The organism is Streptomyces sp. FIT100 (assembly GCF_024584805.1).
GTDB lineage: Bacteria > Actinomycetota > Actinomycetes > Streptomycetales > Streptomycetaceae > Streptomyces.
On the sequence record NZ_CP075715.1, the window covers coordinates 6094153 to 6151823 of the forward strand.

Annotated in this window: 44 protein-coding genes and 4 pseudogenes (1 of these 48 running past the window's edge); 22 read left to right on the forward strand and 26 right to left on the reverse strand. The window is 70.2% G+C overall.

All coding sequences use genetic code 11. The features are described from left to right. Nucleotides 1-565 precede the first annotated feature (565 nt). On the reverse strand, nt 566-916 hold the full coding sequence (locus KK483_RS27480; RefSeq protein WP_262007893.1) for a metalloregulator ArsR/SmtB family transcription factor: 351 nt from the start codon (nt 914-916) through the stop codon (nt 566-568). 404 nt (nt 917-1320) lie between these two features. On the opposite strand from KK483_RS27480, the gene KK483_RS27485 reads away from it, so the two are divergent. Next, nucleotides 1321-1671, forward strand: coding sequence for an STAS domain-containing protein (locus KK483_RS27485; RefSeq protein ID WP_262007894.1), 351 nt, complete (start codon nt 1321-1323; stop codon nt 1669-1671). 127 nt (nt 1672-1798) lie between these two features. Continuing rightward, nucleotides 1799-2218, forward strand: coding sequence for a BlaI/MecI/CopY family transcriptional regulator (locus KK483_RS27490; protein WP_262007895.1), 420 nt, complete (start codon nt 1799-1801; stop codon nt 2216-2218). A 57-nt stretch (nt 2219-2275) separates the two neighbouring features. Here the strand turns inward: KK483_RS27490 and KK483_RS27495 are convergent, their stop codons facing one another. From KK483_RS27495 to KK483_RS27530, 8 genes and pseudogenes are all read right to left on the reverse strand, one after another. Beyond that, nucleotides 2276-2497, reverse strand: a complete 222-nt coding sequence (locus KK483_RS27495; RefSeq protein WP_262007896.1) for an alkylphosphonate utilization protein — start codon at nt 2495-2497, stop codon at nt 2276-2278. Between the two features lie 34 nt (nt 2498-2531). After that, a complete protein-coding gene (locus KK483_RS27500; RefSeq protein ID WP_262007897.1) occupies nt 2532-2945 on the reverse strand; it encodes an STAS domain-containing protein in 414 nt (137 codons plus the stop codon). Nucleotides 2946-2971: 26 nt separating this feature from the next. After that, nucleotides 2972-3388 (reverse strand): ATP-binding protein, encoded by a 417-nt coding sequence (locus tag KK483_RS27505; protein ID WP_262007898.1) that lies wholly within the window; start codon nt 3386-3388, stop codon nt 2972-2974. After that, nucleotides 3388-3798, reverse strand: a complete 411-nt coding sequence (locus KK483_RS27510) for a pyridoxamine 5'-phosphate oxidase family protein (protein WP_262007899.1) — start codon at nt 3796-3798, stop codon at nt 3388-3390. The genes KK483_RS27505 and KK483_RS27510 overlap by 1 nt, the downstream gene beginning before the upstream one ends. Next, nucleotides 3795-5519, reverse strand: coding sequence for a SulP family inorganic anion transporter (locus KK483_RS27515; protein WP_399015078.1), 1725 nt, complete (start codon nt 5517-5519; stop codon nt 3795-3797). The genes KK483_RS27510 and KK483_RS27515 overlap by 4 nt, the downstream gene beginning before the upstream one ends. Next, entirely contained in the window at nt 5516-5857 is a 342-nt protein-coding gene (locus KK483_RS27520) for a metalloregulator ArsR/SmtB family transcription factor (RefSeq protein ID WP_262007901.1), read from the reverse strand. Before KK483_RS27520 ends, KK483_RS27515 begins: the two co-directional genes overlap by 4 nt. A gap of 519 nt (nt 5858-6376) precedes the next feature. Further along, a pseudogene (locus KK483_RS27525) lies at nt 6377-6713 on the reverse strand (transposase); the annotation flags it as partial. Next, nucleotides 6709-7329: a hypothetical protein gene (locus KK483_RS27530; RefSeq protein WP_262007902.1), complete on the reverse strand. Its 621-nt coding sequence runs from the start codon at nt 7327-7329 to the stop codon at nt 6709-6711. The pseudogene KK483_RS27525 and the gene KK483_RS27530, both read right to left, overlap by 5 nt. Before the next feature lie 130 nt (nt 7330-7459). Between KK483_RS27530 and KK483_RS27535 the strand changes: the two genes are divergently transcribed. Next, nucleotides 7460-7741, forward strand: coding sequence for a heavy-metal-associated domain-containing protein (locus KK483_RS27535; RefSeq protein WP_262007903.1), 282 nt, complete (start codon nt 7460-7462; stop codon nt 7739-7741). Between the two features lie 95 nt (nt 7742-7836). Here KK483_RS27535 and KK483_RS27540 read toward each other — a convergent pair whose 3' ends face one another. Together KK483_RS27540 and KK483_RS27545 are read right to left on the reverse strand one after the other, a co-directional pair. Further along, nucleotides 7837-8376, reverse strand: a complete 540-nt coding sequence (locus tag KK483_RS27540) for a hypothetical protein (protein WP_262007904.1) — start codon at nt 8374-8376, stop codon at nt 7837-7839. Then, the gene (locus KK483_RS27545; protein ID WP_262007905.1) at nt 8376-8519 is read right to left on the reverse strand and encodes a hypothetical protein; all 144 of its coding nucleotides are present in this window, start codon (nt 8517-8519) and stop codon (nt 8376-8378) included. Before KK483_RS27545 ends, KK483_RS27540 begins: the two co-directional genes overlap by 1 nt. A gap of 121 nt (nt 8520-8640) precedes the next feature. Here KK483_RS27545 and KK483_RS27550 point away from each other — a divergent pair, with 121 nt between their 5' ends. Then, on the forward strand, nt 8641-9282 hold the full coding sequence (locus tag KK483_RS27550) for a TetR/AcrR family transcriptional regulator (RefSeq protein ID WP_262007906.1): 642 nt from the start codon (nt 8641-8643) through the stop codon (nt 9280-9282). 1 nt (nt 9283) lies between these two features. Further along, nucleotides 9284-9695: pseudogene (locus KK483_RS27555) on the forward strand (arsenic resistance protein); the annotation flags it as partial. A gap of 2 nt (nt 9696-9697) precedes the next feature. Here KK483_RS27555 and KK483_RS27560 read toward each other — a convergent pair. The 8 genes and pseudogenes from KK483_RS27560 to KK483_RS27590 all read right to left on the reverse strand — a co-directional run. Then, nucleotides 9698-10165: pseudogene (locus KK483_RS27560) on the reverse strand (amino acid permease); the annotation flags it as partial. Between the two features lie 33 nt (nt 10166-10198). Then, a pseudogene (locus tag KK483_RS35550) lies at nt 10199-10348 on the reverse strand (histidine phosphatase family protein); the annotation flags it as partial. A 291-nt stretch (nt 10349-10639) separates the two neighbouring features. Next, the gene (locus tag KK483_RS27565) at nt 10640-11533 is read right to left on the reverse strand and encodes a F510_1955 family glycosylhydrolase (protein ID WP_262007907.1); all 894 of its coding nucleotides are present in this window, start codon (nt 11531-11533) and stop codon (nt 10640-10642) included. 89 nt (nt 11534-11622) lie between these two features. Continuing rightward, nucleotides 11623-12252: a DUF305 domain-containing protein gene (locus tag KK483_RS27570; protein ID WP_262007908.1), complete on the reverse strand. Its 630-nt coding sequence runs from the start codon at nt 12250-12252 to the stop codon at nt 11623-11625. 96 nt (nt 12253-12348) lie between these two features. Further along, the gene (locus tag KK483_RS27575) at nt 12349-12813 is read right to left on the reverse strand and encodes a hypothetical protein (RefSeq protein ID WP_262007909.1); all 465 of its coding nucleotides are present in this window, start codon (nt 12811-12813) and stop codon (nt 12349-12351) included. Between the two features lie 292 nt (nt 12814-13105). After that, the gene (locus KK483_RS27580; protein ID WP_262007910.1) at nt 13106-13552 is read right to left on the reverse strand and encodes a cupin domain-containing protein; all 447 of its coding nucleotides are present in this window, start codon (nt 13550-13552) and stop codon (nt 13106-13108) included. A 340-nt stretch (nt 13553-13892) separates the two neighbouring features. Continuing rightward, nucleotides 13893-14279: a four-helix bundle copper-binding protein gene (locus KK483_RS27585; RefSeq protein ID WP_262009710.1), complete on the reverse strand. Its 387-nt coding sequence runs from the start codon at nt 14277-14279 to the stop codon at nt 13893-13895. Between the two features lie 350 nt (nt 14280-14629). After that, a complete protein-coding gene (locus KK483_RS27590; RefSeq protein WP_262007911.1) occupies nt 14630-14911 on the reverse strand; it encodes a hypothetical protein in 282 nt (93 codons plus the stop codon). A 365-nt stretch (nt 14912-15276) separates the two neighbouring features. Between KK483_RS27590 and KK483_RS27595 the strand changes: the two genes are divergently transcribed. From KK483_RS27595 to KK483_RS27625, 7 genes are all read left to right on the forward strand, one after another. Then, complete coding sequence (locus KK483_RS27595) at nt 15277-17799, forward strand: heavy metal translocating P-type ATPase (RefSeq protein ID WP_262007912.1); 2523 nt, start codon at nt 15277-15279, stop codon at nt 17797-17799. Next, entirely contained in the window at nt 17796-18539 is a 744-nt protein-coding gene (locus tag KK483_RS27600; protein ID WP_262007913.1) for a response regulator transcription factor, read from the forward strand. The genes KK483_RS27595 and KK483_RS27600 overlap by 4 nt, the downstream gene beginning before the upstream one ends. Next, complete coding sequence (locus tag KK483_RS27605) at nt 18520-19902, forward strand: ATP-binding protein (RefSeq protein ID WP_262009711.1); 1383 nt, start codon at nt 18520-18522, stop codon at nt 19900-19902. Before KK483_RS27600 ends, KK483_RS27605 begins: the two co-directional genes overlap by 20 nt. A gap of 499 nt (nt 19903-20401) precedes the next feature. After that, entirely contained in the window at nt 20402-22078 is a 1677-nt protein-coding gene (locus tag KK483_RS27610) for an SWIM zinc finger domain-containing protein (protein WP_262007914.1), read from the forward strand. A 132-nt stretch (nt 22079-22210) separates the two neighbouring features. Continuing rightward, on the forward strand, nt 22211-23419 hold the full coding sequence (locus KK483_RS27615; RefSeq protein WP_262007915.1) for a serine/threonine-protein kinase: 1209 nt from the start codon (nt 22211-22213) through the stop codon (nt 23417-23419). A 102-nt stretch (nt 23420-23521) separates the two neighbouring features. Then, complete coding sequence (locus tag KK483_RS27620; protein WP_262007916.1) at nt 23522-26566, forward strand: DEAD/DEAH box helicase; 3045 nt, start codon at nt 23522-23524, stop codon at nt 26564-26566. Between the two features lies 1 nt (nt 26567). Then, nucleotides 26568-32123 (forward strand): hypothetical protein, encoded by a 5556-nt coding sequence (locus KK483_RS27625; protein WP_262007917.1) that lies wholly within the window; start codon nt 26568-26570, stop codon nt 32121-32123. Nucleotides 32124-32173: 50 nt separating this feature from the next. Here KK483_RS27625 and KK483_RS27630 read toward each other — a convergent pair whose 3' ends face one another. Further along, complete coding sequence (locus KK483_RS27630; protein ID WP_262007918.1) at nt 32174-32359, reverse strand: DUF397 domain-containing protein; 186 nt, start codon at nt 32357-32359, stop codon at nt 32174-32176. Then, nucleotides 32356-33219 carry a helix-turn-helix transcriptional regulator gene (locus KK483_RS27635; protein ID WP_262007919.1) on the reverse strand — a complete coding sequence of 288 codons (864 nt, stop codon included), beginning with the start codon at nt 33217-33219 and terminating at the stop codon, nt 32356-32358. Before KK483_RS27635 ends, KK483_RS27630 begins: the two co-directional genes overlap by 4 nt. A 161-nt stretch (nt 33220-33380) precedes the next feature. On the opposite strand from KK483_RS27635, the gene KK483_RS27640 reads away from it, so the two are divergent. The 6 genes from KK483_RS27640 to KK483_RS27665 all read left to right on the forward strand — a co-directional run bounded on the left by KK483_RS27640 (nt 33381) and on the right by KK483_RS27665 (nt 46613). Continuing rightward, nucleotides 33381-33833 (forward strand): ATP-binding protein, encoded by a 453-nt coding sequence (locus KK483_RS27640; RefSeq protein ID WP_262007920.1) that lies wholly within the window; start codon nt 33381-33383, stop codon nt 33831-33833. A 127-nt stretch (nt 33834-33960) separates the two neighbouring features. Beyond that, entirely contained in the window at nt 33961-35247 is a 1287-nt protein-coding gene (locus KK483_RS27645; RefSeq protein ID WP_262007921.1) for a DUF262 domain-containing protein, read from the forward strand. Beyond that, on the forward strand, nt 35244-36434 hold the full coding sequence (locus KK483_RS27650; RefSeq protein ID WP_262007922.1) for a DUF3696 domain-containing protein: 1191 nt from the start codon (nt 35244-35246) through the stop codon (nt 36432-36434). The genes KK483_RS27645 and KK483_RS27650 overlap by 4 nt, the downstream gene beginning before the upstream one ends. A 53-nt stretch (nt 36435-36487) precedes the next feature. Continuing rightward, a complete protein-coding gene (locus tag KK483_RS27655; protein WP_262007923.1) occupies nt 36488-37432 on the forward strand; it encodes a hypothetical protein in 945 nt (314 codons plus the stop codon). Nucleotides 37433-37530: 98 nt separating this feature from the next. After that, a complete protein-coding gene (locus KK483_RS27660; RefSeq protein ID WP_262007924.1) occupies nt 37531-44322 on the forward strand; it encodes a DEAD/DEAH box helicase in 6792 nt (2263 codons plus the stop codon). Beyond that, nucleotides 44319-46613 (forward strand): UvrD-helicase domain-containing protein, encoded by a 2295-nt coding sequence (locus KK483_RS27665; protein WP_262007925.1) that lies wholly within the window; start codon nt 44319-44321, stop codon nt 46611-46613. The genes KK483_RS27660 and KK483_RS27665 overlap by 4 nt, the downstream gene beginning before the upstream one ends. Nucleotides 46614-46685: 72 nt before the next feature. Here KK483_RS27665 and KK483_RS27670 read toward each other — a convergent pair whose 3' ends face one another. Further along, complete coding sequence (locus KK483_RS27670; RefSeq protein ID WP_262007926.1) at nt 46686-47360, reverse strand: CBS domain-containing protein; 675 nt, start codon at nt 47358-47360, stop codon at nt 46686-46688. Nucleotides 47361-47852: 492 nt separating this feature from the next. Here KK483_RS27670 and KK483_RS27675 point away from each other — a divergent pair, with 492 nt between their 5' ends. Next, nucleotides 47853-50297, forward strand: coding sequence for an SdrD B-like domain-containing protein (locus tag KK483_RS27675; protein ID WP_262009712.1), 2445 nt, complete (start codon nt 47853-47855; stop codon nt 50295-50297). A gap of 352 nt (nt 50298-50649) precedes the next feature. Then, nucleotides 50650-51243: a hypothetical protein gene (locus tag KK483_RS27680; RefSeq protein WP_399016189.1), complete on the forward strand. Its 594-nt coding sequence runs from the start codon at nt 50650-50652 to the stop codon at nt 51241-51243. A gap of 47 nt (nt 51244-51290) precedes the next feature. Here KK483_RS27680 and KK483_RS27685 read toward each other — a convergent pair whose 3' ends face one another. After that, entirely contained in the window at nt 51291-52628 is a 1338-nt protein-coding gene (locus KK483_RS27685) for a NosD domain-containing protein (protein ID WP_262007928.1), read from the reverse strand. An 87-nt stretch (nt 52629-52715) separates the two neighbouring features. Here KK483_RS27685 and KK483_RS27690 point away from each other — a divergent pair, with 87 nt between their 5' ends. Beyond that, a complete protein-coding gene (locus KK483_RS27690) occupies nt 52716-53873 on the forward strand; it encodes a Dyp-type peroxidase (RefSeq protein ID WP_262007929.1) in 1158 nt (385 codons plus the stop codon). Nucleotides 53874-54343: 470 nt separating this feature from the next. Here the strand turns inward: KK483_RS27690 and KK483_RS27695 are convergent, their stop codons facing one another. After that, nucleotides 54344-55717 carry a hypothetical protein gene (locus KK483_RS27695; RefSeq protein ID WP_262007930.1) on the reverse strand — a complete coding sequence of 458 codons (1374 nt, stop codon included), beginning with the start codon at nt 55715-55717 and terminating at the stop codon, nt 54344-54346. A gap of 417 nt (nt 55718-56134) precedes the next feature. Here KK483_RS27695 and KK483_RS27700 point away from each other — a divergent pair, with 417 nt between their 5' ends. Next, nucleotides 56135-56707: a GNAT family N-acetyltransferase gene (locus KK483_RS27700; protein ID WP_262007931.1), complete on the forward strand. Its 573-nt coding sequence runs from the start codon at nt 56135-56137 to the stop codon at nt 56705-56707. Here KK483_RS27700 and KK483_RS27705 read toward each other — a convergent pair. Together KK483_RS27705 and KK483_RS27710 are read right to left on the reverse strand one after the other, a co-directional pair. Then, entirely contained in the window at nt 56683-57471 is a 789-nt protein-coding gene (locus KK483_RS27705; RefSeq protein ID WP_262007932.1) for a nucleoside 2-deoxyribosyltransferase domain-containing protein, read from the reverse strand. The two genes, KK483_RS27700 and KK483_RS27705, sit on opposite strands and share 25 nt — an antisense overlap. After that, nucleotides 57461-57671, reverse strand: the 3' portion of a protein-coding gene (locus KK483_RS27710) for an alpha/beta fold hydrolase (RefSeq protein WP_262007933.1). The gene runs 725 nt beyond the window's last position; only the last 211 of its 936 coding nucleotides appear in the window; its start codon lies beyond the right edge, outside the window; the stop codon is at nt 57461-57463. Before KK483_RS27710 ends, KK483_RS27705 begins: the two co-directional genes overlap by 11 nt.

A 57671-nucleotide genomic window follows, 5' to 3' on the forward strand; every position in this document is an offset into this window, starting at 1 on the left:
CGGGAGAGCCCGAGGCGGGCGACGTAGCCGCGGCAGCCCATGTCCCGTGCGGCGTCCGTGGTGAAGCGGTCGCGCACGGTTGAGTGCCTGAGCGCGCTGGGTGATATCGCGGATGTCGGCGCGCCGATTGCCTTCAGGCACTCGGAAGTGGGCAGCGTGCGCAGGGCCGCCCCGCTGGTACGAGTTGGTGACCGCCCCTTCGGCCCCGTAACCGCCGGGCGAACTCACCGCAGTTGATGGCACAGCCGGCCGCGCCCCGTACCGCTCCGCGTCGTACACCGGGCCGAAGTCCGCAGCGATCTAGATCTCGAAGCTGTTGCACGAGTCCGCGTCCACACAGTGCGCCTGGGCCCATGAACGCCCCTCCCCGGGATGGTGGTGAGGAAACTTCGCGACGCTTAACCGGCAGCCCGGAAGCCGGAGTTGCGACTCTCTTCTTGCGCTTTGTCGACTTGACTCGGACTTTGATTTCCCCGTATTCGACGCGGGGTTGAAGGCGGCCGCCTCTCGACGCGCAGAGCGCAGTTCGTGTGCGTCGAAGGGCGGCCACCGCTCGATGGCCGCCTTACAGCGGCGGTTTCTCCTGCGAGGCCGCGGCCTGGAGGTCGGCGAGCAGTTCGGCCTGGCCCGCCAGCACACCGGAGAGGATCACACGCGCGACCTGGAGCAGTTCGGCCACCTGCACGGTGGTCAGCGAATAGTACACGGCCGAGCCCTCGCGGCGTGTGGCGACGAGATTGGCCCGGCGCAGCACAGCGAGCTGCTGCGAGAGATGAGCGGGCTCGACGCCCACGATGGGCAGCATCTCGGAGACCGCGTGCTCACGCTCGCTGAGCAGCTCCAGCACACGGATCCGGACCGGATGACCCAGCGTCTTGAAGAACTCCGCCTTCAGCTGGTACAGCGGCGCGCTCACCGAACCCACCTGACCGCCCGCCGGACCTCTCTGGGGCCAGAGGGCCACGGATGTGCGTTCTTCCTGCATCGCATCCACTCACAACTCTTCGCCATGGGGTCATCCTCACCTCTTCAGGCCTAGGTGATGACCTTGGTAATTGCTAAGGTTAGCAATTACGAAGAATGGAAGAGGGAGGTTCGGGTGCGAATCCCACGATTGCGTGGAGGCGGGGCCCTGCTCAAGTGCCCTGCATGCCGTCTCAAGTGCCTGCCCGCGGCCATCGGTGCGGATGGCTCCTGCCCCCGCTGCGGGCATCAGCGTCTGCTCAGCATGGACATCGACCGCGGATGGATCCGGCGCGGCGCGGACACGGCGTCCAGCGGTCGGCAGGCCGACGGCGAGGCCTGAGCGGGGTTGCTTCCATGAGCATCAGCTGGAGTGTCGAGGAGCAGCGCGGTGTGGCGGTCATGAGCGTCGCCGGCTTCCTCGGCAACAATGCGATCGGCCGCTTCTCGGACGGCTTCGACTGGGTGGTCGCCCGCAGCGCGGGAGTCGTCGTCCTGGACTTCACCGAGCTGCTCGGATGGAGCGCCGAGGGAGAGGCGGCCGTCATCCAGGCAGCTGCCGGACTTCGGAGCACAGGGCGGCCGCTGAGCCTGTGCGGCCTGTCTCGCCTGGAGGTCACGGCCCTCTGGGCCGGTCACCTCGACGCCATGACCGTCTACTCGGACCTGGATTCCGCCCTCAACGCCGAGGCGCCGCCGGCCGGCTGACCCGCGTGAGAGCTGCGACCGGCCAGGAAAGGGATTCGGGAAGGGCGATGACCTTGATCCTCAGGTGGAGGGTGGGCTTTGTGTGCAGATACGTAGACAAGTAGTTATCCCGGCATATCGTGACACTGTGCCCCGTCCCTTGGGAGAGCTCGAAGACGCCGTCATGACGCGCATCTGGCAGTGGAACCGCCCCGTGACGGTCCGGGAAGTCCTGGAAGATCTCCAGCAGGAGCGGTCCATCGCCTACACCACTGAGATGACCGTCATGGACAACCTTCACCAGAAGGGTTGGGTGCGCCGGGACGTCGAAGGGCGCGCCTATCGGTACCGCGCGGTCTCCACTCGTGCCGCGTACTCGGCCGCGTTGATGAACGAAGCCTGGTCCTTGAGCGACAACCCCGCCGCTGCCCTGGTCGCCTTCTTCGGCATGATGTCGCCGGAGCAGCGCGCGGCGCTCCAGCACGTGATCCGTATCGTTGAGCCACAGGTGCAACACGGCGCCTCACAAGGCCCTTCGGTCGACAACGCCGAGGAGCCAAGGCCGTAGGTGCGAACTGTGCCCCTCAGCCCCGTATGCGCCCGCGGAGCTGCCGCGGGAGGGCGGTCATGCCTTCTTCAGGAACTGGGTTTTCAGGACGAGGCCTTTGACCTTCTTGGTGTTGCATTCGACCTCGTCGGGCTTGCCGGTGAGGCGGATGTTCTTCACCAGGGTGCCGCGCTTGAGGGTCTCGGAGGTGCCCTTGACCTTGAGGTCCTTGGTCAGCGTTACGGAGTCGCCGTCCTGCAGGACGGTGCCGTTGCTGTCCTTCACCACGACATCGCTCATGGTTTTTCTGCCTGCTTTCTGATGCGTGTTCTTCTTACATCTGGCCCTGGGGTGCGGGATTCCGCACGCCGGGCCAGTCGTCGCTGTACCACTCACGCGTGTGGCCGCCTGCGTCCTGGTAGGCCGCGCGCGCGGTGGCGAGGTCGCAATGGACGGGGATCGCCGGGTGCGATCCATCGGGTACGAGTGAGCCGTCGGCGGGTATCGCGGCGAGCTCCAGGCTCCGTCCTTCCTTGGTGAGCCGGCGGGCCGCCTGGGTAATGGCGAGCTGGCCACCGATGGACCATCCGCGCAGGTCGGTGAGGTCGAGAATGACCGGCCCGGTGCCTCGGGCCAGTACCCAGCCGACCGCGCCGGCGAAGCGGTCCACCGCGTCGCCGCCGAGGAAGCCGGACAGCGACAGGACGCAGAAGTCCTGCTGGATGGTGTAACGCCACTCGATGGTCATCGTTGCTTTCTCGCTTCGCAGTGCTGTCAGAGGGGGAGGGTGATCCAGATGCTCTTGCCCTGGCCGTCCGCGTCGGCGCGCACGACCGCAGTGCCGCCGAGCCCGACGGTGAGCTCGATGACGGTGCCCAGTCCACCGCTGTGCGTGACCGCTCCGTACAGCGGCGGCTGGTGGGGGTGGCGGTCGTGGACGCCGAAGGCGAGCGTGTGACCGGAACCCGCGAACGTGATGGTGACCGTAGGCGACAGCACGGCGGCGTGACGCACGGTGTTGGTGACCAGCTCGCTGAGGATCAGCAGGGCGGGACCGACCGTGGGGTGGGACGGGCTGATTCCCCACTCGGTGAAGGTCATCTCGGCGGTCTGCCGCGTCATCCGTACGGCGCCCGGCTCGGCGGGAAGTGTCAGCACATGCCGCAGGGGCAGCGCGGCGTGCTGGGGCATCAGGCTTCCTCACGGGTGATGCGGAAGCCGGTGACCGTCTGAGGGTGGATGCGTACGAGGGTGTCGTGCGGGCCGTGGACCCAGCCGGGCAGTGTGCGGCGGTAGTGGGCGGCCTCGTCGGCGTCGGTGATGACCTCGGCAGGGCCGGTCGCGGTCACCGTCCATCCGATGCCGCCGGCCACGCGTATGTCATCCGCCTGGTAGGTGAGCGCGGTCCTGTCGCAGAGCGCGGTCGCCTGGGCAGGGGCGCGGACGACCAGGCGGCCGTACTGGAGGAGATGCACCGCGGGGCGGATCACTGCGGACTCGCGCTGGACGTACACCAGCCGTCCCTGCGCGGCGCCTTCGAGCAGCCACAGTGCCTCAGAGCCGGAAACGTCGACCATGCGACGGGAGACAGGAGCGGTCATCGGTTCGCCTCCTTGGCGACGGCGCGGTTCACCTGGGCCGGAAGGGCGGACAGCACTCCGGCGCCGTGCAGATGGGCGCGGGCCCCTGCGATCGCTTCGCGGGTGGTGGCGTACTCACGCCCCTGCAACCGCAGCCGGTGGAGTCCGCCGACCGAGTTGAGAACCTGACGCTGGCCGGGCCTTATCCCGGAGGTCATGACCGCGATGCCGCGCCGGTTGAGCTTCTCGATCGCATCCTTCAGGACGAGGGCGCCGGTGGCATCCATGGTCGTGACGCGCGACATGCGCAGGATCACCACACGGACTTCGGCCACTTCGCTCAGCTCCAGCAGGAAGCGGTGGGCGGCGGCGAAGAACACAGGGCCGTCGATCCGGTACGCCACGATGTGCTCGGCCAGCAGCGCGTGCTCCTCGTCGCCGTGGTCACCCTGGTCGAGCGGGACCTCCTCCATGCGGGCCTGCCCGGCCACGGCGCGCAGGGCGAGGGCGCCTGCCACGACCAGTCCGATGATCACCGCGTAGACGAGGTCGAGGGCGAGGGTCGCGACGGCGGTCAGGACGAGAACCAGGGCGTCGGAGCGGGTCGCCCGGGCCATCGCCCGCAGCGAGCCGACCTCGACCATGCGGACCGCGGTCGCCAGCAGCACACCGGCGAGCGCGGCCAGCGGGATCTTCGACACCAGCGGAGCCGCGGCGAAGACGATCACGGCGAGAACGCCGGCGTGGGCGAGTGCCGCGAGCCGCGAGCCCGCTCCGGTTCGGACATTGACGGCGGTACGGGCGATCGCGGCCGTCGCCGGAACCCCACCGAACAGCGGCGTTGCCAGGTTCGCCACGCCCTGCCCGAACAACTCCCGGTCCGGATCGTGTTGCTGACCCACCGTCATGCCATCCGCGACGGTGGCGGACAGCAGCGACTCCAGCGCCGCGAGAGCGGCGACCGCCACGGCAGGGGCCAGCAGGGAGGACAGGGCCGCAGGATCGAGAAACGACAAAGAAGGCGCGGGCAGCCCGGACGGCAGCTCACCGATCGGGACCGCCCCATCCGGATGGAAGACCTCCACCGCACCGGTCGCCGCGATGACGGCCAGAATCGAGAACGGGACCGTCGGCCGCCACCGGGCCCCCAGCAGCATCACCGTGGCCACGCCCGCCGCCAGTGTGACGGCGGTCCAGTTCGGCGTCCGCGCGAACTCCTGAAGTGCGTGCCACGCCACCAGCAGGACCCGCTCACCCTCCGGTTTCGCGACACCCAAGGCGTTGGGCACCTGCTGGAGGAAGATCACGCAGGCGATGCCGCAGGTGAAGCCTTCAACCACCGGGGCAGGTACGTACCGCATGTACTTCCCGACCCGTAGCACGGCGAGCGCGATGAGTATCAGCCCGGCCAGCAGCCCCACCGTGAGCACCCCGCCGGAGCCGTACCGGGCGACGATCGGCACCAGCACCACCGTCATCGCACCCGTCGGCCCGGACACCTGCAGATTCGAGCCGCCGAACAGCGCCGCGAGCGCCCCCGCGACCACGGCAGTCGCGAGCCCCGCCTCCGCACCGAGCCCCGAGGAAACGCCGAAGCCGAGGGCGAGCGGCAGCGCGACGACCGCCACCGTCACACCGGCCAGCAGATCCCGACGCGGATCACGGCCCATCGCGACCAAATCCGCCCGTACGGGCAACAGGGACCGAACCGGGCTCCAGACCCGGTGAAGCAGCGCACTCACCTCGCCGCGACCTCGGCTTCCCGCAACTCCGCCAGCAGTTCGTTCCGCCCGGCCAGCACCTCGGTCAGGATCCGCCGCGCCGCCCACAACAGATCGGCGACGTCGCCCCCCGCGAGCTCATAGACAACGGCTGATCCCTCACGCATCGAGCACACCATCCCGGACCGACGCAACACCGCCAGCTGCTGCGACAGCGCCGACGGCTCCACCTCGATCTCAACCAGCAGATCCCGCACCGGCATCGGGCCGCTCTGCAGCAACTCCAGCACCCTTATCCGCACCGGATGACCCAGCATGCGGAAGAACTCGGCCTTGGCCTGATACAGCGGAACCGGCACGGTCGCGGACTCCCCTCATCCCTCGCCAGGAGGGCTACGGCTCAAGCTGCGCCCACGGCCACCTGCGGACACAGCTAGTACAGCATGTAGTGAATTGCAGAAGTTTGCAATTCCTATAGCTGCACCCGAAGCCGTCTGGCTCGAGGGCGTTGCCGCCGGAACGGGTGCACGGGTCCTGCTCCCGTCTGAACGGTGAAGTCCGTGGCCCGCCGTGACGACCCTCTACCGTCAGCAATAGCGATCACCGTGCATTACTGCCTGCTGGCCGTGCTGCACCGCCCGGGCGTTGTCGCGGCGCGGCGGGAGAGCTCCACGGTCGTGTACGAACCCCCAAGTAGGTGCTGCTGTCCCACGAGCAGGACGGAATCATATTGAACTGCGGAAAAATCCAATTCTGGATCATCTCCCGCTACCCTCGCCGGGTGGGTCCTGCCATGAGTGTCACGGTGTGGCGGGCCGTGGGCGCGTTTGCCACGGCGTATGTGCTGATCGCTACTGAGCGGGTGCACCGGGTGTCCGCCGCGCTCGGCGGTGCGGGATGATCAGGCCGGTGCCCCGGTAACCTCCGTTCGCGATCATCGTGGCCCTGCCCGCCTGCTTTCGTGCCGGACAGCTCCCACGCCTTGCAGTCATTGCGGTTGCCGGGCAGCGGTCGGCCGACGGCGACAACGAACCGGGTGTCGGCGTCGATGACGACCTGATGGTTGGTCGACTACCGGTGATGCTTCCGACTGCTCGGCGACCTCGTGGTCGCGGGTGGGGACCAGATGCCGTCCGCGATCAGCACGCTCTCCTTGTGGAACCGCCACAACAAGATCGTCTCGTGCATAACCAGCCGCCTTGCAGGAGTCTTAGCTGCTCAGAGGCGAGCCCCATGCGGGATCGTGCCACGATCTTCCGGTCAGGCCGGTGAGCAGATGCTCCGTCGTGCTCAGGGTGATGTCTTGCGCCACCCCTACCGAGGTCAGGGTGGCGCTGAGTCGTGCGGAGGCCTCCTCCGGCACCTCCAGGTCGTTGAGAAGGGGAAGAAGCAACAGAAGGCGGGCGGCAGGTTCGTCGATACCGTCGGCTTCTGGTGCGGGGTTGTCGGCAATGGGGACCAGTTCCTGCCACGTCAGCCCGGTCCCTGAGAGCTCCCCCTCCCAACTGGCGATCTGCTCGGCGTAGCTCCGGCCTGGATGGATGAGCAGGAAGTCGGTGCCGTAGTCGCCGTCCAGGTTGCGGAAGACCACCACGACCCCTGAGCCGTCCGCACCGGGCACCCGGAGCACCGGCCAGCGTTCGGGATCGAAGAGGATCTCGGACAAGGCATCGACATCAGCGCCGTCCTCGCCGAACCACTCCGGAACGGGACGCCTGGCGTTGGCTCTACCAGCGCAGATCTCCGACAGGTAGTTCGACCAAGAGCCCGGGCGAGCCAGCAGTGACTCGCCGGCGCCCAACGGGCCGTCGTCGTATCCCTCAATCAACACCCCGTGAGCCTGTCACCAGTCACTGAAATGGCTCTTCCTGGGGCCTGGCAGTTGCGGGACAGCCTTAAACCTCACCGGGTGGCTCCAGGACGCTGAACAGGTACTTCGACTTCGCATGAGGGACACGGGCATGAAGCTGTTCAACCGGAAGAACAAGACGGCCGAGGCCGAGACCGGTCCGGCCGTCACGCTCCTCGTCGAGGGCATGCACTGCACGAGCTGCGGTCTGCTCATCGACGACGAGCTGGAGGAGGGCGACGGTGTCCGCTCGTCCACCACGGACGTACGGACGAGACGCACCGTCGTCCGCCTGGACGGGGGGCGCAGGTCGCGCCAGCCACACTCGTGGCCGCAGTCGAGGCTGCGGGGGAGTACACGGCACGCGTCGCGGAATGACGGGGTGAGGTGCTGACGGGGTGTGTGGGCGGCGGTCGTGCCGCCGCCCGCGCACCCGGCCGCACAGGCCAAGGCCCCTCGGCCTCGGCGAGAGCGTCGTCATCTGCTCCCTCATCGAAGGGGTACCGGACCGGCATGCGGAGCCGTGCTCTGCAGCGTTCGCAGCCCGTAGCGGGTCCGGCCCTGTGGCTTGAACACCGACAGGGCGGTCGCGCCCAGGAGGACGAGCAACGCAGCGCCGGACTGGACGACGAGCTGGGTCCGCAGGCCGACCAGGTCGTCGCCCGTCCAACCGGGAGCGGCCGAGGCATCGGCGATGTGGCTGATCGGTGGCATGTGGAGGAGGAGGGCGCCGGTGGCGAGCACCGTGATCGCGAGCTTCACCGTGACCCAGTAGTGGCGCAGCAGGCCCCACGCGGTGCCGACGGCCGACACGATGCCGGTCGCGAGCGAGGCGAAGCAGAGCGGCACGATGACGTACCAGCCGGTCACGCCCATCGCCGCGTAGACCGACCTCACCGTCACGGCATCCCGCGCGACCAGGCCGGTGACGGCCAGGGCGAGGAAGACGGCGATCGCGCCGAACCAGCCGACGGAAGCCGTCACATGGGCGGTCAGGGCCAGCTTGCGTGCCCGGGGGGACATCGCCATCAGCTGTGGCCCCGCATCCCGCCGCCGGCCAGGTGCAGGGCGAGGAAGGCCACGACGAGGACAGCGGCGCAGACCAGCAGGCCGGTCACCCAGCGGGGCCGGGGTGTGTGCGGGGGTACTGGCTGGTGGCGGGCATCGGGCATCGGGGGACTCCGCTTCGAGCAGGAACGGCGCGCTGCCGTCGGATGCCGCTCAGCTTTTGCGAGACAGTGTGTCTCTGTCAAGTCGTTCTGTCGCGTCCCCGTCGTCCCGTACATTGTGGGCATGCCGAAGCTGTGGAACGAGACGATCGAGGCCCACCGCGGTGCCGTGCGCGAGGCGGTGCTCGACACCGCCGCCGCGCTGGTCGCGGAGGGCGGACTGCTGTCCGTGACGATGTCGCGTCTCGCCCAGGAGGCAGGCATCGGGCGGGCGACGTTGTACAAGTACTTTCCCGACGTCGAATCGGTCCTGGTCGCCTGGCACGAGCGCCGGGTCACCGACCACCTCGCTCAGCTCGAGGCCGTACGTGACCGGCTGACGGGCCCCGGCGAGCGGCTGCAGGGCGTCCTTGAGGCGTACGCCCTCATGACGTACGAACGCCATGAACACCACGGCACCGACATGGCCGCACTCCTCCATCAGGGCGCCGGAATCGCCCATGCCCACCAGCGGCTCCTGGAACTCGTCACCGGACTCGTGGCCGAAGGAGCGAAGAGCGGCGCGCTCCGGGACGACGTCGCCTCCGGTGAGCTCGCCGCGTACTGCCTGCATGCCCTGGGGGGCGCCGCCGGGCTCCCCTCGAAGGCGGCGGTGCGCCGGCTCGTCGCGGTGACCGTGGCCGGACTGCTGCCTCCGGCCCAACCCGTCGAGGCGGCGACACCGGAGCACGGGCCTCACCGCCCGCATCGTCACGGCTCCCACTGACGTCCCGCAGATGCTGCCGCTCCCGGGCTTCTTGTACGCGTTCATGGGCTCCGGCCCGGCGGCGCCGTGGACGCAGGCCCGTTCGTGGAAGCCTTCGTCGTTCTGATCGTCATCCCGCTTCCTCTCGCCTGGGTCCTGCCGGCGTGGGCCGCGCGCCGCCCGGCCGGGCGGAAGGTCACCCCGACGCGGCGACCACCACGATGGTGCCGCTGATGGCCGCGACCCCGCGGACGGTGGTCGCCTCTCAGGTCCCCAAGCTCGGTGGCAGCTTCGGCGACGTCGCCGCCGTGATCCCCTTCTCCTTGGCCTTCCTTGTGGTCATGGCCTTCGCGGGGAAGGGCGTCGCCCGCCTGTTCCGCCTCGATTCCGGTGCCGGGCGGGCGATCGTGTTCTCCGGCGCGACCCGCAATTCGCCCTCCGTCAGCGGCGCCCCGGCCGCCGCCAGGCCGTCGGGGCCGAGCACCAGCAGTACGGACACGGCGACGGTGGCGTAGGCGACGAGGGTGATGCCGAGCGCGATGAGGATGGCGCGCGGGATGGTGCGGGCCGGATCGCGGACTTCCTCTCCCAGGGTGGCGATACGGGCGTAGCCGGCGAAGGCGAAGAACAGTAGCCCCGCCGCCTGCAGCACGCCGCCGAACGTGGCGTCCGAGCCGACATCCAGCCGCGACGCGTCCACGGCCTCGGAGGTGAGCGAGGCGACCACGACGGCGGCGAGGACCGCCAGGACCACGGCCACGATGCCCCTGGTCAGCAGCGCGGACTTCTGCACACCGGCGTAGTTGACCGCCGTGAGCGCCACGACCGCGGCGACGGCAACCGCGTGGGCCTGGCCGGGCCAGACGTAGGAGCCGAGGGTGAGGGCCATGGCCTCCGCCTCGGCGGCCGCGACCTCGTCCAGTGACCGTCCTTGCCAGCGGCCCATGTCGCAGGCGGCCAGAGCGTGTTGCGGTTCGGCGTCGACCATCCCGAGGGCGCGCGCGGTGTCGCGGCAGCGGCGGGACGGCGAAGTGAAGGCGAGGGAGACCGGGGCGAGCGCACCCGCAGCGGCTTCGGCACGCGCGATACCGGCCGGATCGAGCGGACTGTCGTCGTCGAACCGGACGCAGTGCCTCGCTCGTCGCCGGGGAGATCAGCGTCCTGTACGTGGACGGTCAGCCGCCGGGCTGTTCTTCCGGGTGCCGTTCACTGTCATCGGCTCCGTCTCACCTCGCATCGCCTGGTCGAACGCGTTGTTCCGGCGCTGCCGCGCCGAGATGAAGACTCCGCCAGTGCAGTGCAGTGCAGTGCAGTGCAGTGCAGTGCAGTGCAGTGCAACAGTGCATCGTGCTCTGGCGGAGCCTTCCGGCAGTGTGGATCAGTGGCCGTCGCCGGCCTCGACCTTGAACCGCTTGGTGAATGTCTTTCCGCCGTCTGTGGATTCGTAGACGCCGCTCTGGGTGGCGGTCAGGATGTGCCGGTCGTCGAGCGCCGTGAGTGCCTGGGCCTGCCCGCCGGGAACGGTGCCCGCCTGCTGCCAGGTGGCGCCACCGTCGCTGCTCCTGCTGAGCGCGCCGTCGTCGTCGATTCCGTACAGCGCGCCGGTCGTCCCCCACGAGAGGAAGGCCATCGCCGTCGGCTGCTCGCCCGTCGCGAAGGTCTTGCCGCCGTCGGTGCTCTTCGCGATGCCGTCCGGGGTGGTGGCGAGCACGGTGTCCGGGTCGTCGGGGCTGACGGCGATGTCCAGTGCTTGGAGACGGGCGCGGTCGTCCCAGTCCGTGCCGTCCTTGCTGACGCGCAGCAGGGCGTTCGTGCTGTCGTAGCCGTAGATGGTGCCGTGGGCGTAGTCGAGGGCGTGGAAGTCGACCTCGCCCGCGAGGGACCGGGTCTTCCAGGTTTTGCCGGAATCGGTGCTCTCGATCAGGCCGCGGTTGGCGGGGCCGCCGGTTCCAGGGGCGGGGTGGCCGCTGGCCAGGAAGGTTCCCGCCTTCGCCACGGTGAAGCCCATGAAGTCGTCCGTGCTGGTGCCGACCTGCTGGGCCGCGCTGTCCTTGCCCGGCGTGAAGATCCCTTCGTGGGTGGCGACGTAGAGCCGGCTGTCGGCGGGGTCGATGCCCAGCCCGTGAACGTGGCCGTGCACCGTCGCGGACGAATCCGTGGCAGCGGTGTCGGTGTCGTTGCCCGCGACGCTGTCGTCGGAGCAGGCGGTCAGTGTGAGTCCGAGCGCGAGGATCGCGGCGGCGGCCAGGGGCCGCTTGATGGTGTTCTTCATCGTCCCTTTGTCCTGCCGAGGGTAGGGGCCTACGTTCGCTGTTACGGGCCCTTGCGGGAGGGCCCGTAACAGCGGAGCGTCGGTGTGGATCAGAGCCGGTCGAGGATGCTCCGCATCTGCTCGACCTCGGCGGACTGGTTCTTGATGACCTCATCGGCGAGCTTCTTGGCGGCAGCGTTGCGACCGTTCTTCTGCTCGTCCTTCGCCATGTCGATGGCGCCGCTGTGGTGGTCGATCATTATCTGGGCGAACTTGCGGTCGAAGTCGGTGCCCTTGGCGGTCATAAGCGCGTCCATGTCCTCGTCGGACATCATCCCGGGCATTTCCCCCGAACCGTGGCTGGCGCCGTGATCCACGCTCGGCGACTCGGGCTTGCCCCAGGACGTGAGCCAGGACCGCATGGTCTGGATCTCAGGGTCCTGGGCCTTCTCGATCTGTCCCGCCAGGGTCTTGATCTCCTGGTCGGACGCGCGGCCGTCGGCCAGCTCAGCCATCTCCAGGGCTTGCTGGTGGTGCGGGATCATCCCCTGCGCGAACGCGACGTCCGCATCGTTGAAAGCGCCGGCGGCGGACGTCGCGGTCGTGGCCGGAGCGGCGGAGGAGTCGCTGCTGTCGGCACCGCCACAGGCGGTGAGCAGCAGGGCCCCGACGGCGACGGCTCCCACGACAGCGATACGGCGGTGCGGGGGTATGCGGAAGGAACGCTTGAAGGCGGTCATGTTCTGTGTACCTCGTGTGGTCGATTCTGATCGAGTGGATGCGTAGGCGTGGTGGCGGGCAGCTCTGATGGGCATGTCCGCGCAGGAGAGGCCGGCCTAGATCCGCAGAATCGACAGTTGTGTGAGGTCAGGAGCTCTGGGCGGAGGATTGGGACGTACGGCTGCGAGAACCCTGGTGGCGAGTTTTGCGAACCAGTCGCGTCGGCCCAGGAACAGCGCGTGCAGCAGTGCGGCAAGAGCCCAGGAGCCGAGAACGGCCAGGCAGAGCGAGGCCATGTCCATCGCCATGCCGGGTTCGTCCGCCGGTGCGGAGACGATCGCCTGCTCAGGGCCGGCGGCCGCGTCCACAGCCGGTGGCGCCGGGGACAGGCCCGTGTCGGGGACGGCATTCGCACTGTGTCCGTGGCCGTGCGCGGGCGTGACGCCCATGCTCGCCGCGTGCGAGGAGGAGCCCGTTCCCGTGCCGGTGCCGGTGCCGTCGCTGGGGTGACCGACGGTGTGCATGATGAACACGCCGAGTGCCAGCACCACGGCAAGCAGGAGACGCGCTGCCACGCTCACCGCTCGTGTGTACTGCTGCACCTTTACGTTCACCTCCGCCGTCGACGATAACCGAGCTTCCGGGATCCGCCAGGTGGCGATCAGGTTGACCCAGCGGAACCAGGCTGGCGCCGCGCGCCGGGAAGTCGTCAAAGCGCTGGAGGCCGCCACCGAGCATGCCGATGCCGAACGAGAGCATCAGTGAAGCGCCGATCACCAACAGTATGCGCTGCAGGCCGGGTGCCGTGTTGCCGCCGGCGGCCGCCGGTTCTTCCCCTGTCAAGGAGCGCCATCCCCGCATGGGAGCCGCAGATCAGCCCGCGGAGGGACGCGGGGCGCGCAGGGGCGCCCGCTGCTTCAGCTCCTCCTCGTCGACCAACGTGAGCATCGGCTGACCAGGCGCGCACACCATGGTCACCAGGAACTTGGTCGGTGCGTCCGACAGGGCGTTGCCGTCCTGGTAGTGGATCACGTCACCACCCGGCTCCCAGAATGTCCCGCCGGCCTCGACCACGCGCTCCGGCTCACCCTCGAGCTCGAACCGGAGCGCGCCCTCCATCACGTAGCCGAACGACGGGCCCGAGTGGCGGTGCGGAGGGAGCCCGGGGTGGCCGGGAGGCCAGTCGACGAGGATGGTCATTCCCGAACCACCTTCGGGGAAGAAGGGCGGAGTGACGTCCTGCAGCAACTTCACTTCGGGCGGCAGCGACACCTGGTCCCCCTCGGCAGGGGTCGCGTGCACAGGGTTCTGCTCTGACATCGTGATGCACCTCCATTGCTCTGCCCCAAAGGGCGAATGACTGTCTGCCGTCTCATAAGGCCCGGCGTACACGTCCCCTGATGACCAAGGCGCTGATTCCGTGTCGGGTGGCGCCGTCCTCCGCCTCTCACGAAGGGCTCAGGTCTCGATGCACCGTGGCACCCCTCGGTTTCACAGTCGGGAAGTTCTCCTCCCGATGTCGCAGGTCACGGGGCTGGCGTGAGCCGTCAGAGAACGGTGCCACCACCGCCGTACGCAAGCGGTGTGCTTGTGCCCGGCGGAGGCGCCCCCGCAGGGCACATGAATACCGCGCCGGGGCGCGTGGCATGACCGCGCGTCGTCAGCCGAGGGCTTGGAGCAGATCGTTGCACGCCGTCTTGCAGGAGCGGCAAGCCTCGGAGCATAGGCGGCAGTGCTCCATGTGCGTGTGGCGGCCGCATTCATCGCCGCACGCCTTACAAGCGGTGGCACACGCCTGGAGGATGGCCCGGGTGATGTTGGCGTCGTAGCCGGTGTGGCGGGACAGGACCGACGCGGTGGCATTGCAGATGTCGGCGCAGTCCATGTTGGTGCGGATGCACTTGGCCAGCTCGGCCGGCATGCCCTCCGACAGGCAGGCATCGGCGCACGCGGTACACGCTTGAGCGCAGGCGATACATTCCTCGATGCACTTGGTGAGCTTCTCTCGGTCGACGCGACCGAGGTCGGCCGGGTAGGTGGCGAGCATCTCCTTCACCGACGTCACGGGACCGTCTCCTTTCGTGCCGGAGGCCGGCGGTCGAGGTGGCCACACCTCTTTGATCTCCGGCCCTTACCTCATTGTCAACTGGCTCACAGGGCCCCGCACGCGCACAGCGGGCTTCGCTGGCGTCTGGATGTGAGGGCGAGAAGGGCGAGAAGGGCGAGAAGGGCGAGAAGGGCGAGAAGGGCAAGGAGGTCGAAGAGGTGGAAGGAGCGTGGAGGGATGCTGCGCGTCTTCGTGTGACATGCACTGAGCCCGCTAGCCGTCCTGCGGTCGGGCCCGGCTGTCGACGCGGCGCCGGGTCGGCCCGTCAAAGCAGAGGGGCGTAGTGGGGATCAGCCCATGCGGTGGTGGCCGTCCTGGGAGTCGCGGCCGCCCATCGTCGTGCCGGACATCATCTCTTCCATATGCTGCCGTGCCTTGTCTCGTTGGTCGGCGGGTAGATGGTCTGTGCAGTGGCGGATCATCTCTTTCATGTCCATGCCGTGGTCGTTGCCGGATGACTGGGTATGGGTGATGGGCGGTGCCGGGCGCGGCTCCTCGGAGGGCGATGCAGCGAGGGCGGCGGTGGTGCCGTAGGCGCCGAGGCCGCCGAGGAGGGTGGTGGCCACAGCCACGCCGATGGTCCTTCGCCTGATCATGTCGGTGTCCCTTCCAGCGCCCTGTGTTTCTCTCCATTACTGGTGCGTCCGACGCTAGAAGCAGGGTGTGAAGAACTCGTGAAGCGACCGTGCGCAGGCCCTGTGCGCCAAACGCTCTTGATCGCAGGTGGAGCCTTCCGCACCGGGAACCTTCGGTCCCCGAATCTGCCGGTGATCAGCGCATTTCCGTCCTGGGGACGCGATCGCTGTCCGGCGGGCACTCTTTCATCCGAGGCGTCCCTGCTTTGCTACCCCTGGGGGGTAGGCGTAGCTTCGGATTCAGGAGCCCAGGCGATGCCACGGGTACCGCCGATCACCCGGCGCACGGAAGGGAAGACGTCATGAGCGCCGCGGATATAGGGGTCGCGGCCGGGGCGATCGTCCTGATCGCGTTTCTGGTCTGGTACTTCTTCGGCCCCAAGAAGTCGAGCCAGGCCGAGCTCAAGGGCGGCGTCCAGGAGATCGGCATCACCGTCAAGGGCAGCTACGCGCCGGACCTGATCCGGGTCCGCCAGGGGGTGCCGGTCCGGCTGGTCTTCGACCGGCAGGAGGGCGGGGACTGCACTTCTCGCGTGCTCTTCCCGGACTTCCGGCTCGCCGCCTCGCTCCCGGCGTTCGCCACGACCGTGGTGGAGTTCACCCCGGACAGGGCGGGCCGGTTCGGTTTCGTGTGCGGTATGAGCATGGTGCACGGAACGTTGCTCGTCGAGTCGGGCGACGGTATGACGCCCGTGCCTGCCCCCGGGGCCACCGCGGCGAAGCAGGCGCCGCCCGCCCGGACCGAAGCCGGCGCCGCCGAGCGGGAGGATGCCGAGGCGGCCGCTCGGCAGGAGGAGATCGCCGATCTGACGCGGCGGGTCTGCGTCGGTGCGCTGCTGTCGCTGCCGGTCGTGGCGGCAGTCATGCTGCACGAGGTGTTCGGTGTGGACGTACCCGGCCTCCTGCTCAACAGGTGGTGGCAGTTCGCGCTGATCACGCCGGTGATGTTCTACACCGGGTGGCCGATCCACCGCACCGGCTGGCACGCCCTGCTGGGGCGCGCTGCCGAGATGAACGCGCTGATCACACTGGGCACTTCGGCGGCATACGGCTACAGCCTGCTGGTCACCGTGGCGCCGGGGCTGCTGCCCGCGGGCGTGCGCCAGGTGTACTACGAGGCGGTCGGCGTCATCCTCACTCTGATCCTGCTCGGCCGCCTCTTCGAGGCGAAGGCCAAGGCGGGCACCGGGCAGGCGATCCGCGAGCTGCTGAACTTGCAGGCGAAGACCGCCCGCGTCGTGCGGGACGGTACCGAAGTGGAGGTGCCCGTCGAGCAGGTCGCCGCCGGGGACGTCGTCGCGGTTCGCCCGGGGGAGAAGGTCCCGGTGGACGGTGTGATCGTGGATGGCCGATCCACGTTGGACGAGTCCATGGTGACGGGCGAGTCGATCCCGGTGACCAAGAGCGCGGGCGACGAGGTCGTGGGCGCGACCATCAACCAGACCGGGGCCTTCCGCTTCCGGGCGACCAAGGTCGGCGCCGACACGATGCTCGCGCAGATCATCAGACTGGTGCAGCAGGCGCAGGCGTCCCGGGCCCCCATCCAGCGGATCGCCGACCTGGTCGCGAGCTACTTCGTACCCGTCGTGGTGATCATCGCCGTCGCCTCGTTCACCGTGTGGTTCCTCGTCGGGCCGGCCCCGGCGCTCACCCTCGGGCTGGTGGCGGCCGTGGCGGTGCTGATCATCGCCTGCCCGTGCGCGCTGGGTCTGGCGACGCCGCTGTCGGTGATGGTGGGCACCGGGAAGGGCGCCCAGGCGGGGATCCTGATCCGCTCTGCCGAGGCGCTGGAGACCGCGCAGCGGCTGGATGTGGTCGTGCTGGACAAGACCGGCACCGTCACCCAGGGCCGGCCCGAGCTGACCGATGTCATCGCCGCCGAGGGCGTCACCGAGGACGAGATGCTGCGACTGGTGGCCTCGGCCGAGCACTCCTCCGAGCACCCTCTGGGCCGGGCGATCGTCTCCGGCGCTGCCGCCCGGGGCGTCTCTCCCGCTGAGGTCGGCGGATTCGACTCGGTCACCGGCCATGGCATCACCGCCATCGTCGACGGGCGCCGGGTGCTGGTGGGCAAGGCGGCGCTCCTCAGCGCCCAGGGCGTCGACACGACGCCGCTGTCGGAGGAGGCGGACCGGCTGGCCGGGGAGGGCAGGACGGCGATGTACGCCGCCGCAGACGGCCGGCTGCTGGGCCTGGTCGCCGTCGCGGACACGGTCAAGGAGGACTCGGCAGCCGCCGTCACCGCACTCAAGGGGATCGGCCTGGAGATCGTGATGATCACGGGTGACAACGCGCGGACCGCCGAGGCCATCGCGGCCGAGGTCGGCATCGACCGGGTGCTGGCCGAGGTGCTGCCCGAGGACAAGGCCGACGAGATTCGCCGCCTCCAGGAGCAGGGCAGGCGCGTCGGCATGGTGGGCGACGGCATCAACGACGCTCCGGCGCTGGCCCGGGCCGACGTCGGCTTCGCCATCGGCACCGGCACCGATGTGGCCATCGAGGCCGCCGACATCACGCTGATCTCCGGGTCCTTGGGCGGCGTGGTCACCGCGGTGAGGCTGAGCCGGGCCACCATGCGCAACATCCGCCAGAACCTGTTCCTCGCGTTCGTCTACAACACCGCCGGCATCCCGATCGCGGCGGGCGTGTTGTATCCGCTCACCGGCCGGCTGCTCAGTCCGATGATCGCTGCCGCGGCGATGGCGCTGTCCTCGCTGTCGGTGGTGGGCAACGCCAACCGGCTGCGCCGCTTCGCCCCCAGGCCGCTCCCCGGCGCGCCGCCCGCACGCGCCGAGGCAGAGGCCCGGGCCCGGGTGGCCTCATGAGCCAATCCGTACGACAGGAAGGCGTACCCCTGATGGCGACGGTGCTGGTCGTCGACGACGAGGCGAAACTGCGCGGCCTGCTGCGCGACTACCTGGAGCGCGACGGCTACACGGTCCTGGAGGCGGGCGACGGCCACCGTGCCCTCGACCTCGCCACCGCCGCCCACCCCGACCTGGTCGTCCTCGACCTGGGCCTGCCCGGCCTTCCCGGCGAGGAGGTGGCCCGGCTGCTCCGCAAGGACGGAGACGTGCCGATCGTGGTGCTCACCGCCAAGGCGAGCGAGAACGACCGGGTGATGGGGCTGCGGCTGGGCGCCGACGACTACGTGGTCAAGCCGTTCAGCCCACGCGAACTCGTCGCCCGCGTCGAAGCGGTACTGCGCCGGGCCCGCGGCCCTCGTACCGAGGCCGAGGAGGCCGCCTCGTACGGCAAGGGCCGGCTGCGGATCGACACCGAACGCCGCGAAGTGCACGCGAGTGGCCGACCGGTCGAGCTCACCCGCACCGAGTTCGACCTGCTGGCCGCGCTCGCCTCCCGCCCAGGGCGGGCCTGGACCCGCATGGAGCTGGTGGGCCGCGTCCAGGGCCACACCTTCGACGCGTACGAGCGGACCATCGACGTGCACGTGAAGAACCTGCGCCGCAAACTCGGCGACACCCCGCCCTCCACGCTGATCGTCACCCTGCCCGGCGTCGGCTACAAACTCGGAGTCGATCGTGATGTGGACGGCTGTGCGTGAACTGCTGCGCGGCCGGTTCACCCGCCGCCTGGCCCTGGCCTTCGCCGCACTGGGCATCGGCACGGCCGCCCTTACGGCCGTGCTGGTCAACACGGCCTTCACCAACCGGTTCGAGGACTACCTGAGCGAGCAGCAGCACACGCGCCAGCAGCAACTGGTGTCCCTGTTCGCCGCCGACTACCGCCGCGACGGCGGCTGGAGCCCGCCGTCCCTGGACCAGCTCGCGCCGACACTGACCATGACCGGCTCCGAGGCCGAACTGCTCGACGCCTCCGGACGACAGGTGTGGTCACTGGTCGAAGCCGACGTGGATCCCGCCATGCTGGCCATGCACCGCCAGATGATGGGCACCGGCGAACTCGGCCCGCCCCGCAGCCTTCCTGTCACCGTGGACGGTCAGCGGGTCGGCACCCTCAACGTCCGCGTACCCCAGGGCGTCGTCCCGGCCGTGGACAAGGACTTCCAGGCATCGGTGAACCGGCTACTGGTCGGCGGAGCCCTCGGCGCCGCACTGGTGGCCCTCGTGGCCGGCACCTACACCGCACGCCGGGCCACCGCCCCCATCACCGAACTCACCCACGCCGCCGACGACCTGGCCGCCGGCCGACGCGATCGGCGCGCCACCACCATCCCCAACAACGAGATCGGACAGCTGGCCACCGCCTTCAACACCATGGCCGACCGCGTGGAGAAGGAAGACGAACTGCGCCGCGCCTTCGCCGCCGACGTCGCCCACGAACTGCGCACCCCCCTCGCGATCCAGCGCAGCCAGCTCGAAGCCATCCAGGACGGCATCAGCAAGCCCACCGAGGACGTCATCACCTCCCTCCACGAGGAATCCCTGCGCATGGCCCGCCTCGTCGCCGACCTCGAAGCCCTCGCCTCCGCAGACGCCGCCGCCTTCACCATGGAACGTCGGCCGCTGTCCCTGACCACGCTAGTGGGCGACACGGCCACCAGCCTGGCCGGCGCCTTCACCGAGGCCGGTATCACCCTGAGCACGGAACTCGCTGAGGTGCACGTCGACGGGGACCCCGTACGGCTGCGGCAAGTCGTCACCAACCAGCTCACCAACGCCCTGAAGTTCGTCCCGACCGGCGGTGCGGTCACCCTCACCCTGTACCAGGACGACGGGTGGGCGGTCCTGCGCGTGGCCGACACCGGCCCCGGCATCCCCGCCGACGACCTGCCACGCATCTTTGACCGCTTCGTCCGCAGCGGTTCCGCCCGCGCCGACGGATCCGGCATCGGCCTCGCCGTCGCCGCCGAACTCACCGCCGCCCACGGCGGCACCCTCACCGCAGAGAGCGAGGTCGGCCACGGCACCACCTTCACCACCCGCCTGCCCGCCCTCACCGGTTGAGCCCGGCAGCCGAAGCGAACGCAGATGTCGTGGTGCTCGAGGTGAACCGGCCCGACCGTTCGGCCCGCCGTCTGCTGGGAAAGTCGGACCCGCTGGATGCGCAGGCCGCTGCGCGAGCCGTGCTCAGCGGTCGTGCCAGGGCCCGCGCGAAGACGGGCGACGGCCCGGTGCGGAGCGCCCGGATGTTCAAGATCGCCGGGGATCCCGCGGTCAAGCCCGTACCCAGGCGATCAACCAGCTCAAGGCCGTACTGGTCGTAGTCGATCCGGCCCTGTGGGAACCACTGTCCAGCTTGGGCAACCGGGCGGGATTGGTCATGCGGCACCTTTCGGGGAAGGTCCGGGGAGCCGCGGTGGTCGACGACCATACAGGTGGGGCGTAAGGCGCCGCAGAGAATCGGTTGTTGACGGCCTGGCGCGAGGATGGGGTCGTGGACCGGGCGGCCGTCTAGTGTGGAGGCCGTTGGGGGAGTCCGAGCCGGAGCGGAGCGCGGAGAGCCGTGGGCGGTCTTACGGAAGCGAAGCTGAGGGCGCTGGCCGGGGAGCGGTCGTTCGAGCGTGGACTGGCTTATACCGACGAAGTGTCCGGGGTCGAGTTCGGTGACGGCTGGATCAGGGCGTCGGTACGCGGCACGGAGCGGTACGAGGTGGAGCTGCTCCTGGGCGGGCGCGGAATGCCGGCGGGCATGTGCGATTGCCCGTACGGCCAGGAGGGCAACTTCTGCAAGCACCTGGTCGCGCTCGGTCTGACGGTGATCGCCCAGGAAGCCGACCTGCCTCGCCTGCGGAATGCTGCCCGGGACCGGACCCGAGGCCTCGACGCCTGGCTGACCGGCATGTCACGGGACGATCTGCTCGCTCTTGTACGCGAAGAGATGGCCGAGGACCGGAACCTGCGGAAGCGGCTGGAACTGCGGGCGGCGAGCGCCCGCGGTGACGTGGCCGGGATCCGTTCCCGTATCAGCGAGTTGCTCGACAGCGGCCCTTTCGCCCGGTACGGCTACGTCGAGTACGCCGACGTTCACGCCTACGCCGACCAGGCCGCGCAAGCGGTCGACGCGATCCGGTCACTGACGGCCTCCGGCCAGGCGGCCGACTCGATGGCTCTGGCCCGGGAGGTGATCGGGATGCTGGCCGCCGCGGTCGACAACGTCGATGACTCCGACGGCCGACTCGGGGAGATCGGCGCCGGCCTGGCCGACGCCCACCACGAGGCCTGCCGTGCGGCCGGCCCCGACCCGGAGGAACTCGCCCGCTGGCTCGTGGCGCACGCGCTCGACGATGCGGCCGACCTGACGGACATCGGCCCGCTCGACTATGAGGACCTGCTCGGCGGGCAGGGGATGGCCGCCCTGCGCCGGTACGCGGTCGAGGCGTGGCAGGCGAACCGCACCGGCTGGGCCGAGAAGCACCTGATGCAACGCCTCGCGAAGTCGGGGCGGGACATTGACACAGTGATCGCCGTGCACGCCGCCGATCTCGCGCCGAACGGCCACACCCACCTGCTCATCGCCCGCGAACTCGACGCCGCCGACCGTACCGCCGATGCCCTGGAATGGGCCGAGCGCGGCATCCGGGAGACCGAGGACCTCGCCACCGTCGACACCGCCCTGATCGACCACGTCGCCGACCGCTACACCCGGACCGGCCGGCCCGCCGACGCCGTCACCCTGCGCCGGGACCACTTCGCAGCCCGCCGCACCCTGCTCGCCTACCAGCAGCTGCGTGCGGCGGCACGTGCCGCCGCGTGCTGGCCGACCGAGCGCGAGAAGGCACTGGCACTTCTCCGCGACGATGCCGAGCGGGCGGATCCGCGCGGCGGCCGGGTCCTGGTCGACATCCTGTTGGACGACGGGGACATCGACGCAGCCTGGCGGGTAGCCGGCGAGTACGGCGCCCACGACGGCCAGTGGCGCACCCTCGCCGACCGACTCCGCCCGACCCGCCCCGCGGATGCCCTCGCCGTCTACCTCCGCCTGGTCACCCGCCTCACCCGTGAGACCGGCAACCGCGCCTACGAACAGCTCGTCAGCCTGCTCCTGGGCGTCCGCGACTGCCACCGCCGCCTCGGCAAACCGGACGACTTCACCGCGTACATCACCGACCTTCGCGCCGCCCAGAAGCGGAAGCGGAACCTGATGCGCCTGCTGGACGACCACGGCCTGTCAGGCTCGTGACGTCGACCGTCGCGCCGGTGGCGCCTCCGGGGAAGCCGGTACGGGACGACAGGGGACCTGCATAGACTGCCTCCCGGTCCGGGTAGATCCACCGCGCGGAAACGTGGGGGGCGCGGACCGCAAGGGGGAGGCGTGACCGTGGAACCACTGAGGGATGACGACCCGAAGGAGATCGGGGGTTTCGCCCTCGTGTGCCGGATCGGCTCCGGCGGTATGGGCCAGGTGTTCCTGGGCGAGTCCGCGGCCGGCCACCAGGCCGCGGTGAAGGTCATCAAGCCCTCCGTGCTCGACGAGGACACCCGGGCGCGTTTCCTGTCCGAGGTGGAGAGCCTGCGTACCGTCTACGGGCCTTTCGTCGCAGCCTTCGTCGGCGCCGACGCGAACGCCGATCAGCCCTGGCTCGCGGTCGAGTACGTCCCCGGGCCTGATCTGCGCACCCTGGTCGCCGGTCAAGGGCCCATGCCGCTCGCCGAGACCGCCAGCCTCGGAGCGCTGCTGGCCGAGGGCCTCGGCACGGTCCACGAGGCGGGGCTGCTCCACCGCGACCTGAAGCCGCAGAACATCCTGCTCTCCCCCTACGGTCCCAAGGTGATCGACTTTGGTCTCGCCGTGCTCGCGGAACGCCGCACCACCCTCACAGCCACCGGGTTCGTCGTCGGCAGCGTTCTCTGCATGCCGCCGGAGCAGGCCCGGGGTGAGCAACAGCTGGACCGGTCCGCCGACGTGTACGCGCTGGGCGCGGTGCTGCTCTTCGCCGCGACCGGGCACTACCCGTACGAGGGGCCGACGTGGCAGGCCGTCGCCCTGAAGATCGAGGACCCGGCGGCCTCTCCCGATCTGACGGACGCCCCACCGGAACTCGTACCGCTGATCACGGACATGCTGGCACTGGATCCGGATGCCAGGCCGGCACTCCCCGAAGTCATCGAGCGGCTGGTGCGCGTCATCCGTGAACAGGGTCTGACCGCCCTCCAGGCCAAGCGCCGCCTCACCGACCTGACGCCCGGGATCAGCGTGCCCCAGCTTCCCGCGCCGGCTCCCGAACCCTCGGCCGGAGCCGGCGCACCTCCCTACACACCCGCCGTCATCGACCAGGCCGCGGTCGAGGAGGACGAGCAGGCGGGCTCGCCCCTCTCCACAGGCGCAGGGCAGTACACCGCAGAGGGAGACCTCGATGCGGATGACTCGGATGACGGGACCTCCACTGCCCAGGAGTCCACGCCCTTGCAGGCGGAAATCCCATCGCGCCCACGCGGCGGGGTGACCGCTGTCCGGCCCTCCGCGCCCTTGAGGATCGCTGAGCGGATGCGTGCCGACTACGCCCGCGAGGCCCGTTTCTGAGCAGGCGCGGCCCCCGTGCCCGATCTCGTACGTCCCGCTTTCTCCCCGTGACAGACTTGCGGAGGCGAGAGTGACGACACACGAAAGACGAAGGGGCCGTGAGTGACCGACCAGGGGGCGACGCAGGAGGGGACCCGGTTCCCGCCGGGCGCGCAGATCCTCGTACGTGACGAGGAGTGGCTGGTCCGTAACACCATCACGACCGATCACGACGGGGAGAGGATCGAGGCGGTCGGCGTCTCCGAGTTCGTGCGGGACGAGGAGGCCGTCTTCTTCAGCGGCATCGACACGGTGGAACTCCTGGACCCGGAGAAGACCGTCCTCGTACCCGACACCTCCTCGTACTTCCGGCGCAGCCGCCTGTTCCTCGAAGCCGTCCTGCGCAAGACGCCGCTGCCTCAGTCGGAGCGGGGCCTCGCCCTCGCCGACCGCTTCCTCCTGGACCCGCTCGTCTACCAGCAGCGTCCGGCCGAGCTCGCCCTGTCCATGCGCAACCTCCGCCCCCGGGTCCTGATCGCCGACGTCGTCGGTCTCGGCAAGACCCTGGAGATCGGCCTGACCCTCGCCGAACTCATCCGGCGCGGCCGCGGCGAGCGCATTCTGGTCGTGACCCCGCAGAGCATCCTGGAGCAGTTCCAGCACGAGCTGTGGACCCGTTTCTCCATCCCGCTCGTACGGCTCGACTCGCTCGGCATCCAGCGTGTCCAGCGTGAGCTTCCGGCGGGGCGGAACCCGTTCACGCACTACAAGCGCGTGATCATCTCCGTGGACACCCTCAAGAACATCGGCCAGTACCGGCACCACCTGGAGCGGATCCGCTGGGACGCCGTCGTCATCGACGAGTCCCACAACCTGATCAACCCCGGCAGCCAGCGCCGCGCCCTCGCCGAGATCCTTGCGCCGCGCACGGACGCCCTGCTGCTCGCCAGCGCCACCCCGCACAACGGCGACAAGCGGTCCTTCGCCGACCTGATCTCCCTGCTCGACCCGGCCGCCATCGCCGACCGGGACCACTACGACCCGGCGGAGGACCTCGGTCACCTCTTCATCCGGCGTACCAAGATCAGCCCCGAGGTCCGGGACGAGATGGGCACCGAATGGCCGGACCGGGGTCCTACCGTCTCCCTCCGCTGTGCCGCCACCGAGGAGGAGGAGCGGGTCTTCGCCGAACTGGCCGAGCACTGGATCCCCGCCCCGCCGACGAGCACGGAGTTCGGCACCGCCGGTCAGGACCCCGTCTCGGCCGCCGTCGAGCCGGTCTTCGCCTACAACCTGCTCAAGACGTTCCTGTCCTCGCACGTCGCCCTGGGTGAGACGGTCGCGAACCGCATCTCCTCCCTCAGGGACCGGGTCCGCAGGGCCGAGGAGAAGGGGCTGCGGCCCGACCCCGCCATCGCCACCGAGCAGGCCGCCCTCGCCCGGCTCCGGGAGATCGTGTCCGGCATGGGCGACGGCACCGCGCCCGGCGACTCCGCCAAGCTCGACGCCCTCGTCGCCCAGCTCAAGGAGATCGGCGTCGGCCCCCGGTCCACCACGCGGGCCGTGGTCTTCTCCGAACGCGTCCGCACACTGACCTGGCTCGCCGAGGTCGTCCCCGCCCGTCTGGGCTTCCCGGTCGGGACCGACGGCACGTCGAAGGCCGTGGCAGTGATGCACGGCGGCCTCAGTGACGAGGAGCAGGGCAAGGTCCTCGAGGCGTTCGGTCTCGCCGACACCCCCGTCCGGCTGCTGTTCACCGGAGACGTCGCCTCCGAGGGCGTCAACCTGCACCGCCAGTGCCATCACCTCGTCCACTACGACATCCCGTGGTCCCTGATCCGCATCGAGCAGCGCAACGGCCGCATCGACCGGTACGGGCAGAAGTACGAGCCCCGGTTCCACGCGCTGATCCTCACCTCGGTCGTTCCCGGCGCCAAGGACGACCGCACGGTCGCCGAGAAGCTGCTCCTCCGCGAGGAGGAGGCGCACAAGCTGGACGGCACGGCCGAGGCCGTCTCCGGTCTCTACCGGGCCGAGGAGGAAGAGCGCCGGCTCATCAAGGAACTGGTCCGGGGCGGCACGGTCGAGGAGTTCCTGGAGTCCGCTCCCGCCGAGGACACCGCACTCGCCGACCTGTTCGGCCAGGTGGACACGATCACCGAGCAGGAGCTGCCCGCGCGCGCCGAGCTGATCTCGCTCTTCGACGGCGACACTGCCGACTTCGTCGCCACCGCCCTCGACGAGGTGTACGAGGAGCGCGCCGAGGACCAGATCGCGCTGTCGTCCGGCACCGACGCCCAAGGCGGGGCCTACTTCTCCCTCTCTCCGGCCCTGGCGCCCGACCTGCTCCACCGCCTCAAGGCGCTGCCGCCCTCCTACCTCAGGGAACAGCACGTCGCCGAACGGATGCTTGTCACCTTCGACCGGGCCCTCGCACAGCGCAAGCTCACCGAGGCCAGGGACAGCAGCACCACGATGTGGCCGGACGTCTCCTTCCTCACCGACATCCATCCGGTGGTCGAGTGGCTGACGGACAAGGTCCTGGTCGAGTTCGGCCGGCAGGAGGCCCCGGTCATCACCACGCCCCACGTCGACGGCCCGGTCTTCCTCGTCCAGGGCATCCACTCCAACGCCCTCGGCCGCCCGACCGTGGTCCGCTGGATGGCCGTGACCGGGATCCGCCCCGACGGCACCGGGACGCCCGAGGTGCGCCCCATGGCCGACGCGCTGCGCGACGCGAAGGTCGGCCCGAGGCTCGCCCGCACCGGAGGCCCGCAGAACCTGGACCGGCTCCAGGCCCTCGTTCCCGCTGCCGTCGCCGCCGCCCGCCACCACCTGGACGCGGGCAGGGCCGCATGGGAGGAGCAGATCAGCGGGCCGCTCGCCGCCTACCGCGAACATGTGGCCCAGTGGCGTACCGACTCCCTGCTGCCCGGCGTCACCGGCCGCCGCGAGCGCCTGGTCGAGGAGACCGCCGACGAACTGGCCCGGCTCCTCGACCAGTTGCACACCACCGGCCGCCCGCTGCTGCGGGTTCTCGCCGTCCTCGACCGCCCCGGCACCCCGGACGCCTCCGGAGCCGAGACCGTCGCCCCCACCGCAGGCGTCCAGGACCCGACACCCGCATCCGACACCGCCCACCTGTCCGACGCCCAGGCGGAGAACTGACGTGACGTACGACTCGCTGGTCAACCACGGCGACTACCTCTCGCCGCACTACCTCGCCGAAATCCTCCCCAAGGACCTCAAGGCGAAGGACGGCCTCCTCACCCGCTGGGCGGCCTTCGAGGAGACCGAACGCCGCCGGCACGCCGACGCCGTCGCCGACGCCGCCCGCCAGGGCCTCGGCCCCGACTCCGTCCCGCCGCGCGTCCGCACCCCACGCGAGGGCCTGCGCGCCCTGCACGGCCCCTACTTCGCCGGCCGTGCCCCCCTCGCCGAGGACGCGGCGGCGCTCGCCGAGCCCGACGCGCTCGCACCCGAAGGGTGGCGCAAGCGGTACACCGAAAGCCACCTCGACACCCTGCGCGCCTTCGGCTACACCGACGCCCACGAGCAGACCGTGACCGTCCACCGCGCCGATCGCGAGTACGCCGTCCAGGTCCTCCACGCCGAACCCGGCCTGTACGCGGTCGCCTGCGGCTGGACCACCGAACCCGACGCCGCTCTCGACCCCGACGGCGCCGGCCGCCTGCTCCACCCGGTGGAGACGGAGACGTCGGCGCCCGACCTGCTGGATGCGAAGGCCCTCACCGACTTCCTCTTCACCTGCGACGCACCTCCGCGCCACGTCCTGCTGCTCGTCGGTGGTGTCGTCGTCCTCGCCGACCGCCTCGCCTGGCCCGAGGGCCGCTATCTGTCCGCCGACCTCGACGCGGCCCTGCACCGCCGCGACGACCGTCACGGCGGCGAACTCGACATCCTGGCAGCGCTGTTCGGCGCAGACGCGCTGCGCGTCCCCGCCGAGGGCGGCACCGCGCCGCTCGCCGCCTTCCTCGACCGGTCCTCCAAGCACGCCGTCGGCGTCTCGACCGAACTCCGCGAGGGCCTGCGCCTGAGCGTCGAGTGGATCGCCAACGAGGTTCTGGACCGGCTGCGCGACCCGGAGAACGCCGTCGCCCTGGAGGCCCTGGACGACCCGGCCCGCCTCGCCAAGGAACTCAGCCGCGAGTCGCTGCGCTACCTGTACCGCATCCTGTTCCTCCTGTACGCCGAGGCCAGCCCCACCCTGGGCATCCTGCCCTCCGACTACCCCGAGTACGAGCAGGGCTACGGCCTCCAGCGGCTCGGCGACCTCGTCCTGCGCGACCTCGTCGGCGAGCGCTCCCGGAAGGGCTTCCACCTGTACGAGTCCCTCGACCTGCTCTTCGAGAAGGTCGAGAAGGGCCACCGCCGCTACGGCACCGAGCCCGAGGACCTCGCGGCGGAGGAGGCGGCCCGCGAGGCGACGGCGGCCGAGAACGAGGCGGCCAGGCTGCTGTCCGCCGGCACGATCACCCAGGCCGAGTACACCGACCGGGTCCGCGAGGCCGACCGCGCCCGCCGCGCCGCCGCCCGCAGCACGAGTGCGGGCCTACGGTTCGAGGCCCTGCGCTCCGAGCTGTTCACCAAGGAGGCCGTCCGGCTCATTTCGGACGACCAGATCGAGAACCCGGCCTATCGGGGCGGCGAGGGCGAGAAACGCCGCCCGATCCTGGACACCCGGCTGCGCAACGAGACCCTGCACAAGGTGCTGCGCCGCCTCATGCTCACCAAGGGCAAGGGGCGGGAGCGCGGCGGCTTCATCTCGTACGCCCAGCTCGGCATCAATCAGCTCGGCGCGGTGTACGAGGGCCTGATGTCCTACACGGGCTTCATCGCGGAGGAGGAGCTGTACGAGGTCGCCAAGGGCGGCGACCCGTCGGGCGGCAGCTGGATGGTCCCCGAATCCCGTGTCCGCGCGGGGGATTACGACGACGCCCTCTTCGTCAAGCGGACGAACGAGGAGACGGGCCGCCTGGAGCGGGTGCCCCACCCCAAGGGTTCGTTCGTCTACCGCCTTGCCGGCCGTGACCGCCAGACCTCCGCCTCCTACTACACCCCGAAGTCCCTCACCGAGGTGACGGTCGAGCTGGCCCTCCGCCATCGCCTCGACCAGGACGGCACGACCACCCCGGCTCGGGAACTCCTGGAGTGGAAGATCTGCGAACCGGCCCTCGGTTCGGGCGCGTTCCTCAACGAGGCCATCGACCAGGTGGCCGCCGAGTACCTGCGCCGCCGCGAACGCGAGCTGGGCCGCCGGGTCGACCCCGAACTGCGGCAGATCGAGCTCCAGAAGGCCAAGGCGTACGTCGCCCTGCACAACGCCTACGGCGTGGACCTCAACGCCACGGCGGTGGAACTGGCCGAGGTCTCCCTCTGGCTCAACTCCATGCACCCGGGCATGCGAGCCCCCTGGTTCGGCCTCCACCTGCGGCGCGGCAACTCCCTCATCGGCGCGGGCCGCAAGGTCTACCAGGCGGATGTTCTGCCGGGTGGTGGATGGCTGGCCAAGAAGAACACCCTCCCGCCGAAGGACCTGCCGTTCCGGGACGGCCCGCTGCCCGAGGGCGCGGTGCACCAGTTCCTGCTGCCCGCGATCGGCTGGGGCGCGGTCGCCGGTGAGCCGGAGGCGAAGAAGCTCGCCGAGGACGAGGCCAAGGCGCTGGGCGCGTGGCGCAAGGGCGTCCAGAAGGCCCCGAAGGCGCCGAAGCCGTTCCCGGAGCGCGGCGACGAGACCGCCGAAGCCCGGCAGAAGCGCTACGACCGCTGGCGCAAGGCGGCCGACAAGACCGAACTGGGCCGCCTCCAGGGCGTGGCCCGGCGCGCCGAGTTCCTCTGGTCGCTGGTCGCGACCCGGCTCGAACTCTCCGAACGGGCGGTGTCTCGACGCGTCGACGTGTGGGGCGCGGACTGGCTGGAGCAGCCGGCGGAGGCGGAGGACAAGCAGAAGGTCCTCGACGACCTGACCCGCCACGGCACGCCGTACTGGCGGCTGAAGACGGTCATGGACGCCTGGTGCGCGCTGTGGTTCTGGCCGCTGGACAAGACCGGCGAACTCGACGGCACGGACCCGGTGTACGGCACGGGCGGCGCGCTCGTCGACGAGTCGTCGGTACCGGGGCTGATGGGCGCGGTGGCGCCCGCCGCGCCGGCGGAGCCGGTGGCGCCGCCGTCCGGCCCCGCGCCCGGGGACCAGCTGTGGCGGACGGCGGGCCTGTTCGACGACCCGGACGGGGAGCAGGAGGAGCTGGGCGAGGTCCTGGCCTCCGGTACGGCCAAGCGGAGCACCTCGGCCGCCCGTAAGACGGTCAACCGCCCGCCGGAGCGGACGACGGTCCCGCTCCAGAGCCTCGGCGACTGGCTGGACTTCCTGGAGAGCCTGCTGGGCAAGGTCGACATGCCCGAGCAGTCGCTGCTCTCGGGCATCGAGAAGCTGGGCCCCGACGAGGCACTGGAAGTCCTCGCAGACGTGGAGGACCGCCTGGAGGGCTTCCTCGGCATGCGCCCGGCGACGCAGCTGCCGTTCCGCTACCCGTGGCTGAACACGGTCGAGGACATCGCGGGGTCGACGGAGAAGGACATAAAGGCGGAGGACGGCCACGGCTTCTTCCACTGGGAGCTGCACTTCGCGCACGTGTTCCGGGGGCCGGGGGGCGGGTTCGACCTCCAGGTGGGTAATCCGCCTTGGGTGCGGCCGAGGTGGGAGGAGAATCCCATCCTGGCCGAGCACGAACCGTGGTTCATGTTCACCGAGAAGCCGACCAAGGTGGAACGCACGCGGCGGCGCGACGAGCTGCTGAAGTCACCGCGCGCCCGCGCCTACCTGCTCGCCGAGCTGGCGTCCACCAGCGGCATGAGCGAGATGCTCGGGTCGGGGCCGGTGTATCCGCTGCTCGCGGGGACTCAGCCCGACCTGCACCGGGCGTTCATGTGCCAGACCTGGCAGCACACGGCCCGCAACGGTTCCGTGGGCCTGATCCACCCGGACTCGCACTTCAGCGGCGACAAGGAAGGGCGTCTGCGCGAGGCCGCGTACACCCGACTCCGCGTGCACGGCGACTTCGTGAATCAGGGCAATCGCTTCTTCCCGCCTCCTGTCGGCCATGCCAGTCACTTCGGCGTGCACATCTATGGTCGGGAAGGCGAGATTGGCTTTGACCATCTGTCCTGGCTCGTCTCGGTAGACGCCCTGCGGCTGTCGGCCGAGGATGACGGAACCGCTCCGGACCCCGGGATCAAGTACGGTGCGAGCTGGGACGAACGCCCGCACCGCAAGCGGATCGTGCACGTGGACGAGACGATGCTCGCCCGCTGGCAGAAGCTCACCGGCGACGAGTCGCAGCCCGTACGCCAGGCCCGGCTGCTGTCGCCAGTGAGCACGGCCGAGGCGCAGGCGATCGAGGCGCTGGCGGACTACTCTCTGCGGCTCGCGGAGTACGAGCCGCAGATCAGCAGCGGTTACCACGAGAGCGGGGCGAAGGCGGCCGACCTCATCGACTACAACACCCCGGATGACGCGGGCGTGGTCTGGCGGCCGGCCGACTGGTCCGAGGTGATCCTCAAGGGCCCCCAGATCGGCCTGGCCAACCCTATGTTCAAGCAGCCGAGCCAGAGAGGCGGCGAGGTCCTGGGCCTCAACCCGCTGACCCTCGCGGACGACGCCGTGCCGGAGTCCGAGTACGTGTACGTCGCGAAGCCCGAGGCGTACCGAGCGGCGCAGGACGTGTGGAGCGACGGCAGGACGCTGGAGCAGCTGAAGCAGTCCGAGCGTGAGGTGAGGCGGGCGCGGGCCGCTGCGGCGGGGCGCTTCGAGGTGGAGGTTTCGGAGGTCACCGAGGAGCAGGTGGAGGCGGAGCTGCTGCTGCGGTTGCGGCGGCCTTATACGGAGTTCTATCGGATGGTGTGGCGCCAGATGATTGCGCCTGACACAGAAAGGGCGCTCTACACGGCCTTGGTGCCTCCTGGGGTCGCGCACGTTCACGCCTTGCGAAGTGCGGTACTGCCGGACACCCGGAGCACTGCGTTGCTTTCTGGCTTCTGGGCATCACTGCCGGTGGACTATCTGCTGCGCACCGTTCGCGTGAGGAACCTTGATGTGGCTCCAGCCAGACGTCTACCCGCACCGGAAGGTGGCCATCCGCTTTCCTCGGCCCTCCTGTTGCGCACCTTGCGTCTCAACTGCCTCACATCTGCCTACGCAGAGTTGTGGGCGGAACTCTACGAGCCAACCTGGCCCGGACACGAACCCTGGGCGATGGAGTGGCAAGACATGCAGCCTCTTCACGCGGTCGGCCCCACGTGGGAACGCGCGACGCCGCTCCGGAGCGAGCGCGCCCGAAGGGCCGCGCTCGTAGAAATCGACGCTTTGGTCGCTGTCTGGCTCGGAGTGAGTGCAGACGCGCTCGCGGCTATGTACAAGTCACGCTTCGCGATCATGCAGGACTTCGACGCGGTGACCTGGTTCGATGCCAACGAACGCAAGATCGCGGGAATCCGCCACACCTACGGCTTCGGCCAGACCAAGGAGCACTACGAGCACTTCCTCGCCTACCAGAAGAAGGAGCGTCCCGAGCCTCCCGAGGGCTACACCGCGCCCTTCTACAAGGCCGACCGTGAGGCGGAGATGCGCGCGGCGCACGCCTACTTCTCCGGGCGGCTCCAGGAGGCCGTCGACAAGGGGAAGTGGACGCCTCCATCGGCGTGAACGACAGCGCCCCGCGCCGGACGGCTCCGGTGCGGGGCGCTCGCGTGAGGTCAGACCTGGGCGGCGTACGTGACGAAGTCGTTCCACGCGGTGGGGGAGAGGGCGAGTTCGGGGCTGCGCTGGTCCTTGGAGTCCCGGACGTGGATCGCCTGGGTTCCCTTCGCCACCTCTACGCAGCTGTCACCCTGCGAGCCGCTGTAACTGCTCTTGAACCAGGCCAGTTCGGACGTGCTCATAGCGCTCCTCGCAATCGCTTGAGCAGGCCCAGCGAATCCTCGGGCGTCAGGGCCTGCGAGCGCAGTTTCGCATACCGCTGCTGGAGGAGGCTGATCTCCTTGCGGTTGGAGATCAGTCTTCCGTTCTGCTGCCCCTCGGAGTACGCAAACCAGTGGTTGTCCGGTGTCTCAGCCAGCTGCACAGGGCCGTCCATGCCCGCATGGGACAGGCTCCGCAGCGGCATCACCTGAAACTCCACGTTCCAGTTCCGCTCCACCAACCCCATCAAGTGGTCCAGCAGTTCCCGCGTCACCTCCTCCCCGCCCGTCCACCGCTCCAGCACCGCCTGCTCCACGATGAAGCTGAACGCCGTCGGCGGCTTCCGTGTGACCGCCAGCAGTTCCTGCCTCGCCAGCCGCGCCGCGATCCGCTGCTCCAGCTCCTCCGGGTCCGGCAACGGGGGCACGTCCAGCGAGACCGCTCGCGCGTACGCCTCCGTCTGCAACAGGCCCGGGACCACCCGGCATTCGTACGTGTACAGGCTGATCGCCGTCGCCTCAAGGCGTGCCCACTGCCGGAACCAGCTCGCGAGCCCCGCCTGCCTCGACAGGTGCGGCGCCGCCTTCCGTAACGCCCCCGTACCGCCGAGCACCGGTTCCGCGCGTTCCACGAAGTCGCGGTCCGGCATGCGCCTGCCCTGTTCGATCGAGGCGACCGTGTGCTTGGAGTAGCCGACCAGGGCGCCGAACTCCTCCCGGCTCAGGCCCGCGTGTTCGCGTAAGGCCTGGACGACCGCGCCGAAGGTGCGCAGACTGTCCGACGCCCCCGGTTCCGCGCCGCCCGCCGCCCCCGTACCGCCGTCCGTGCTCTCGTAGGCCACCGCCGGACACCTCCCGTGCCACCCGCCGCCGTAACGCTTCCGACTCCCGTACATGGTCACGGACCGTCACGCGTACTGTCCACCGAACGTGTGCGTACGCTGACTTGGCGTACACGCGGCAGTCTTGGTGAACCGCCCTGATCCACCGGCACCTTGGGCATATGACAACACCGTCCACCCCTGCCGTACCCACCGCCCCCGTCACCGTACGTGTGTTCACCCAGCGTTTCAGCTCCACCCCGCGCGGCGCCCGGCTCGCCCGCCGGCTCGCTCTGCACCAGCTCGACACCTGGGGCGTGCCGCACGGCAGCCAGGCGTCCGACACCGCCGCCCTGCTCGTCGCCGAGCTCGCGGCCAACGCCGCCACGCACGGCCGCGTCCCCGGCCGGGACTTCGAGCTCGCCGTCAAGCTCCTCGGCCGGACCCTGCGCGTCGAGGTCTCCGACGCCTGGGGCGAGCGCCACCCACCCGCCCCGGGCGTGCCCCGCCCCGCGCCCCTCGCGGAGAACGGCCGGGGCCTGATCCTGGTCGAGGCGCTCGCCGACCGGTGGGACGTGCTCGACCGCGTCCCCGTCGGCAAGACCGTCGTCGCCGAGCTGGACCTGACACCCTGAGCACGCGCCGTCCGCCGGACATCCGGGACGAATCTCCGGTGATCGCACCGACAGTTCCCGGCACCGTCTATAGGCTGAGCCGGGCACGGCATCGGGCGGTGGCAGGCGGCGGAGGGTGACAGGCGGCATGGCGGAAGCGGAGGACGGCCGGGGCGCCGGAGGGAGCCGGTCGGTGGACCCCCGGGGATATGCCGGGCCGGAGGACATCGACCAGCCGGACTCGCTCCTCCTCCCCTTGGGCTCGCCGCTCGAAGTCGGCTCCGACGGCCGTCCGACCGGTGTCGAGCTGGAACTCCCCGCCGACGAGGAGGACGAGGAGCCCGGCGACTACCGGGACGCGGACGGCATCTCCGCCCCGTTCCGGCCCGAGAACATCAGGATCCACACCGAGACCACCACCCCGGAACTGCTGCTGTCCCGGCTGGAGCAGGGCATGCTCGACCTCGCACCGGACTTCCAGCGCCGCTCCGGCATCTGGAGCGACCGCGCGCAGAGCCGGTTGATCGAGTCGCTGCTGCTCCGCATCCCGATCTCCAACTTCCATATGGCGTACGGCGACGAGGACAAGTGGGCCGTCGTGGACGGCGTCCAGCGGCTCACCGCCATCGCCCGGTTCATGAAGCCCGAACTCACCGACCTGGGGCCGCTGACCCTCCGGGGCATGGACTACCTCTGGCAGCTCGACGGCAGTACGTACCAGGACCTCAGCGGACGGCTGAAGCTGCGACTGCGCGAGACCCAGCTCACCGTCCACATCCTGCAGCAGGGCACCCGGGAGGAGGTCAAGTACAACGTCTTCTCCCGGATCAACACCGGTGGTGTGCCGCTGAAGCCGCAGGAACTGCGGCACGCGCTGGTGAGCGGGCCCGTCCGGACCTTCCTCGCCGACCTGGCCGAGGACCCGGCCTTCGGCGAGGCCACCCGGTGGAGCGTGTCCGACGAACGGATGGCCGACCGGGAGATGGTGCTGCGCTTCCTCGCCTTCCGCCTGACCAACCCGGCCGCGCACACCGAGAAGGACTTCGACAAGTTCCTCATCGACTCCATGTATCTGATCAACTCCATCGGCGAGGAGCGGCGGGCGCAGCTGGCGCGGGAGTTCCGGATGGCGATGCGGTACGCGCGGGATCTGTTCGGTGAGCATGCCTTCCGCAAGTGGCGTGGGGGAGAGCGCAGTTCTCCCGCCATCAACAAAGCCCTGTTCGAGACGATCTCCGTCCATCTCGCGCTACTCGACGATCACGAGCGGAACAGGCTGGTAGCGTCGCGGGCGAGGGTGCACGACCGCTTCTTCGAGCTCATGGACGACTGGGACTTCGACCGGTCGATCTCCGTGGGCACCGGGGACCCGGCGAGGATCCGCACCCGATTCCAGGTGGTGGCACGACTGTTCCGAGGGGTGGCCGAACAGTGATCGACCGATTGACGCTGCACAACTACAAGGCGTTCCGGCACGCGGAGATCCCCCTCGGCCCGCTGACCCTCCTCACCGGCCTCAACTCCTCGGGCAAGAGCAGCGTCCTCCAGTCCCTCGCACTGCTCCGCCAGTCCTATGAGTCCGGAGACCTGGCGGTCTCCCCGCTGCTGCCCGAGGCACGCCAGGCCGGACTCCGCACGAGCGTCGCCAACCAGGGCTTCCTGCTCAACGGCGAACTCGTCGGCCTCGGCACCGGAGAGGACGTCCTCCACGAGGACTTCACGGAGGACGAACCCCGGATCGGCCTCGCCGTGGACGAGGGGCCCTACCACTACGAGTGGACCGCCGCCGCCGAGCGTGAGCAGAACCTGCTGCCGCTTGTCGACGCCGACCTCCCCGACACCTCAGAGGGCGGACGGGAGCGGCCGGCCGGGCCCGAGGCGGTGACCCCGGCGTTCTTCACCGGCCCCTTCCAGTACCTGCGCGCCGACCGGATCTCGCCGGCCGAGTTCTACCCGCGTGACCACCAGGTGGCCATCGGCCGGGGGTTCCTCGGCGTGCGTGGCGAACACACCGTCAACTTCCTGCGCCACCACCGCGAGGACACGGTTCCCGCGGGTCCGCTGCGCCACCCGAAGGCCGCCTCCGACCTCCTGATCGACCAGACCGCCGCCTGGATGGGCGACCTCTGCCCAGGGGTGGACATTCAGGCCGAGGCGATCAAGGGCACCGACGTCGTGAGCCTCTCGTACGGTTTCCGGGGAACGCTGGGCGCCACCAAGCGCCGCCGCCCCACCAACGTCGGCTTCGGCCTCACCTACGTCCTGCCCATCGTCGTCGCCTGTCTGAGCGCCCGTCCCGGCACTCTGATCCTCCTGGAGAACCCGGAGGCGCACCTGCACCCCCAGGGCCAGACCCAGATGGCCGCGCTCGCCGCCTCGGCCGCGGCGCAGGGTGCGCAGGTGATCATGGAGACGCACAGCGACCACGTCATCAACGGGGTGCGGCTCGCCGTCAAGCAGGGGCGGATCACCCCCGGTCAGGCGGCGTTCCACTACTTCCGTGGCGACGGCACCGGCGTGGACTTCGTCAGTCCCCGGGTCGACGCGGACGGCATGCTCGACCAGTGGCCCTCGGGCTTCTTCGACGAGCTGGAGAACACGCTCGACCAGCTCATCGGCTGACACGCCCGCCTGGGGAGGCGGGGCGGGGCGCACACCATCGCGGAGGGGGAGACGTGCCGCAGCTGTTCCTGAACGAGAAGTCCTGTGAGACGACGGCGGACCCGGATCGGGTCAACCGCGCCATGACGGAGTTGGTGAGGGCCATCGTCGCGGTCGCGAGGGTGGACCGGCCCGGCACCGTACTGGTCGCCCGGGAACCCGTGAACGCCTTACGGCTCGCGAAGGACCATCCCATCGCCAAATGGATCGGAAGCCCCGGGGCCAAGGAGCTGTGGCAACGACTGCTCCTCATGCAGACCAAGTACCCGCACGAGGACGCCTACCCCGACGGGGAGACCTTCTCCGACGTCGCCTACACCCACGAGGGCGTACCGGCGACCGGCCTCGGCGCCGCGCACCTGATGGGCGGTGCCGGCGTGTCCCTGCTCCTGGAACCCCGTTGGAACGCGGACCGGGTCACCCTCGAACGGGAGGAACTGCTCGACGAGGAGGACGGCGGATCGGCGGTCACCGACGTCGAGGTCCCGCACGCCGCCACCCGTGAGCACGTCGACACACACCTGCCCTGGATCCGCGAGGAGACAGAGGCCGCGCTGCGCGACGACCTGAGCGGCATCCGTACCGGAGCCGAGTTGTGGGAACGGTGCCCGGACCTCTTCACGAACCTGCGCTTCCTGCCGCACGTCGAGGCGCAGATGCGCGAACTGAAGCAGTACTGGGTCCACCCGGTCCGCAAGCGGCTCGCGGAGATGGACCGCGCGGTCCTGCTCTGGGACCCCGTGAAAGAGCTCGATGGGCCGCAGTGGGCTTCCGCCGTGACACCGGAGCACTCGGCCCGCAAGCGTGACTACTGCAAGTTCACCGACCTCGACGGCACGGACCAGTATTTCGACACCCACCTGCGCTTCACGCCCGGCGCGGGACGGCTGCACTTCCGGTTCCTGAAGGACTCCCGCAGGGTCCACATCGCCCACATCGGGCGCAAGCTCGGCGAGTGAGGTGCCCGGAGCCCGCACGGCCGCCCCGGCTAACGTAGGCCAGTGGCCGGCCGTCCATCGGCCCCACCAGCACCATCCGCACCAAGGAGGAACCGCGCGTGCGTCCCACCCTCGCCGCCGACCAGGTACGGGCCAGTCTGAGCCAGTACCTCGCGACGACGTACGCGCTGGCCGACGAGTCCACCCGCCGTGCTCTGGAGGGCTTCCTCGGCGACGCCGAGGACGGCATCTTCCGCGGCCCCTACCTCCGCGTCCGCACCCCCTTCCGGAGCGCCGAGGGCGACGACTGGCAGCGGCACCTCGGCTGGTGGCCCCGCGACTTCACCCCGCACCGGCACCAGGAGCGCGCCTGGGAGCGCCTGTCCACCCTGCACGGTCCGGCGCGGCCCACCCTCGTCACCACCGGCACCGGCTCGGGCAAGACCGAGTCGTTCCTGATCCCGATCCTCGACCACTGCCGCCGCGAGCGCGAGGCCGGCCGGGAGGGCGTCAAGGCGATCCTGCTCTACCCCATGAACGCCCTCGCCACCGACCAGGCCCACCGGATCGGCAAGCGCCTCGACGACCCGAAGGACAGCCGGCTGCGCGACGCGGGCGTGCGGGCCGCGCTCTACATCGGTGACAAGCCGTCGCAGGAGTTCAAGCAGGCCAACCCCGCGATCGCCGTCGACCGGGACGAGATCCGCCGCACCCGGCCCGACATCCTGATCACCAACTACAAGATGCTCGACCTGCTCCTCCAGCGGCCCGAGGACCAGCGGCTGTGGCAGGATTCCCCGCTCGCCTACGTCGTGCTCGACGAGTTCCACACCTACGACGGAGCCCAGGGCACCGACGTCGCCATGCTGCTGCGGCGCCTCGGCTCGGTCACCGGCCTGGCCGAACCCGGCCGGCCCCTGGGACCGGTCTGCCCCGTCGCCACCTCCGCCACCCTCGGGGAGAGCGGTCCCGACGACAGTGGTTCGGCGGCGGCCAGGCGGGGCGAGGCCGGGCGGCCCGGCATGCTGGAGGTCGCCGAGCAGGTCTTCGGCGTCCCTTTCCCGGCCGACGCGGTCGTCGGCGAGGACCGCCGCTCGGTGAAGGACTTCACCGGCGAGAGCGACTTCTCCCTGCCGTTCCCCTCGCCCCAGGAGGTCGACGCCCTCGGCGACCCCACCCGCGACCCGGGCGTCATGGACGACCACATCGCGGCTTTCACCGGCCTGAGCGGATCCACCCCCGAGGAGCTCGGGGACGTCCTGCGCCGGCACCGGCTCACCTCCGCCGTCCTGGAGATCCTCGACGGCACCCCCAGGACCCTCGCCGAGATCACCGAGGTGTTGCCCCGCTATGCCTACCACTGGGGCATGGCCGTACAGCAGCGGCCGGGCCTCGCCGCCCGGGCTCTCGCCCGCTACCTCGCCCTCCTGTCGTACGCCCGCGATCCGGAGCACCCCGGGCGGCCTTTGCTGTCCATCGAGATCCACCACTGGGTGCGCTCGGTCTCCCGTGTGCTGCGCGGCATCAGCGCGGCACGCGCCGAGTTCCGCTGGGACGACGAACGGGTGACGTCCGGCGGCGCGCTGGCCCGTGCGGGCCGGACCTCCGGTGCCGGGCCGTCGCCGTACGACGGGGAGGGCCCGTCCGTGCCGCTCGACGCCGCCTGGCAGGCTCCCGCCCCGGCCGACGACAGCGCGCCGCCGCCCGCCCAGGTCTTCCTGCCCGCCGTGTTCTGCCGCGAATGCGGACGTTCCGGCTGGGCCGCGTACTCGCCGGAGGTCGACCCCGCCCACCTCGACCTGAACGCCACGAAGATTCGCCGAGCCTCCGTCGGCCGCGACAAGCGCCGGGTGCGCAACATGATCGCTGCCACCCCCCGGGAGGTGTACGAGGCCGCCTTCGCCGTCGGCGCGGACCGTCGGCGCGGCGGACCCGCCGTCATGGTTCTGGAGGGCATGGGAGGACGGCTCCGGCCGCTGGCGCCCGAGACCGACTTCACCGCCGCCGAGGACGGCGAGGGACCGAGCAGGCCCAAGCCCCTGCACAACGCCGCCTTCGTCCACGCCGACCTCGACGGCGACCGGGCGGCCGAACGCGACCAGTGCCCGGCCTGCCGCACCTTCAACTCCATCCGCTACCTCGGTACCGGCCTCGCCGCGCTCGCCGCCGCCGCCGTCACCCAGCTCTTCACCGGCGGCGAACTGGACAAGAACCTGGGAGAGGACAAGACCCTCCTCTTCAACGACTCCGTCCAGGACGCCGCCCACCGCGCCGGATACGTCGCCAGCCGCTCGTACACCTTCTCCCTGCGCGCCCTGCTCGCCAGCCGTATCGGCGAGGACGAGCCGGTCACCCTGAACGACCTCGCCGCCGACCTCATCGCGGACGTCGTCGACAGCAAGGCTGTGCAGGCCGCCGTCATCCCGCCGGACCTCCACCTCGTCCGGGGTGTGGACACGCTGCTCTCCGGACGCAGCCGCGGCTCCCGCGCCACCTGGGAACTGATCGCGCAGCGGCTGGCGTTCGCCACCGTCATGGAGTTCGGCCTCCGCTCCCGGCAGGGCCGCACCCTGGAACTGACCCGCACCGTCGCCGCCGACGTGCCCCTCCAGGACCCCGACGCCGTGGCCGACCTCGTACGGGAGATCCTCCTCACCACCCCCGGAGAGATCGCGCTGCCCGACGGCTCGGCGCCCGGACCCGACCAATACACCGGCTTCGTTCGCGGGCTGCTGGAGCGGATGCGGATTCGCGGAGCCGTCCGCCACGCCTGGCTGGACCCCTGGCTGGACCAGGCCGGAGTGCGCCGGTGGGCGATCTGGGGCGGACGCGAGACCGGCATGCCGGCCTTCCCTCGCGGTGTCTCCGCTCCCGCCTTCCTGCTCGGCACCCCCAAGCAGGGCAGCGAGGACTTCGACGTCCTCACCGGCCGGCTCGGCTGGTACCAGGACTGGGCCGTACGCTCCCTCGGACTGCGCCCCGAGGCGGCCGGTGTCTTCCTGACCCGGCTGCTGCCCGCGCTCGCCGACACGGGTGTCGTATCCGCCCGAACGGCACTCGACGGCGCCACCCGCATGTACGGACTCCAGCCCGGCCACATCGAGGTCCGCGCCCTCGCCGACGACACACTGCCCGACGCCACCGCGCACTGCCCCCGGTGCTTCTGGGAACAGACCATCCACCCCGACCTCGCCGACCAGTGGCACGGGCAGCCGTGCCCCCGCTACCGGTGCGGCGGCACCCTCGGCACCGGCCGCGACCTCGACAGCGGACTGCGACAGCGGGACTTCACGGACGACTTCTACCGCCGCATGTACCGCGAGGCCGGCGTCTTCACCATCAATACGGCTGAGCACACCGGCACCCTCAGCCGCGCCAAGCGGGAGGCGGTGGAGAAGGCGTTCCGTGAGGGCACCCGTGTCCACTACGCCAACCCGCAGGTGCTGTCCTGCACCCCCACCCTCGAACTCGGCATCGACATCGGCGACCTGTCGGCTGTCGTCCTCGCCTCGCTGCCAAAGGGACCGGCCAACTACATCCAGCGGGTGGGCCGAGCGGGGCGCACCACCGGCAACGCCTACCTGCTCACCATGGTCGACCGCGGCCCCCGGGACCGCTACTACCTCGAAGAGCCCCGGCTCATGATCGCCGGAGAGGTCCTGCCGCCCGGCTGCTACCTGTCCGCCGCCGAGATCCTGCGCCGCCAGTACCTGGCCCACCTCCTCGACCTCGCCGGCGCCGGACGGCTGACCGCTTCCGACGGGACACCCCTGCGGCCCCTGCCCGGACGTGCCACCGAACTCTTCGGTACCTCGGCCTGGCAGGCCGAGTTCGCCGAAGCCGCGCTCGCCGCCGGTGCACGGTTCGTGCAGGGCTTCCTGGACCTGTTCCCGCCCTACGACGAGAGCCGAGGCACCGGAGTCAGCCCCAAGGCCCGTGCCGCCCTCGTCACGTACGCGACCGACCCTGGCGAGGACGGACTCGGCGCCGCCCTCGACACGGCACGCCGACGCTGGGAGGACCGACGCGCCGACCTCCAGCGCCGGACCGAGGCCATCGACCAGGCCCACGGCCTGCTCGTCGCCGGCGACCCTGACCACGAGCGGCAGGGACGTGAACTGCGGGCCGAGCGCCGGGACGTGGCACGTGTCGCGAAGGAGATCAGCCGCACCACCGCCCACGCGGCCCTGGTCGACCTCGGCCTGCTGCCGAACTACAGCCTGATCGACTCGACCACCGAGCTCGAGGCCACGCTCACCTGGACGGAGAAGACAGCCGACGAGGCCCGCACCAACCACAGCAAGACCCTGCGCCACAGCCGCCCCGCCCGCCTCGCCCTCTCCGAGTTCGCCCCCGGCAACCACTACTACGTCCAGGGATACAAGCACCGCGTCACCGGCCTCGACATCGGCAGCCCCGGACGTCCGGCCTGGCTCTGGTGGCGCGTCTGCCCCGACTGCGGCCACGTCCGCACCCACCGCGCCGAACAGGACGCCTCCCCGTGCCCCCGCTGCCGGTCCGCAGCCATCGGCGACATCGGCTGCCTGCACAAGGTCCTCGTACCGCGCCGCGTCACCTCCCGCGACGAACGCGACGACGTCCGCGTACGCGACGACAGTGACGAGCGCGAGAGGCGGTACTACACCGTCGTCCCGGCCGTGGACATCGACGCGCACGACATCGAACAGGCCTGGAAGCACGAACACGCCACCTTCGGATGGGAGTTCACCCGCCAGGCGCGGATCCGGCACATCAATGTCGGAGCCACCCGGGTCGACGGCGGCACCGACTCGACCTTCGCCGGGCAGGAGGTCCGTCTCAACCCGTTCTGGGTCTGCGACGCGTGCGGCTTCGCCGACCCGGACGGCGGCCCCGCCGCCCACGACGCCTCCGACGCGACGGCCCATGCCCGATACCACCGGCCCTGGTGCCCCCGGCGGCGAGCAGGAGCCGACGTCGCACGGCGAGGAGAGCGGGTGCTGCTCGCCCACGAGCTGCACACCGACGCCCTGCGCATCCTCATCCCCGCCGTCACCGCCCACACCAAGGAACGGCTCGCGTCCTTCAAGGCGCTGCTGCTGGCCGGAATCGCCCGCAGCTACGGCGGCGACCCCGACCACCTGGCGGTCGTCACCGACTCCATGCCCGAGGAAAGCGGCGAGAGCCCGCTCCGCCGCCACTTCCTCGTCCTGTACGACACGCTGCCCGGTGGCACCGGGTACCTGCATCGCCTCGCCGGCCGTGACGGTCTGCGGGGCGTCCTGGAGGACGCACGGCAGGTGATCGAGACCTGTGTGTGCGCGGGCCAGGGGCGGCCGGCCTGCCACCGCTGTCTGCTCCGCCACGTCACCGACGGCGAGTACGAGCTCGTGAGCCGAGAGCACGCCCTCGACATGCTCGGCGAGCTGTTCGGCCGCACGGCGGACCGCTGGAGCACCGAACCGGTGGCCACCACCCGGGACATCACCCTCGTGCACCAGGTGGAGAGCGAACTGGAGGCCCTCTTCCGGCGCGGGCTGCTGGAATGGGCCGACCGCGTGGACGACGTCAGTGTGCGCACCGCGCTCACCGCCGACGGCACCCGGGACACCAACCTGCGCTTCACCGCACCCGACGGGACCGTCCGCGGCTGGCAGATGGAGACCCAGACCCCGCTGGGCTTCACCCGCCCGGACGTGGTCTTCCGCAGCACCGACGACGACCGCAAGGTGGCCGTCTATCTCGACGGCTACCGCTACCACGCGAGCTCCGCTCACCTCACCGCCGAGGAGGACGCGGCGAAGCGCACCCGGCTGCGCGCCGACGGGTGGCAGGTCTTCCAGCTCACCTGGGACGACGTACAGGCCTGGACGGGACGTTCCGTGCCGCACGCCGACCCGGTGTGGAAGCCGTACCCGAACACCGCGCAGAAGACCGCCATGGACGTCCACCGGCGCATGCACGCGGGTGACACCCGCGACCTGACGCGCCTGGTGTGGGCCAACCCGGTCGAGACGCTGATCGGATACCTCACCGATCCGGATCCGGGCGCCTGGCGGCGCCGCGTCCAGAGCGCCCTCGCCGGCTTCGCGGCCGTCTCGGCGACCAGCCGGGCGCTCGCCGACGGCGCGGAGACCGGGCGCAGGATCAGCGAGGCGCTGCACGGGCGACGGCTGGCGGGAGGGCAGGGAGCCGTCCAGGTCATGGCGACCCGGGACGCCTCGGGATGCCCGCTCACCATCACGCTCGATCTGCGCAGGGGGCAGAGCGGAGCGGTCTGGACGGCTCTGACCGTCCTCGACGACAGCCCCGACACGGTCGCGTCCGACGAGACCGCCCATCGCAGGCGCTGGCAGGCGTGGCTCTACTGGAGCAACCTGATCCAGTTCCTCGACGCGGGGGAGGGGGACGGGGTCCAGCTCACGACCGGCATGCTCCCCGGATTCGACCCGGCCGAACTGGCGGTCACCGGCGGAGCCGGATGGCTCACCTCCCAGCGGCGCGCGCACACGCCGGCACCGGAGGCCCCCGAGCCGGCTGTGGACCGGCAGGGGCTTGAGGCCGCCGCGCTCGTCCGTGATCCCGGCTGGGACGAGGTCGTCGAGTTCCTCGTCGACGATCCGGGGCTTGACGCGCTCGCCGGTGCGCTGGCGAACCGGGGCGTCCCCGCTCCCGAGGCCGGCTACGAGCTGGGAGCGGCCGCCTGGCCCGCCGAACTCGCCTGGCCCGAAAGGCGTGTGGGCGTCGTCCTCGCCCACCGCCCTGACCCGGGGAGCAGCCGGGACATCGATGCGGAACAACGGGACGCGGCCTACCGCGACGCGGGCTGGCAGGTCCGCACAGCCACGGCATGGAACGCCGACGAACTCGCCGCGCTGGTGCGAGGCGACGCGGACGGAACCACGAACGACCACGGGGAGAACGAGCGATGACGGTCACCAGCACGCCACGGACGGGCGTGACCCTGCGCCTGCTCGACAAGGCGGACAAGGAGATCGTCAAGCTGGACCGCGCGGTCCTGGGGGCGTTCTACAAGTTCCAGCACGACTTCCGCCGCAATCCCGACACCGGCGGCTTCGACCTCAAACCGCTGGAAGGTCACGACCGCCTCTGGTCGGCGCGCGTCAACCGGGAGTGGCGGGCGCTGATGATCCGCCTCGGCGGTGACGACTGGCTGCTCGTCTCGGTCAAGCACCGCGGGCATGTCCACAAGAACCTGGACCGGTTCAACTACGGCATCAACCACATCACCGGCGCCATCGAGTACGTCGACCTCCAGGTCGTCGAGGAGAGCCTGCTGCGTCGTGGCCTCACACCGCCCGCCGCGCCCGCGCCCGTGTCGCCGCCGCCCTCCGCTCCCGCCCCCGAGCCGGTCGGATCGCAGCGGCCCGAGGAGCCGCTCTTCGGCGCCTATTCGGACCGGCAGCTCGCGGATCTCGGTGTCACCGAGCCACTCATCCCCATCGTCCGGAAGATCACCACGGACGACGAACTGCTCGGCCTCGCCGAGTACGCGCCCCGCCACACCGGGGAGGTCCTCCTCCGGCTGCACGACGGCGTCCCGTACGAAGAGGTCATGGAGCAGGTGACCGCGCCCGTCTCGGTGGCCGAGCCCGAGCGGAACCTCGACTCCGACGACTGGCAGGCGGCCGTCGACCGCTCCCAGACCGTGGTGATCACCGATGACGAATCCCTGCAGAGCATCCTGGAGGAGGGCGACTTCGGCCGCTGGAAGATCTTCCTCCACCCCACCCAGGAGAAGCTCGTCCACCGGCGGTACTCCGGCCCCGCCAGGGTCGGCGGCGGGCCGGGAACCGGCAAGACCATCGTCGCCCTCCACCGCGTCTGCCATCTGGTGAGCCAACTCCCCCCCGGCCACACCAAGCCCGTACTCCTCACCACCTTCAACCGGAACCTCGCCGCGGACCTGCGGGCCCGGCTGCTCTCCCTCGGCGGACCCGACGTCCTGGCGCGCGTCGACATCGCCCATGTCGACCAGCTCGCCACCCGCATCGTCAGCGAAGCCGACCCGGGCAACGCGAAGCGGCGGATCGACGACACGTCGGCCCTCCGCGAGTGGCGAGAACTGCTGGTGGAGACCGGGGAGACTCGCTGGAACGCCGAGTTCCTCAGTGACGAGTGGAACCAGGTCATCCTCGGCCAGGCCGTGTCTTCCCGGAGCGACTACTTCACCGCTCGCCGAGCGGGGCGGGGCCGCAGCGTCACCCGCGCCGAACGTGCCGGCATCTGGCAGCTGGCCGAGCGCTTCACCCAACGGCTTGAGACCAAGGGTCTGGAGACCCACCGTCAGGTCGCCGAACGGGCCGCACGCCTGGAGATGGCCCGCAAGGCCCGCATCGACCGACGCGCCGAGCAACGCGAGGAGCGGAACGGCCTGCACAATCTTCACTTCGAGGCCGGCTCCGGTGCCTGGCTGCGCTACCGGTACCGGCACATCGTGGTCGACGAAGCGCAGGACCTCAGCGCCGCCCACTGGAAGATGCTGCGCGCCATGGTGCCGTCCGAGCCCGACGACATCTTCCTCGTCGGCGACACCCACCAGCGGATCTACGACAACCAGGTCACCCTCGGCAGCCTCGGCGTCCACATCCGCGGCAGGTCCTCCCGGCTGACCCTCAGCTACCGCACGACCCGGGAGATCCTCCGCGACGCCATCCGAGTCCTGGGCGACGCCGACTACGACGACCTCGACGGCGACACCGACACGCTTGCCGGCTACCGCTCGGTCCTCCACGGCACGGAACCGTCGTTCCGCGGCGCACGGAGCTGGGACGAGGAGATGGACCTTGTCGTGGAGCAGTTGCGGGCCTGGCACGACGTGCCCCGGGAAGCCACGGCGATCTGCGTCCCGACCAACGACATGGTCACCCAGCTGGCCGACCGCCTAGCGCGAAGCGGCATCACGCCATCGGAGATCACGCAGCACGGGCCGCGCGGCGACCAGGGCGTCCACATCGGCACCATGTACCGCTTCAAAGGACTGGAGTACCGCTGCCTGATCATCGCCGGAGCTGCCGAGGGGCTCGTCCCCCGAGCCTCCGTCGACGCCTGGGAACACACGGATCCGAGCCGCCACCGGCGAGAACTGCACCGAGCACGCTCGCTGCTCTTCGTCGCGGCGACCCGTGCCCGCGACGCGCTCGCCATCACCTGGCACGGCGAACCGAGCCGCTTCCTCGCACCTCTTCTCCCACCGAGGTGAGAGTGGAGTTCGCGCCGGACTGGCGGCCCCACGCGTTCCCCGTGGGGCCGACCGAGCCTGTCGGGAAAGGCGTCAGACGGCCGGGTCGTGATCCACGAGCTTCAGGAGTTTGAGCAACCCGCCCGTAGCGGCCAGAGCCGCGGCATCCTCGGCAGGCGCGTCCACCGCCCAGTGGGCAAGATCATTGCGATAGTCCCGCACGGTGGCCAGCCGTCGGCTGATGTCCTGCTGCTCGAAGGGCCACCGCAGCTTGTTCCAGCAGTGGGCGTCCTCCGCCAGGAAGACGTACTGGCCGAGACTGAGATGCTGACCGCGCTCCATCGTCCTGCGGATCTCCCTCGGCAGCTCGTCGGGGGAGAAGTGCCTGATCAAGCGGCGCAGCCGCCGTTCCAGCTCCTCCAGGAGAATGAACGGCTCAATGCGCTGCTTCAGTTGCCCCGCGAGGTCGGTCGAGGTCAGAATCCCGATCACCGCGTTCTCGCCATCCACGATGATCGTGAAGCCACTCCGCTGGATGCGGTCCATCCGGTCGAAGAGAGCATGCTCCACCCGAGCGGTCTCGGGATGCGGATCCAGGGCATTGGCCACCGTGGCAGTCCTGCCGCCCAGCTGGGCCCGTGCGATTCCCTCCCAGGTGACGACCCCACGCAGCACGTTGTTGTGGTCCACGACCGGAAGCTGGGAGAAGTCGCTCTCGATCATCGGGGTGATCGCCTGGCTCAGGGCATTGCCCATCCGGACCGTCACAACATCCCGAACATCCAGCCGTCCGTGACCCCCAAGATCCGTGGCGCCGGCCCTGCAACAACACTCCGTGACGTCGTGGATGCCGCGTCGTTGATTGTTGTGTGGGGAACAGATGATTGACGGTTGGTCAGATACTTTTGACGACTTGCGCGCTGCTCGCCACGGCGATCGGCGAGGTTGATGACCGGGGGGCGTACCGTGATTGAGCTGCGCAGACGCGCGATCCGGGGCGGTTTCGCCCAAGGCTCTGAACGCGCTTCTCTTCTTCCCGGCCGACGCCGTACCCGGCCCTCCCGCAGCATCCGCAAGCAATCATCACCATTCTCCATCGTGTTCGCGACCGCTGTACGTGCCCGGGGGCCGCGGTGGGCGTGCGGCGAGGAACGAGGGCTTCGATTTCATGACTAGAGAACCGTGGAGTGTGATGCTGTGAACCGATTCGGCAGAGACTCGCTCCGGTCGGCCCGCAGGTTTGCGGGGCCGCTGGCGCGCATGGGGTTATCCGTTTTCCTCCTGGCGGGCGGTGCCGTGGGAGCGACGGCCGGACCGGCCACCGCCGCGACCGACGACGGCACGCTGACGGTCCAGGTGCTGCGGGACTTCTTCGGCACGGGCGTGATCAACACGACGATGGACGTGCCGCAGCGGGGCATGAAGGTGGAGATCTCCGACCCCGCCGGGCGCGCCGTCGCCGGCGTCACGGACACCACCGGAAAGGTCGTGGTGTCGCCGTCGGCGGTGCTGAGCGGCGGCCGGTACCGCGTCGACGTCAGCGTTCCGGCGCCGTACAGCGACTATCTGCAGGCGGCGCCCGCGTCGACGGCCGAGAATCACTTCGACAGCTTCACGTCGTTCGTGGATGTGTCGGACGGAAAGAACGCCTCGGTGGTGACCGGGGTGTGGAATCCGGCCGACTACGCGACGGCTGACTCGCGCTATTTCGTACCGGTCCACAACGGCGCCAACGGAGGCGACACCCGGGCCCTGGTGGCGTTCGGGACGAACGTCCGGGGCACGTGCCCGACCGATGTGGCGTGCCCGGCCACGCTGGCTACGCAGGCTCAGGTGGGCACGACGTTCGGGCTGGCGTACGACAAGAACGAAAACCGGGTGTTCCAGAGCGCGTTCGCGCGCCGGTACGCCGCCTACGGGCCGGAGGGCGCCGGCGCGATCTATACGGTGCCGGCCGACGGCTCCGGCGCGCCGGAGCTGTTCGCGCGTGTGCCGGGCGCCGCGGTGACGCCCCATGACGCCACGAACATGGTGAAGGATGGCGGGTTCACCGACGCGCCGGGCAAGGAGAGCCTCGGCGGCCTGGCCCTGTCGGCGGACGGCTCCACGCTGTACGCGGTCAACCTGCTTACCCGCAGCCTGGTGAGCTTCGACGCGACCCGGGACTCCGCCCTGCTTCCCGAGGCGACGGTGCGGATCCCGGACCCGGGGTGCGCGAGTTCCGGCGACTGGCGGCCGTTCGGTCTTGAGTACCACGACAACACGCTGTACGTCGGCGGTGTGTGCAGCGCGGAGAGCACGCAGCGGCGTGCGGACCTGAAGGCCGTCGTCTACGCCTATGACGGTGAGCGGTTCACAACCGTGCTGGACCACCCGCTCACCGCCAAGCGCGGCGCCGTCTTCGGCTCCGAGGATGTCGACCGGGCCACCCACTGGAACCCGTGGAACACGAGCCTGGCCACGTGGGACGACCGGAAGGTGGGCACCGTCTTCGTCGATCCGCAGCCGGAGCTGGCCTCCCTCACCTTCGGCCGCGACGGTTCGATGATCCTGGGTTTCCGCGACCGGTTCATGGACGTGCTCGGTTGGGGAGGGAAGGACCCCCGCCCGGGGGACGACACAGTGGAAAACGGCATGTCCGGTGGTGACATCACCATGGTCTGCGCCACTCCCGCCGGTACATTCGAGTGGGAAGGCACCGGGAGCTGCCCCAACCACGCCACCCCCGCCAACAGCGGCGGACAGTCCGCGGATGTCGCCGAATACTTCCCGGGCGACTTCTACAGCAGGGCGCACAAGGAGACCGCGCTGGGGTCGGTGGCCTTTATCCCGCAGCAGCAGTGGGTCGTCAGCACGGAGTTCGACCCGGTCGTCAATGTCGCGACCTCGGGAACCGGCTACCACAACATCACGACCGGTGAGGGCCCGGGTAACGACCCGACCGCCAACGGGTTCCAGTTCGTCAGCCGGGAACAAGGCGGGTTCGGCAAGGCCGGCGGACTCGGTGACATCGCGTTCGCGGCGGCCAACGCGCCGATCCAGATCGGCAACCGCGTGTGGTTCGACGGCGACCACAACGGGATCCAGGACCCGGCGGAAACGCCGCTGCCGGGGGCCACGATCAACCTCCTGGACGCGGACGGCAAGCAGGTCGCCACGACCAGCACCGATGCCGCCGGTGAGTACTACTTCGGTGGTGTCGGCGCCTCGTACCAGCTCACGCCGGGTGCGAAATACACGGTCCAGTTCGACGTGTGCACCGCGGACACCAGCGAGGTGCCGAGTCGGCCCCTGACAAGCGAGTTGCGGTTCACGCTGCCGCGAGCCGGTGCCGACCGTGCGCATGACTCCAATGTGACACCACCGACCACAGGGCAGTTGTGCAACGGCAACGCGCCGGTCACGGCCCCGGACAAGCCGGGCGGGGTCGATCACACGATCGACGCCGGGGTGTACATCCCGACGGTGACGCCAACCCCCACACCCACCCCCACCCCGACCCCGACCCCGAGCTCGCCACCCGCCTCTACGCCGCCTTCGTCCGCGCCGCCGGTGAACCCGGCCCCGGACGGCGGGGGCAAGGGATCCATGGCGAACACCGGCACGTCCGGGCTGCCGGAGATGATCGCCCTGGTCGGTCTGCTGGTGGGTGCCGGCCTGGTCATCGCGTTCATGACTCGGAAGCGGCGCGCTCAGCAACACTGAGCAACCCGCAGACTGAATTCACGTCTCGGCCGGCCCGCAAGGGCCGGCCTTGGCGTCATCCGGCACCGGACCGCCGAGTGCCGCCGCGACCGCACGGCGGCCGAGCCGTGCGGGGTGACCGAGAGGGTGAACCAGCAGAGTGTCAGGGTCGAAGCGCGTGCGGAGCGTGAGAATCCGGCAAGCTCCACCGGGTCGTCCGGCTGACCGGCGCCGATGGCCGCGATCACGCTGGGCCGCGGCCGTCGGCGGCCTGGCGGCGGTCGCGGCGGCCGCGTTACTGGTCGTCGGCCAGGGCTCCGACCCCAGCGGTCCGCGCACAGTGACGTCGGACGAAGCGAACCGGCTGGCGATCATGCGGTTCCGCAACTACGAGGCGCACGGCCGCGCGGTGACGATCACTGTGCCGGGCACCGCCGGTGGGCTGACCGTCACCGGGTCCGTCGACTACAAGGGTGAACTCGGTTACGGCGTGGTGCACGGCACCGGGCGCGACACGTCCAGCGACGGGCTGATCCAGTGGACGGCCGACTCGGCGTTCGTCCACCCGATGGCGAACGCCCCGGCGCACGCACCCGCGTCGCCTCCCCGCTCGGGCTGGTACAGCCGCCCGTTGCAGTCGTCCGGCAGCGCGCTGGACACGGCGCTGTCCATCGCACTCGGCCTCGGCAGCGACCGGCCGGACAACGCCGAACTACTGCCGCAGAACGGCGCCGCCTGGTGGGGCCGGGACGAGGCGGACGGACATCCGGTGGACGTCATGACCGGGCCGGCCTCCCGTGACCGTCCCGGCACGGCGGGCAACGTGCGCTACTGGGTCGGGTCGGACGGCACCATGTACCGGGTCCGCGTCAGCGTGAGTTCCGAGTCGCAGCCGGTGGTCATCGATTTCGACACCCAGAAGTACGTTCCGGTGACTCCGGTACCCGGAGTCACCCCGGCGCGATAGCCACGGTTCAGGACGTCCGCACCCGCGTCAGGACGTCCGCACCTGCGTCAGGACGTCCGCACCCGCGCGTCCGCGGCGAGCAGGGACGCCGACGGCAGCGGGATGTCCGCCGTGTCCGGGAGGGCCGGAACGGCCGGGACCTCGGTGGCGCCCGCAGTGCGGGCGTCGGGGAACTGCGGCTGCGGAGCAGGCGCCGCGACCTCGGTGAACGGAATGCCACCAGGTGCCGTCGGAGGCGTCCACCGGCCGTCCGGCGAGGGCGACTCGGCCGGAAGTGGGCAGGTCGCGGTTGTCGCGAGCCGGGCGGGCACCGTGGTTCTCAGATCGTTGCCGCGCAGGCAGTTGCCGCGTCCTCGCGTGGCGGTGGGGAACGTCCAGCCGACGTCGACGCCGTTGCCGGTGAACATGTTGTCCACGATCCGGTTGCCGATCGCGGGCATGTCGGCCGTCGCGGTGATCACCAGCCCGGCGTTGCTGTTGCCGGCGATGCGGTTGCGAACGAACTGGTTCTCGCTGCCGCCGTCGACGCCGATACCGGTGCCCCACCCTCCGTCGGCCTGCTCCGGGGTGGCCTTCTGCTGGTTGGCGGCGATCAGATTGCCCGCGATGACCGAGCCCCGCTGCGGGACCAGCTTCTCCTGGTGGTCGGAGTTGGTGGTGAGTCCGACCCGGTTGCCCACCAGGCGGTTGCCGACCACGTACATGTCCCCGCTGGCGTTGGTGCCCTCGTAACCGACCGCGTTGAGTTCGGAGATGTTGTTCCGGACCACGATGCGACACGGCTTGCACTGCCCGACGTAGATCCCCGAGTCGGCGCCGCCTGACGTGTACGAGTGCTCGATGACACCGTTCTGCGTGGAGAACGCGTAGATGCCGTACAGACCGTTGCGGGTCGCGGTCACATACGAGACCAGGAACGACTTCAGGAAGGTGACGGGTTCATCGCCGGTGTCGTAGCCGCCGCTCTGCCCCGGCAGCCCTGCGGCCGCCTTCGCCGAACCGGTGACCAGCACCCCGTTCTGCGTGTTGTTCTCGACGGTCAGGTTCTGCACGGCCACCCCGGGCGCCGAGACGACGACACCGTTCGGCTGCTGCAGCCGTCCGTCGATGACGACCTTGTCCCGGGACTCGCCACGAAGAGTGATCCGAGGCGTGGAGATCCTCACCGACTCGTGGTAGACGCCGGGAGCGACCAGCACCAGGTCACCAGGTCGAGCCAACGACACCGCGTCCGAGATCGTCGGAGCGTCGCCAGGCACTCGGATCGTCACGCGTGCACCGCTCGGCCGCTGTCCTTTGTCCGATCCGGCGTCGCTGCTGCAGCCGACCACAAGTGTCGACGCTCCCAATACCGCCGCTAACACGCGAAGAGCTTTCCGAGGCATGATCACAGTCTGGCACGATGCTCAATTCCCCGCCGGAAATCGAAGGTTGACCGACTCGCACGATTCGCGTGTGGCACTCTGCACGGCATGCACCGAGCCGATCACCATCCGTCGCGCCGCAGATTCCTCGATGTCACGGGCGCCATGGTGGCCGCCGGTCTGACCGCCGGGTGCGCATCGGACTCCGCCCAGCGGGGGCGGCCCGCCCGTACCGCAGCGGCCACGCCCATGCCGGTGGCGGCAACGGGCCGGCACCAGGCGGGCATCACACTGCCCCAGCCCGCCCAGCCCAACCTGCTCGCCGTGGTGGCCGACCTCGGTGCCGGAGCGGCCGTCGGCCCGCTTCTGGCCGACCTCGGCCAGGCCGTCCGCGCACTCACCGAGGGCAGCGATCCGCGGCTGCTGGGGCTGCCGCCGGGTGACCTCACCGTGACCGTCGGCGTAGGCCCACGGCTGGTGCGCGCGGTCGGTGCCTCGCTGCCCGGCGCGGCCGACCTCCCGCGCTTCTCCCGCGAGCAGATCGCCCCCCGGGCGCGCGGCGGCGACCTGCTGATGCAGATCTGTGCCGGCGACGCACTGCTCTTGCCGGTGGTCGCCGCCGCGCTCCTGGACCAGGCCGGCGACCGTGTCCGTGAACGCCGGCGGCAGTCCGCACGCCGTGGTGCGAACGTGCCACTCGGCAACGGCCTCACCGCGCCACGCAACCCCCTCGGCTTCATCGACGGCATCGTGGGCCCGCACACCAAGGCCGAGCAGCAACGCGATCTGTGGCTGGCCGGCCCCTCCGAGGTCGCCGGCGGCACCATCGCCGTACTGCGGCGCATGGAACTCGACCTGCCGCGATTCGCCGCGCTGTCCGTAGCCGAACAGGAAGCGGTCTTCGGGCGGCACCGCGCCAGCGGCGTCCCCCTCTCCGGCGGCACCGCCGCCTCGGGCCCGAACCTCGGTGCAAAAACGCCGGACGGACGCTACCTCGTCCCCGCTGACGCCCATGCGCGCAGGGCACACCCCGCCGTGGTCGGTGTCGGTCACATGCTCCGCCGCTCCTACGGCACCGACGAGCCCGCCGCCGGCCTGCTCTTCATCAGCTTCCAGAACGACCTGCGGACCTTCACCGCCACCCTCACCCACATGGACACCTCCGACGCACTGCTGCGCTTCACCACCACGACCGCCAGCGCGACCTTCCTGATCCTCCCCGGCTTCGATCGCAAGCGCCCTCTCGGTTCCCAGCTGTTCGACTGATCACAGGGCGACTCACACCGAACCAACGACGAATCCCTGCCCACTCCCGTGCGGGACCACCGTTCGCCGGCCGCTCCACCCGCCAGGGTGCTCTCGGGGAAACTGCCGTGTCGCGGCGAGCGGCGTTGCGTCCTGCTGTGCGCGGCACTGGTGGGACGTTGCTTCACTGCCACCGGCTACGCGGAAGGCCGTTGTCAGAACAGGGTGAGCGGGCCGTCATGAGCGCAGCCCTCTCGCAGAGCCGCGGTTGGAACTTCGTGGATGCCGGGCTCCGCGTTGCAGGCAAGAGGTTCGTCGCGTATCCCGGTCTCGCTCTCAGGTGTCGCGGAGCGCGCGGAGTGGTGTAACGGGGGTGGGCGGACAAGGCCGTAGAAAATGGGATCGTTCATACGATATTTGTAGCGGTGGTGGTCGGTTTATGGGGGGTGAATCCGCAGATGCCGCTCGAATGGCCGCCAGTGGTCGCGAAGTCAGGCTCTGTCGAGTCGGCGGGAGGTGAGGGTGTACGCGCGGGTCAGGATCACTTCGGCGGGGGGATAGCGGCGGTGTGGAGCGAGCTGCCGGCGAAGAGTCCTGAGGGCGTCGTCGGCTTTGCCGGAGCCCAGGTGCGGATAGTCGTCGAGGAACAGTTGCCATGTGTCGCAGGAGGCGTCGAGGTGTCCCAGGTGCAGGTGTTTCTGGGCGAGCTGAGCCCTGGTCAGGGCGCGGGCGCGGAGCTCGTTGGGCGGTCGGTGGCCCGCGGATGTGGTCAGTGCGGAGACCGCCGCGCGATGGTCGCCGAGCTGGCCGAGAGTCTCGGCTTGCTGATAGGCGAGGGCGCTTGGGGGATAGGAGTTGAAGGGGCCGGGTGGTGAACCGGTCGGTTCGGCGAGTCGTTCCGCTTTCCTGAGGGACGCGAGCGCGTGGTTGCGGTCCTTGCCTGCGGCCTGGGCCACGGCAAGCTGGGCGAGGACATACGCGTGGACGGGCGCAGGGGCTGCGGATGCGGTCCGGGCGGCGCTCTGGGCGAGGTCGAGTGCCTCGGGGTGGTGCCCCAGCCCGTGCGCCTGAGCGCTCATCATGCGCAGGGCTATGGCGCTGGTGCTGCGGTCGTCGGCTTCGAGGGCCAGGCGCAGTGACGTGGCCAGATAGCGCTGGGCCAGTCCCTGGGCCTGGTTATCGAGGTGCATGCGGGCGAGCAGCAGGGCCAGGTGTGCGGCCGACGTGAACAGTTGCGCCTGTATCGCGGCGGTACTCCGTGCGCGCAGCCAGGTCGAAACGGCATCGGCGAGCAGCGCGGCGAGCGCCGTGCGCCCGTGGCTGCCGCCGATCGAGTCGACGAGCACCGCGAAGGAATCCACGGCGGTGCGCAGGGCGAGGACATGAGACGTGCCGACTCGTTGACCGCCGTTGTCGTCGGCCTGGCGAGTGCCGCCGTCGGTCTTGCCGAGAGGACCGAGGGGATCGAACGCACCGATCCGGGGCACGTGATAGGGATCCTGGGCGAGGGCCTCCCTGCGCCTCGGATCCAGCTCGGCCGTGCTGAGTTCGGAGAGGGCCTCGGCGGCGGTGGCCTCGTTGTGCGTGGTGGGCCCGCCGTGTGCGGGGCTTGACGCCAGGCCGAGCATGAAAGGGGTGACAGGGCGCCGCAACCTGCGGGTGAAGGTCTCTGCGAGCAGGACCGTGATGGGGGGCCGGGGGCGGGCACCCGCAAGCCAGTGGGCGACGGCTGTGCGGTCGTACTTCAGGTCGAGGCCGATCTCCCGGCCTGTGAGATTGACGCTGCGGGCGAGCGCTTCCTGCGTCCATCCTGCCTCGGCCAACAGGGACTTGAGAGCCTGGTTGTGAGCACGCTGCGTGTTCATGGCACCTCGCCGGGGAGAGGGGAACCAGGGCCACGGGAAGCGTTGTGTCGCTGAGAGCGGGGCCCACGACGGGGTGTCTATTCCGTGCGTCGTCCCTGGCTAAGCGCTCCTTAGGCCTTCCGGGGCGTGTCATCGCCTCTCCACTACGCCGCACATGAGGGTGGCGAGGGAACCTCCTTTCCGAAAGTGATCAGTTGAACCTGTTGAAAGGCGGGCGAAGTCCGTTATCGACCGTCGGGCGCCTCCCGTTGGCGGGAAACTGTGCGGTGGATCGCTTCGTCGATGGCGGGGAGGGCCGATATGGCTTCCCGGCGAGGCCGGGGCACTCGGCCGGCTGCGTCAGCTCCGTGCCCCACGGTCCCGGGCACATCGGCTGGAACCCGCCCATCCCGGTCGGGGCGGTCGTAGCGTTGCGTCATGACCACTGTTGACGAAACGGCTTATGAATACCGGACCGCCCGTCCCGAGGACGCCGAGGCCATCGAGGCACTCGACGGCTCTTTCACCACCAGCACTGTCTTTCAGGTGGCCGTTGCCGACGACGGGTTCACGTTCAGGGAGGTCCCTGTGGACCCGCCGCTGACCAAGGTCTTCCCCGAGGAGGAGTCCGACGGCGGCGACGAGGACGGCGCAGACGGCAAGGAGTCGGGCAGCCGTACCGTCGTCGCCGTCGGCGCCGGCGGTGAGTTGGCCGGCTTCACCGCCGTTTCCTACTCTCCCTGGAACGGCCGGCTCACCATCGAGGACATCGAGGTCGCCCCGGGCCATCGGGGCCGTGGTGTGGGGCGCGCGCTGATGGGGCACGCTGTCGCATTCGCCCGCGAGTGCGGTGCCGGGCACGTCTGGCTGGAAGTCACCAACATCAACGCCCCGGCGATCCACGCCTATCAGCGGATGGGCTTCGCCTTCTGCGGACTGGACACGGCGCTGTACGAGGGCACCGCATCCGAGGGCGAGAAGGCGATCTACATGAGCATGCCCTGTCCCTGAGCCGCGAGCAGACGACTGACCGCGGGTGCGGATCCGTCGCACGGTGCGACGGTCACCGTCAGCAGCCAGGCGGCGGCGCCCCCTGGCCCCGCGGCCGGTGCGTACCACTCCACGCGTGCGTCCAGCAGCCGGTCACCGGCCGCGGACCGTTCGGCGTGCCAGCGTTTGAACGGTTCGCTCCGCCATACCGTGAGCGGAACCGCCCGCTCGCCGCCGGTACGGCAGGACCCCTGTCCCACCGCGCGCAGGGCCGCACCCACCGCTGCCGGGACAGTGCGCTCCACCGGCACCCCGAGGGCGTCGGCGAAGTGCAGGAGGTACGCCATGCGTTCGGCCTGCGGCGGCGCCCCGAGCACCGCCCGTCCCGAGTCGCACCAGGCCCCCCATTTGATGTTGGAGACGAGCCCGGGCAGCCGGGTCATGTCCCGGGGGATCCAGAAGAGGACGACGTCCGAACGGCGCATGGCCTCCTCCTCCCAGGCGATCTGGTCCGGATATGCCGGGTAGGCGCTGCCGGGAGCGGGCTCGGGAAGGAACACCGTGAGCAGCCCCATGCCGTGCCATGCCGTGCGGAGAGCCGTGACGGCGTCCGGGCGCCAGGAGGGAACCGCGGGGTCGGTGGGGGTGGGCCCGCACAGGTACACGGCCGCCGCCCAGGTGGTGGGCGGCCGCTGACCGACGTACACGACCTGAACGGCGTCGTCGGCGGGCTCGCCGGGTACGGCGGGCACGGCAGGCAGGGCGGCTGCGGAGTCAGCGGGCACGGGACGCTCCAGGATCGGTTGCGGGAAGAGAGGCGAGGAAGTCCAGCAGGAGGCTGTTGAAGGGCTCGGGCCGTTCCAGGAACCCGAGGTGACCGGCGTCCGGCAGCTGCGCGTACCGGGCGCCAGGGATCGCCGCGGCCACCTCCCGGCCCAGCGGGGCCGGCGCCAGTACGTCGTCGGCGAAGCCCACCACCAGAACG

Coding starts and splice junctions, on each gene's coding strand:
- KK483_RS27485 (WP_262007894.1), top strand. CDS start 1,321: ATGAGCATCAGCTGGAGTGTCGAGGAGCAGCGCGGTGTGGCGGTCATG.
- KK483_RS27495 (WP_262007896.1), bottom strand. CDS start 2,497: ATGAGCGATGTCGTGGTGAAGGACAGCAACGGCACCGTCCTGCAGGAC.
- KK483_RS27500 (WP_262007897.1), bottom strand. CDS start 2,945: ATGACCATCGAGTGGCGTTACACCATCCAGCAGGACTTCTGCGTCCTG.
- KK483_RS27505 (WP_262007898.1), bottom strand. CDS start 3,388: ATGCCCCAGCACGCCGCGCTGCCCCTGCGGCATGTGCTGACACTTCCC.
- KK483_RS27510 (WP_262007899.1), bottom strand. CDS start 3,798: ATGACCGCTCCTGTCTCCCGTCGCATGGTCGACGTTTCCGGCTCTGAG.
- KK483_RS27535 (WP_262007903.1), top strand. CDS start 7,460: ATGAAGCTGTTCAACCGGAAGAACAAGACGGCCGAGGCCGAGACCGGT.
- KK483_RS27540 (WP_262007904.1), bottom strand. CDS start 8,376: ATGGCGATGTCCCCCCGGGCACGCAAGCTGGCCCTGACCGCCCATGTG.
- KK483_RS27545 (WP_262007905.1), bottom strand. CDS start 8,519: ATGCCCGATGCCCGCCACCAGCCAGTACCCCCGCACACACCCCGGCCC.
- KK483_RS27550 (WP_262007906.1), top strand. CDS start 8,641: ATGCCGAAGCTGTGGAACGAGACGATCGAGGCCCACCGCGGTGCCGTG.
- KK483_RS27565 (WP_262007907.1), bottom strand. CDS start 11,533: ATGAAGAACACCATCAAGCGGCCCCTGGCCGCCGCCGCGATCCTCGCG.
- KK483_RS27570 (WP_262007908.1), bottom strand. CDS start 12,252: ATGACCGCCTTCAAGCGTTCCTTCCGCATACCCCCGCACCGCCGTATC.
- KK483_RS27580 (WP_262007910.1), bottom strand. CDS start 13,552: ATGTCAGAGCAGAACCCTGTGCACGCGACCCCTGCCGAGGGGGACCAG.
- KK483_RS27585 (WP_262009710.1), bottom strand. CDS start 14,279: ATGCTCGCCACCTACCCGGCCGACCTCGGTCGCGTCGACCGAGAGAAG.
- KK483_RS27595 (WP_262007912.1), top strand. CDS start 15,277: ATGAGCGCCGCGGATATAGGGGTCGCGGCCGGGGCGATCGTCCTGATC.
- KK483_RS27600 (WP_262007913.1), top strand. CDS start 17,796: ATGAGCCAATCCGTACGACAGGAAGGCGTACCCCTGATGGCGACGGTG.
- KK483_RS27605 (WP_262009711.1), top strand. CDS start 18,520: ATGTGGACGGCTGTGCGTGAACTGCTGCGCGGCCGGTTCACCCGCCGC.
- KK483_RS27630 (WP_262007918.1), bottom strand. CDS start 32,359: ATGAGCACGTCCGAACTGGCCTGGTTCAAGAGCAGTTACAGCGGCTCG.
- KK483_RS27640 (WP_262007920.1), top strand. CDS start 33,381: ATGACAACACCGTCCACCCCTGCCGTACCCACCGCCCCCGTCACCGTA.
- KK483_RS27645 (WP_262007921.1), top strand. CDS start 33,961: ATGGCGGAAGCGGAGGACGGCCGGGGCGCCGGAGGGAGCCGGTCGGTG.
- KK483_RS27665 (WP_262007925.1), top strand. CDS start 44,319: ATGACGGTCACCAGCACGCCACGGACGGGCGTGACCCTGCGCCTGCTC.
- KK483_RS27675 (WP_262009712.1), top strand. CDS start 47,853: ATGGGGTTATCCGTTTTCCTCCTGGCGGGCGGTGCCGTGGGAGCGACG.
- KK483_RS27680 (WP_399016189.1), top strand. CDS start 50,650: ATGCGGTTCCGCAACTACGAGGCGCACGGCCGCGCGGTGACGATCACT.
- KK483_RS27685 (WP_262007928.1), bottom strand. CDS start 52,628: ATGCCTCGGAAAGCTCTTCGCGTGTTAGCGGCGGTATTGGGAGCGTCG.
- KK483_RS27690 (WP_262007929.1), top strand. CDS start 52,716: ATGCACCGAGCCGATCACCATCCGTCGCGCCGCAGATTCCTCGATGTC.
- KK483_RS27695 (WP_262007930.1), bottom strand. CDS start 55,717: ATGAACACGCAGCGTGCTCACAACCAGGCTCTCAAGTCCCTGTTGGCC.
- KK483_RS27700 (WP_262007931.1), top strand. CDS start 56,135: ATGACCACTGTTGACGAAACGGCTTATGAATACCGGACCGCCCGTCCC.